At 70.8% G+C, this 55,556-nt stretch carries 49 protein-coding genes (1 of these 49 running past the window's edge); 22 read left to right on the forward strand and 27 right to left on the reverse strand.

Annotated features, from left to right (window positions below):
- On the forward strand, nt 1-562 hold a 562-nt coding region (locus tag ACLV7J_RS12810; RefSeq protein ID WP_411869460.1), incomplete at its 5' end, for an Hsp70 family protein.
- Between the two features lie 119 nt (nt 563-681).
- Here ACLV7J_RS12810 and pstS read toward each other — a convergent pair.
- The 3 genes from pstS to psbQ all read right to left on the reverse strand — a co-directional run bounded on the left by pstS (nt 682) and on the right by psbQ (nt 3,408).
- Nucleotides 682-1,710, reverse strand: coding sequence for a phosphate ABC transporter substrate-binding protein PstS (gene pstS, locus ACLV7J_RS12815; protein ID WP_411869461.1), 1,029 nt, complete (start codon nt 1,708-1,710; stop codon nt 682-684).
- Nucleotides 1,711-1,771: 61 nt separating this feature from the next.
- Nucleotides 1,772-2,878: an NAD(P)/FAD-dependent oxidoreductase gene (locus ACLV7J_RS12820; protein WP_411869462.1), complete on the reverse strand. Its 1,107-nt coding sequence runs from the start codon at nt 2,876-2,878 to the stop codon at nt 1,772-1,774.
- Nucleotides 2,879-2,916: 38 nt separating this feature from the next.
- The gene (gene psbQ / locus ACLV7J_RS12825) at nt 2,917-3,408 is read right to left on the reverse strand and encodes a photosystem II protein PsbQ (protein WP_411869463.1); all 492 of its coding nucleotides are present in this window, start codon (nt 3,406-3,408) and stop codon (nt 2,917-2,919) included.
- 162 nt (nt 3,409-3,570) lie between these two features.
- Here psbQ and ACLV7J_RS12830 point away from each other — a divergent pair, with 162 nt between their 5' ends.
- Genes ACLV7J_RS12830 through ACLV7J_RS12840 form a run of 3 tightly spaced genes read left to right on the forward strand, consistent with a single transcriptional unit; the run spans nt 3,571 to nt 6,090 of the window.
- On the forward strand, nt 3,571-3,831 hold the full coding sequence (locus ACLV7J_RS12830) for a sulfiredoxin (RefSeq protein WP_411869464.1): 261 nt from the start codon (nt 3,571-3,573) through the stop codon (nt 3,829-3,831).
- Nucleotides 3,832-3,874: 43 nt separating this feature from the next.
- Entirely contained in the window at nt 3,875-4,747 is an 873-nt protein-coding gene (gene purU, locus ACLV7J_RS12835) for a formyltetrahydrofolate deformylase (RefSeq protein WP_411869465.1), read from the forward strand.
- Nucleotides 4,744-6,090: an O-antigen ligase family protein gene (locus tag ACLV7J_RS12840; RefSeq protein WP_411869466.1), complete on the forward strand. Its 1,347-nt coding sequence runs from the start codon at nt 4,744-4,746 to the stop codon at nt 6,088-6,090. The genes purU and ACLV7J_RS12840 overlap by 4 nt, the downstream gene beginning before the upstream one ends.
- Nucleotides 6,091-6,126: 36 nt before the next feature.
- Here the strand turns inward: ACLV7J_RS12840 and ACLV7J_RS12845 are convergent, their stop codons facing one another.
- Nucleotides 6,127-8,526: a S8 family serine peptidase gene (locus tag ACLV7J_RS12845; protein ID WP_411869467.1), complete on the reverse strand. Its 2,400-nt coding sequence runs from the start codon at nt 8,524-8,526 to the stop codon at nt 6,127-6,129.
- Between the two features lie 24 nt (nt 8,527-8,550).
- Nucleotides 8,551-10,146 (reverse strand): B12-binding domain-containing radical SAM protein, encoded by a 1,596-nt coding sequence (locus ACLV7J_RS12850; RefSeq protein ID WP_411869533.1) that lies wholly within the window; start codon nt 10,144-10,146, stop codon nt 8,551-8,553.
- 143 nt (nt 10,147-10,289) lie between these two features.
- On the opposite strand from ACLV7J_RS12850, the gene ACLV7J_RS12855 reads away from it, so the two are divergent.
- The gene (locus tag ACLV7J_RS12855) at nt 10,290-11,552 is read left to right on the forward strand and encodes a hypothetical protein (RefSeq protein WP_411869468.1); all 1,263 of its coding nucleotides are present in this window, start codon (nt 10,290-10,292) and stop codon (nt 11,550-11,552) included.
- A 186-nt stretch (nt 11,553-11,738) separates the two neighbouring features.
- Here ACLV7J_RS12855 and ACLV7J_RS12860 read toward each other — a convergent pair whose 3' ends face one another.
- The gene (locus ACLV7J_RS12860; protein ID WP_411869469.1) at nt 11,739-12,188 is read right to left on the reverse strand and encodes a hypothetical protein; all 450 of its coding nucleotides are present in this window, start codon (nt 12,186-12,188) and stop codon (nt 11,739-11,741) included.
- 110 nt (nt 12,189-12,298) lie between these two features.
- Complete coding sequence (gene acnB / locus ACLV7J_RS12865) at nt 12,299-14,917, reverse strand: bifunctional aconitate hydratase 2/2-methylisocitrate dehydratase (RefSeq protein ID WP_411869470.1); 2,619 nt, start codon at nt 14,915-14,917, stop codon at nt 12,299-12,301.
- Nucleotides 14,918-15,159: 242 nt separating this feature from the next.
- Between acnB and ACLV7J_RS12870 the strand changes: the two genes are divergently transcribed.
- Both ACLV7J_RS12870 and ACLV7J_RS12875 read left to right on the forward strand, forming a co-directional pair.
- Complete coding sequence (locus ACLV7J_RS12870; protein ID WP_411869471.1) at nt 15,160-16,233, forward strand: 3-deoxy-7-phosphoheptulonate synthase; 1,074 nt, start codon at nt 15,160-15,162, stop codon at nt 16,231-16,233.
- A 139-nt stretch (nt 16,234-16,372) separates the two neighbouring features.
- A complete protein-coding gene (locus tag ACLV7J_RS12875; protein WP_411869472.1) occupies nt 16,373-16,777 on the forward strand; it encodes a hypothetical protein in 405 nt (134 codons plus the stop codon).
- Between the two features lie 4 nt (nt 16,778-16,781).
- On the opposite strand, the gene ACLV7J_RS12880 is transcribed toward ACLV7J_RS12875, so the two are convergent.
- From ACLV7J_RS12880 to ACLV7J_RS12895, 4 genes are all read right to left on the reverse strand, one after another.
- Nucleotides 16,782-17,489, reverse strand: coding sequence for a diacylglycerol/polyprenol kinase family protein (locus ACLV7J_RS12880; protein WP_411869473.1), 708 nt, complete (start codon nt 17,487-17,489; stop codon nt 16,782-16,784).
- A 66-nt stretch (nt 17,490-17,555) separates the two neighbouring features.
- Entirely contained in the window at nt 17,556-18,668 is a 1,113-nt protein-coding gene (locus ACLV7J_RS12885; protein ID WP_411869474.1) for an RpoD/SigA family RNA polymerase sigma factor, read from the reverse strand.
- A 175-nt stretch (nt 18,669-18,843) separates the two neighbouring features.
- A complete protein-coding gene (gene ppk1, locus ACLV7J_RS12890; protein WP_411869475.1) occupies nt 18,844-20,982 on the reverse strand; it encodes a polyphosphate kinase 1 in 2,139 nt (712 codons plus the stop codon).
- 100 nt (nt 20,983-21,082) lie between these two features.
- Nucleotides 21,083-22,327: an MFS transporter gene (locus ACLV7J_RS12895; protein ID WP_411869476.1), complete on the reverse strand. Its 1,245-nt coding sequence runs from the start codon at nt 22,325-22,327 to the stop codon at nt 21,083-21,085.
- Between the two features lie 163 nt (nt 22,328-22,490).
- Here ACLV7J_RS12895 and ACLV7J_RS12900 point away from each other — a divergent pair, with 163 nt between their 5' ends.
- The 4 genes from ACLV7J_RS12900 to ACLV7J_RS12915 are packed head-to-tail and all read left to right on the forward strand — an operon-like array spanning nt 22,491 to nt 27,087.
- Nucleotides 22,491-23,072, forward strand: coding sequence for a DsbA family protein (locus ACLV7J_RS12900; protein ID WP_411869477.1), 582 nt, complete (start codon nt 22,491-22,493; stop codon nt 23,070-23,072).
- Complete coding sequence (locus ACLV7J_RS12905) at nt 23,069-25,282, forward strand: putative bifunctional diguanylate cyclase/phosphodiesterase (protein ID WP_411869478.1); 2,214 nt, start codon at nt 23,069-23,071, stop codon at nt 25,280-25,282. Before ACLV7J_RS12900 ends, ACLV7J_RS12905 begins: the two co-directional genes overlap by 4 nt.
- Entirely contained in the window at nt 25,272-25,787 is a 516-nt protein-coding gene (gene moaC, locus ACLV7J_RS12910; RefSeq protein WP_411869479.1) for a cyclic pyranopterin monophosphate synthase MoaC, read from the forward strand. The genes ACLV7J_RS12905 and moaC overlap by 11 nt, the downstream gene beginning before the upstream one ends.
- Nucleotides 25,788-25,794: 7 nt before the next feature.
- Nucleotides 25,795-27,087, forward strand: coding sequence for a molybdopterin molybdotransferase MoeA (locus ACLV7J_RS12915; protein WP_411869534.1), 1,293 nt, complete (start codon nt 25,795-25,797; stop codon nt 27,085-27,087).
- Between the two features lie 68 nt (nt 27,088-27,155).
- On the opposite strand, the gene ACLV7J_RS12920 is transcribed toward ACLV7J_RS12915, so the two are convergent.
- Genes ACLV7J_RS12920 through ACLV7J_RS12930 form a run of 3 tightly spaced genes read right to left on the reverse strand, consistent with a single transcriptional unit; the run spans nt 27,156 to nt 28,877 of the window.
- Nucleotides 27,156-27,644 carry a molybdopterin synthase catalytic subunit gene (locus ACLV7J_RS12920; RefSeq protein WP_411869480.1) on the reverse strand — a complete coding sequence of 163 codons (489 nt, stop codon included), beginning with the start codon at nt 27,642-27,644 and terminating at the stop codon, nt 27,156-27,158.
- A complete protein-coding gene (locus ACLV7J_RS12925) occupies nt 27,637-27,915 on the reverse strand; it encodes a MoaD/ThiS family protein (protein ID WP_411869481.1) in 279 nt (92 codons plus the stop codon). The genes ACLV7J_RS12920 and ACLV7J_RS12925 overlap by 8 nt, the downstream gene beginning before the upstream one ends.
- Nucleotides 27,912-28,877, reverse strand: coding sequence for a class I SAM-dependent methyltransferase (locus ACLV7J_RS12930; RefSeq protein WP_411869482.1), 966 nt, complete (start codon nt 28,875-28,877; stop codon nt 27,912-27,914). The genes ACLV7J_RS12925 and ACLV7J_RS12930 overlap by 4 nt, the downstream gene beginning before the upstream one ends.
- Nucleotides 28,878-29,085: 208 nt before the next feature.
- Here ACLV7J_RS12930 and ACLV7J_RS12935 point away from each other — a divergent pair, with 208 nt between their 5' ends.
- From ACLV7J_RS12935 to ACLV7J_RS12945, 3 genes are read left to right on the forward strand one after another with little or no spacing between them, the layout of a single operon-like run.
- Entirely contained in the window at nt 29,086-30,081 is a 996-nt protein-coding gene (locus tag ACLV7J_RS12935) for a methyltransferase (protein WP_411869483.1), read from the forward strand.
- Nucleotides 30,078-30,608, forward strand: coding sequence for a molybdenum cofactor biosynthesis protein B (moaB, locus tag ACLV7J_RS12940; RefSeq protein ID WP_411869484.1), 531 nt, complete (start codon nt 30,078-30,080; stop codon nt 30,606-30,608). Before ACLV7J_RS12935 ends, moaB begins: the two co-directional genes overlap by 4 nt.
- The gene (locus ACLV7J_RS12945; protein WP_411869485.1) at nt 30,605-31,147 is read left to right on the forward strand and encodes an HPP family protein; all 543 of its coding nucleotides are present in this window, start codon (nt 30,605-30,607) and stop codon (nt 31,145-31,147) included. Before moaB ends, ACLV7J_RS12945 begins: the two co-directional genes overlap by 4 nt.
- Before the next feature lie 195 nt (nt 31,148-31,342).
- On the opposite strand, the gene ACLV7J_RS12950 is transcribed toward ACLV7J_RS12945, so the two are convergent.
- Nucleotides 31,343-32,461, reverse strand: a complete 1,119-nt coding sequence (locus ACLV7J_RS12950) for a GTP 3',8-cyclase MoaA (protein WP_411869486.1) — start codon at nt 32,459-32,461, stop codon at nt 31,343-31,345.
- Between the two features lie 9 nt (nt 32,462-32,470).
- Nucleotides 32,471-33,157 carry a molybdenum cofactor guanylyltransferase gene (locus tag ACLV7J_RS12955; RefSeq protein ID WP_411869487.1) on the reverse strand — a complete coding sequence of 229 codons (687 nt, stop codon included), beginning with the start codon at nt 33,155-33,157 and terminating at the stop codon, nt 32,471-32,473.
- 113 nt (nt 33,158-33,270) lie between these two features.
- On the opposite strand from ACLV7J_RS12955, the gene ACLV7J_RS12960 reads away from it, so the two are divergent.
- Nucleotides 33,271-35,475 (forward strand): molybdopterin oxidoreductase family protein, encoded by a 2,205-nt coding sequence (locus tag ACLV7J_RS12960; protein WP_411869488.1) that lies wholly within the window; start codon nt 33,271-33,273, stop codon nt 35,473-35,475.
- Here ACLV7J_RS12960 and ACLV7J_RS12965 read toward each other — a convergent pair whose 3' ends face one another.
- From ACLV7J_RS12965 to ACLV7J_RS12995, 7 genes are all read right to left on the reverse strand, one after another.
- On the reverse strand, nt 35,476-36,105 hold the full coding sequence (locus tag ACLV7J_RS12965) for a helix-turn-helix domain-containing protein (protein WP_411869489.1): 630 nt from the start codon (nt 36,103-36,105) through the stop codon (nt 35,476-35,478).
- Nucleotides 36,095-36,955, reverse strand: coding sequence for an ABC transporter ATP-binding protein (locus tag ACLV7J_RS12970; RefSeq protein ID WP_411869535.1), 861 nt, complete (start codon nt 36,953-36,955; stop codon nt 36,095-36,097). Before ACLV7J_RS12970 ends, ACLV7J_RS12965 begins: the two co-directional genes overlap by 11 nt.
- Nucleotides 36,948-39,005, reverse strand: a complete 2,058-nt coding sequence (locus ACLV7J_RS12975; protein WP_411869490.1) for a nitrate ABC transporter ATP-binding protein — start codon at nt 39,003-39,005, stop codon at nt 36,948-36,950. Before ACLV7J_RS12975 ends, ACLV7J_RS12970 begins: the two co-directional genes overlap by 8 nt.
- A 1-nt stretch (nt 39,006) precedes the next feature.
- Nucleotides 39,007-39,849: a nitrate ABC transporter permease gene (gene ntrB, locus ACLV7J_RS12980; RefSeq protein ID WP_411869491.1), complete on the reverse strand. Its 843-nt coding sequence runs from the start codon at nt 39,847-39,849 to the stop codon at nt 39,007-39,009.
- Nucleotides 39,850-39,971: 122 nt separating this feature from the next.
- Complete coding sequence (locus ACLV7J_RS12985) at nt 39,972-41,276, reverse strand: CmpA/NrtA family ABC transporter substrate-binding protein (RefSeq protein ID WP_411869492.1); 1,305 nt, start codon at nt 41,274-41,276, stop codon at nt 39,972-39,974.
- A gap of 313 nt (nt 41,277-41,589) precedes the next feature.
- Entirely contained in the window at nt 41,590-42,051 is a 462-nt protein-coding gene (locus ACLV7J_RS12990) for a nitrate reductase associated protein (protein ID WP_411869493.1), read from the reverse strand.
- Nucleotides 42,048-43,211 carry an anthranilate phosphoribosyltransferase gene (locus ACLV7J_RS12995; protein WP_411869494.1) on the reverse strand — a complete coding sequence of 388 codons (1,164 nt, stop codon included), beginning with the start codon at nt 43,209-43,211 and terminating at the stop codon, nt 42,048-42,050. The genes ACLV7J_RS12990 and ACLV7J_RS12995 overlap by 4 nt, the downstream gene beginning before the upstream one ends.
- A 136-nt stretch (nt 43,212-43,347) precedes the next feature.
- On the opposite strand from ACLV7J_RS12995, the gene ACLV7J_RS13000 reads away from it, so the two are divergent.
- Entirely contained in the window at nt 43,348-44,931 is a 1,584-nt protein-coding gene (locus ACLV7J_RS13000; protein ID WP_411869536.1) for a ferredoxin--nitrite reductase, read from the forward strand.
- Here ACLV7J_RS13000 and ACLV7J_RS13005 read toward each other — a convergent pair.
- Nucleotides 44,858-45,289, reverse strand: coding sequence for a hypothetical protein (locus tag ACLV7J_RS13005; protein WP_411869495.1), 432 nt, complete (start codon nt 45,287-45,289; stop codon nt 44,858-44,860). The genes ACLV7J_RS13000 and ACLV7J_RS13005 overlap by 74 nt on opposite strands.
- 23 nt (nt 45,290-45,312) lie before the next feature.
- On the opposite strand from ACLV7J_RS13005, the gene ACLV7J_RS13010 reads away from it, so the two are divergent.
- Together ACLV7J_RS13010 and cobA are read left to right on the forward strand one after the other, a co-directional pair.
- Nucleotides 45,313-46,935 (forward strand): CbiX/SirB N-terminal domain-containing protein, encoded by a 1,623-nt coding sequence (locus tag ACLV7J_RS13010; RefSeq protein WP_411869496.1) that lies wholly within the window; start codon nt 45,313-45,315, stop codon nt 46,933-46,935.
- Entirely contained in the window at nt 46,932-47,726 is a 795-nt protein-coding gene (cobA, locus tag ACLV7J_RS13015) for a uroporphyrinogen-III C-methyltransferase (RefSeq protein WP_411869497.1), read from the forward strand. Before ACLV7J_RS13010 ends, cobA begins: the two co-directional genes overlap by 4 nt.
- Before the next feature lie 2 nt (nt 47,727-47,728).
- Here cobA and ACLV7J_RS13020 read toward each other — a convergent pair whose 3' ends face one another.
- On the reverse strand, nt 47,729-49,438 hold the full coding sequence (locus tag ACLV7J_RS13020) for a GGDEF domain-containing protein (protein ID WP_411869498.1): 1,710 nt from the start codon (nt 49,436-49,438) through the stop codon (nt 47,729-47,731).
- A gap of 395 nt (nt 49,439-49,833) precedes the next feature.
- On the opposite strand from ACLV7J_RS13020, the gene ACLV7J_RS13025 reads away from it, so the two are divergent.
- From ACLV7J_RS13025 to ACLV7J_RS13040, 4 genes are all read left to right on the forward strand, one after another.
- On the forward strand, nt 49,834-50,712 hold the full coding sequence (locus ACLV7J_RS13025; RefSeq protein ID WP_411869499.1) for an ABC transporter substrate-binding protein: 879 nt from the start codon (nt 49,834-49,836) through the stop codon (nt 50,710-50,712).
- A 15-nt stretch (nt 50,713-50,727) separates the two neighbouring features.
- Nucleotides 50,728-51,735: an ABC transporter substrate-binding protein gene (locus ACLV7J_RS13030; RefSeq protein ID WP_411869500.1), complete on the forward strand. Its 1,008-nt coding sequence runs from the start codon at nt 50,728-50,730 to the stop codon at nt 51,733-51,735.
- The gene (locus ACLV7J_RS13035) at nt 51,732-53,009 is read left to right on the forward strand and encodes a diguanylate cyclase (RefSeq protein ID WP_411869501.1); all 1,278 of its coding nucleotides are present in this window, start codon (nt 51,732-51,734) and stop codon (nt 53,007-53,009) included. Before ACLV7J_RS13030 ends, ACLV7J_RS13035 begins: the two co-directional genes overlap by 4 nt.
- Before the next feature lie 218 nt (nt 53,010-53,227).
- Nucleotides 53,228-53,704: a redox protein gene (locus ACLV7J_RS13040; RefSeq protein WP_411869537.1), complete on the forward strand. Its 477-nt coding sequence runs from the start codon at nt 53,228-53,230 to the stop codon at nt 53,702-53,704.
- A 12-nt stretch (nt 53,705-53,716) separates the two neighbouring features.
- Here ACLV7J_RS13040 and ACLV7J_RS13045 read toward each other — a convergent pair whose 3' ends face one another.
- Together ACLV7J_RS13045 and ACLV7J_RS13050 are read right to left on the reverse strand one after the other, a co-directional pair.
- A complete protein-coding gene (locus ACLV7J_RS13045; RefSeq protein WP_411869502.1) occupies nt 53,717-53,920 on the reverse strand; it encodes a hypothetical protein in 204 nt (67 codons plus the stop codon).
- A 117-nt stretch (nt 53,921-54,037) separates the two neighbouring features.
- On the reverse strand, nt 54,038-55,556 hold the 3' portion of the coding sequence (locus ACLV7J_RS13050) for a transglutaminase family protein (protein WP_411869503.1). The gene runs 548 nt beyond the window's last position; only the last 1,519 of its 2,067 coding nucleotides appear in the window; its start codon lies beyond the right edge, outside the window; the stop codon is at nt 54,038-54,040.

The following is a 55,556-nucleotide window of genomic DNA, read 5'->3' on the forward strand; positions in this document are numbered from 1 at the left end:
CAAGTCGCTGGGAACCTTCCGCCTCGATGGCATCCCCCCCGCCCCCCGTGGCGTGCCCCAGATCGAAGTGACCTTCGACATCGACGCCAACGGCATCCTCAGCGTGACCGCCAAGGACAAGGGCAGCGGCAAGGAGCAGAGCATCTCGATCACCGGCGCCTCCACCCTCAGTGACAACGAGGTGGAGAAGATGGTGAAGGATGCCGAGGCCAACGCCAGCGCCGACAAGGAGAAGCGCGAGCGCATCGACCTCAAGAACCAGGCCGAAACCCTCGTCTACCAGTCCGAAAAGCAGCTCTCCGAGCTGGGCGACAAGGTGGGCGCCGAGGACAAGGCCAAGGTGGAGGGCTTCGCCAAGACCCTCAAGGAGGCGATCGAGAAGGAGGACTACGACACCATGAAGTCCACCCTCGAGCAGCTCCAGCAGGCGCTCTATGCCGCCGGTGCCGCCGTGTACCAGCAGGCCGGCGCTGAGGGTGCGGCCGCCCCGGGTGGCGATGGAGCCGGCGCTGGTGCCGCCGGCGACGACGTGATCGACGCCGAATTCACCGAGTCGAAGTGAGCTGACGGGCCTGGGTCCCACCAGGCCCGTCCAGCAGAAAGCCCCCCATCCGGGGGGCTTTTTCATGGGCCGGTGGCGGGGAGTTGGCCCCGCCCCGCCACCGGCTCCGGCGCGGGGGCCTATGGGGCGACCGTGGCCAGGGCGGCGCGGGCCTTCTCCAGCACCGGCGCCGGCAGGCTCACGTAGCCGAGGGCGGGGGCGCCCGCCTGGGCGGCATCGGAGAGGGCGTAGCCGAAGGTCTTCTGCAGGGCCGGCAGTTTGGCGCCGTTGCCGCCCTTGTAGAGCAGCACCCAGGTGAAGGTCACGATCGGGTAGCCCGCCTTGGGGTTGGGATCGCTGCCGGTGAGGTCCGGGCCCAGGGCGATGGTGGCGAGGGCCTTGGAGGCCTCGGCGGTGTCGGGCTTGGCGAAGCTGCCGGAGGCGTTCTGGATCGCCGCCGCCTGCAGGGGCGGGCGGACGAAGGCCGCTTCCACGTAGCCGAGGCCGCCCTTCACCTGCTGCAGGCTGGCGGCCACGCCCTCGTTGCCCTTGGCGCCGATGCCCGTGGGCCACTGCACGGATTTGGCGGCGCCGGGACCCGCCTTCCAGCTGGGGCTGAAGGCCGAGAGGGAGCTGGTGAAGTTGTAGGTGGTGCCGGAGCCATCGGAGCGGTAGACCACCTTGATGGCCTGATCGGCGCAGCCCAGCTCCTTGTAGTTGGTGATCTTGCCCTCGAAGATCCCCACCAGCTGGGCCTGGGTGAGCTTGAGGCTGCAGCCGGGGTGGTTGTAGGCCACGGCGATGGCGCCGGCGGTGAGCGGGATCTGCACCACGCCGCGCTTCACGGCGGCGGCCTCCTCGGCATCCAGGGGTTTGTCGCTGGCGGCGAAGTCCACCGTGCCGGCGCTGAACTGGCGCACGCCGGCGCCGGAGCCCACCGATTGGTAGTTGACCCGGGCCTCTCCCTTGGCCGCCAGGTCAGCGAACCAGCGCTGGTAGATCGAGGCGGGGAAGGTGGCCCCAGCGCCCTGGAGCGTGGCTCCGCCGCTGGGTGCCCCACCCGGGCTGCCGCCGCCACAGGCCGTGAGGGCGAGGCTGCCCAGCAGGCCCAGGGCGGCCCCCACGGGGACGCGGCGCGGACTGCTGGTGCACGGGCGATTGAGAACCATCGGGGGAAGAAGCTGGGTCGGGCGGCACCGTGGAACGCCGTGCCGGCGCCGCCCCAGCAGGTTACGGCGGGCCTGAAATCCCGCTCCGATCGCTGCCCGCCGCGATCCGCTCCGCCACCCACTCCGCCGTGGCCGGGGCCAGCAGCACGCCATTGCGGTAGTGGCCCGAGGCCAGCAGCAGGCCCGGCTCCAGCTCCTCAAGCAGCGGTGCGGGTGCCCCCTGGGGCCGGGCCCGCAGGCCCTGCCACTGGCGCAGCACCGTGGCCTGGCGCAGCCACTCGGGGGCGCTGCCGCCCAGATCCCGCAGGCTGGCCAGTTCCGCCGCACTGGCCTCGACCACCGGTGGTTCGCCCGCCGGCGGTTCCAGGGTGGCTCCCAGCCACAGGCGCCCGCCGGGGCGCGGCACCAGGTTCACGCCCCCCCAGCTGATCGACCCCGGCCACTGACAGGGGTCCGGGGTTCCCGCCGGCAGCTGCAGCTCCAGGGCCTGCCCCAGCACGGGCAGCTGGGGGCGGTGGTGTCCCACGGGGTCGAGCAGAGCCGGGCAGCCCAGGCCGGCACTCAGCACCAGCCAGGGGGTCTGCAGCCATCCGCCTCCGGCCAAGGCGAGGCGCCAGCGATCGGCACCTGCCTGGCGCTCGATCGCGGTCGCTCGGTCCGCCACCAGTTCCAGGCCCCGCTGGAGCGCGTCGGCGCGCAGGGCGGCCATGGCGGGCAGGGGATCCAGCTGGCCATCGTCCGGGGAGAACAGGCCGCCCACGGCGCCGGCGGGCAGGCTGGGGGCCAGGGCGGCCAGGGCCTCCGCGGCAAGCGGCTGCAGGGTGAGGCCCCGGCGGGCCCGCTCCGCCGCCAGCCGCGTCTGGGCGGCGAACGCGTCGGCATCGGCGGCCAGCTGCAGCAGGCCCGGCCGCCAGGGCAGCCGGTGGCCTGCGGCCTCCAGCTGCTGCCGCCAGCTGGTCCAGAGCTCCAGGGAGCGCTGGCGCAGCCGCCAGCCCCGGCCGCTGGAGCGGCGGTAGATCCGGGCCATCAGCAGCCCCAGGGCCGCGCTGCTGCCGGCCTGCGGCGGCTGGGGTCCGGAGCCGGTCGGATCCACCAGGATCACGCGGTGGCCCTGGCTCTGCAGCAGCCAGGCCATGGAAAGGCCCACCACCCCCGCGCCGATCACCACGACCGGCTGGGGATGCTGGGCCAGGGGTTGGGACCGGTTCAGCTGAGGGCGGCGGCGGGGATCACCTCGGCGTAGGAGCCGAAGCCGCTGGCCACGCGGATGTAGGCCTTGCGCAGCTTCTCGCCGTCCTGCTGGCGGGCGGCTTCGTCGAGGTCGGCGAGGGCGGCCTTGAGCTTGTCGGCGCGCTGGTTGGCCTCGGCCCGCTCGTTGGGCAGCAGGCGCTGGTTGATGTAGAGCATCTCGCGGCCCACCTCGTGCATCGGACCGTGGATCAGGTTGCGGGTGAAGGTCCAGTCGCGCTCGTTCACCAGGGTGGCCAGCTCGGGCAGGCGATCCTTGGCGGCCAGGAAGCCCTCGGCCTGGCGGCTGATGATCTCCAGATCGGCGGGGCTGATGGTGGGGGGCTTGGCCTGGGCGCCGCTGCAGGCCACCAGGCCCAGGCTCAGCACCAGGGCCATCGCCACGAGGGCCAGGCTGCGCAGCGAGGAGCGGAGGGTCTGGAGGAACGCGGACACGCGCTGGACGGCCATGGCGGACGGTGCTTGTCCGGCGACTTTACCGGTGGCGACTGCCCTGGAGACCCGCCAGTCGCGCACCGCAACGCCCCGTCCGTCGCCGCCGGCAGCACGCCCGCGACGCCAAGACACGGACCCAGGTCACGCGCTACAACGAAGTCACTATGAGTTAGTGCCATGCGTGAGCTGGTTCTCCCCCTTGCCGCCATCACCCGGCCCCTGCAGCGCCAGCTCGATGAGGCCAAGGTGGCCTGGCTGATGGAGGCGATCGCCGCCGAGGGCCAGCAGGAGCCCATCGACGTGCTGGAACTCGACGGCCGCTACTGGGGCTTCAACGGCTGCCACCGCTGGGCCGCCCATGAGCGCCTTGGCCTCACGACGATCCGGGCCCGGGTGCGCCGCGCCACCCCCGACGTGCTGCGGCTGCACATGCTCTGAATCCCCTGCCGGCACAATGCCTGCACATCCCCTGCCAGCGGCCATGACCGGCCCCACCGCCATCCTGCAGATGATCTGCCCGGATCAGCCCGGGCTGGTGCGGGAGCTCGCCGGCTGGGTGGCGGCCAACGGCGGCAACATCGTCCACGCCGACCACCACAGCGACCAGGGTGCCGGCCTGTTCCTCAGCCGCATCGAGTGGCAGCTGGAGGGCTTCGGGCTGCCCCGCGAGGCGATCGATCCCTCCGCGGCGGCCCTGGCCGAGCGCCTGGCCGGCAGCTACCAGGTGCACTTCTCCGATGTGCGCCCGCCGGTGGCGATCTTCGTGAGCAAGCAGGACCACTGCCTGCTCGATCTGCTCTGGCGCACCCGCACCGGTGAGCTGCCGATGCAGGTGCCGCTGGTGATCTCCAACCACCCGGACCTGGGGCCCATCGCCGAGGAGTTCGGCGCCCGCTTCGAGCACGTGCCGATCAGCGCCGCCAACCGCCAGGAGGCCGAGGCCCGCCACCTGGAGCTGCTGGCCGAGCACGGCATCGAGCTGGTGGTCCTGGCCAAGTACATGCAGGTGCTCACCCCCGGCTTCCTGACGGCCTTCGATCCCCCGGATGCGTTCCACCAGGTGATCAACATCCACCACTCCTTCCTGCCCGCCTTCACGGGGGCCCAGCCCTACCACCGGGCCTGGGAGCGGGGCGTGAAGCTGATCGGCGCCACCGGCCACTACGTGACCGAGGAGCTGGATGGGGGGCCGATCATTGCCCAGTCCACCGTGACGGTGAGCCATCGCGATGAGGTGGAGGATCTGATCCGCAAGGGCCGCGACACCGAGCGGCTGGCCCTGGCCCGGGCCGTGCGCCTGCACATCAAGCGCCAGGTGATCGTCTACCGGGGCCGCACGGCGGTGTTCGAATGAGCGCAGCCCTGCCGGAGGGTCCGATCGCGCCGCAGCGCCAGGCCCTGCCGGCGCGGCTGCTGAGCCTGCTCGACAGCGCGCGCCCCGAGCCGGCCAACCCCCTGGCCTGGCGCTGCTTCCAGCTCGGTGCCTTCGCCCTGGCCTCCAGTGCCCTGGTCGCTGGCGTGCTGCTGTTTGTGGCCCTGGTGCAGGGCAGTCGTCAGCGGCAGCCCTGGTGGCGTGATCGCGCCAATGGGGTGCTGGCCATCGCCGCCGCCCTGATGCTGTTGGGCTGTCTGGGGGCCAGCAGCGGCCCCCTGGCCTGGGTGGGACTGGGCAACTGGCTGCCCTTCTTCTGGGCCTTCTGGGGCTTCCAGCCCTATCTGCTCACCCCGGCGGCGCGGCGGCGGGTGGCCCTGGCTCTTGTGGCCGGCACGGTGCCGGTGATCGTCACCGGGCTGGGCCAGCTGTGGTGGGGCTGGAGCGGGCCCTGGCAGATCCTGGGGGGCGCGATCGTGTGGTGGATCAAGCCCGGGGGCAATCCCGAAGGGCGGCTGTCGGGCCTGTTCGACTACGCCAACATCACGGCGGCCTGGCTGGCCCTGAGCTGGCCCCTGGTGCTGGCGGCCCTGCTGGAGCGGGCCCGCCGCTGGCGGCAGGGGCTGGTGGGGGCGAGCCCGCTGGCCCCGGCCGGTGGCACGGCCCTGCTGCTGGCCCTGGGTCTGGCGGTGGCCCAGGTGGCGGCCCTCTATCTCACCGATTCCCGCAACGCCTGGGGGGCCCTGGTGCTGGCGGCCCCGATCGTGGCCGGGCCCATCAGCTGGCCCTGGCTGCTGCCGCTGCTGGCGCTGGTGCTCGTGCCGGTGGCCCTCGCCAGCCTGCCGGGGGTGCCGGCGTTGCTCCAGGCCCCCGCCCGTGCCCTGGTGCCCGAGGCGATCTGGGCCCGCCTCAACGACATGAAGTTCGCCGGCGAGCGCAACCTGGCCAGCACGCGCCTCAGCCAGTGGGGCGTGGCCCTGGGGCTGATCGCCGAGCGGCCGTGGCTGGGCTGGGGGGCGGCCGCCTTCAGCGTGATCTACCCCCTGCGCACGGGCCAGTGGCACGGCCATCCCCACAACGTCGTGATCGATCTGGCCGTGAGCCACGGCCTGCCTGTGGCCGCGATCGTGGTGGGCCTGGTGCTGTGGCTGCTGATCCGCGCGGCCCGGCTCGGGATCGCCAGGGCACCGGTGTTCGAGCGGGCCTGGTGGGCGGCGGCCCTGGTGCTGGTGACCCTGCATGCCACCGACATCCCGATGTACGACAGCCGCATCAACATTGCCGGCTGGATCCTGCTGGTGGGGTTGCGGTGTGTTCGGCCCTAGGACTGAAGTCCTGGACCGACTTCCTCAATGCCGAGGTCAGACCAAGGTGGCCCAAGGCGCATCGGCGGCAAGAATGAAGTAACCGGTGGAACTGGCGAAATTATTGCCCTGGATTAGGCCAATGTATTCGTCGGCACTGGTGAACCGTTGGTTGCCATCGCCGAGGTAAAGCTCGGTATCGGCCCCATTGTTGCGAATGAGGTATTGCGCTCCTGCACGCAGCTGGATGCGGTCGCCCTCGGCTGTTTTCAAGTCGGTGATCAGCGCATAGTCGCCAAAGCCGTTGTTTCTGCTATTGCCGTCGTTGTAAAATGTGCCGCGACGATTGTCTGCCAGGATGAATCTGTCTTGGCCTATCAATCCTGTCAGGATGTCAACACTGCTTCTGCCATTGTCATTTCCAGTCTGGCTGACGCCGGCGATCAGGTTGTTGGCGGCGTCACCGGTGATGTTGTCTGAGTTAGCGGTGCCCCAGCGGTCAGTGTTCGCAGGGAGTGGATCGTTGTCGCCAATGTTGAGGCTTGCTATATTCGCTAGCGGATTAACAGTATATCCGCTGCCGCTGGTCACTTTCAGGGTCACGCTTTCGCTGCCCTCATAGAGCGTGTCGTCGATCGGGGTGAGGTTGATGTCAGCGATGGCGCTGCCGACAGCAAAGCTGAGAGCTGTGGCTTGCGAGCTGTAGTCGGTGCCGTTCGTGGCCATGCCTTGCCACAGCACATTGACCGTGAGCGCCGCGTTCAGGTCGCCATCGCGAAGCAGCTGGAAGCTGCCGGGATCAGCCCCTGATTCGGAGGCGGCTGTGTCGATTGCGCGCACCGCGATGATTGGGAGAGGTGTGCTGCTGCTGCCCCCGGTGAGCTGTTGAAGGAAGTTGATGGCGGCTGGAATGTCCAGTCGGCCCCCAGTGACCGTGAATCCGTTCAATGAGGCTGTGGCTGTGGCGCTGTCGAGCAGGGCCTGTTTGATCTGGGCTCCTGTGGCGGAGGGGACGATGGATTTCAGCAAGGCTGCCGCACCGGTCACATGGGGGGTGGCCATGGAGGTGCCGCTGTAATTGCCGTAGGTGTTATCGGGGAGGGTCGACTCGATGCTGGAGCCCGGAGCGCCAAGATCCACGGTGGTGGCGCCATAGTTGGAGAAGCTGGACCGAGCTCCACTGCTGGTGATTGAAGCAACGGCAATCACATTGGGACTATTGTAGTTTGAGGGGTAACTAGCAGTGCTGTCGTTGTTGGCGCTGTCATTGCCTGCGGCGGCGATGAAGAGGATGTCGGCCGCATTGGCTCGCAGGATGGCGTCGTACAGGCCCTGCGAATAGCCACCGCCGCCCCAGGAGTTGTTCGTGGCGACGATGTTTACGCCACTGTTCTTGAGGTTGGTGAAGTAGTCCACCGCTTTGATGGCGTTGGCCGTTGTGCCGCCAGTGTTGCCCAAGAATTTTGCCGAGAGCAGCTTGATGCTCCAGTTCACTCCGGCGACACCGATGCCGTTGTTGCCCTTGGCGCCAATCGTGCCGGCCACGTGGGTGCCATGGTCGTCACCTGTGCCGTCGTAGACAGTATTGTTGTTGCCAGCAAAATCCCAGCCGTACACGTCGTCGACATAGCCATTGGCATCGTTGTCGATCCTGTCGCCTGAGATCTCACCGGGATTGACCCCCGCGTTGTCGCGTAGATCATTATGGGTGTATTGATAGCCTTCGTCGATGATGCCAACATACACATCTGAGGCGCCCGTGTAGCCAGCGGCCCACGCTTCGGCTGCTCCAGTGCCATGGCTGTTGGATGGCGAACTGTCGGAGCCATACATCCCCCACAGGCTCCCATTGGTCACATAGGGGTCGTTGCTTGCGGCTTGGGACTGCAGTACCCAATTTGGTTCTGCATAGGCGACCCCTGGGCGTTGACTGAGTTTTCTGATCGCCTGATCGGCGCTGAGGCCGGGGGGGAGATCCACCCATTCGATGATGCCGGCGCCAGCACTCTTCATGGCGGCTGTATGGATTTCCTCCCGCAGATTGAGTCCCAAGGCTGCGCGGGCGTTCGCCCGCTCCAGGGCCGTGCTGCCAGGCGCCCAGCTCACCAGAAGTCCGTCGAAGCTCGGCTGGGATGTTCCAGGGCCGCCTGGTTCCTTGGGGCCGCCCATCACGCCCGAACTCCTCGCATGTCCAGCACTGAAGAGGCCTTCCGCCTCAGGAGTTTCACGCCGATTCAGCTCCGGGTTGGCGAGCGAAGCACGGGTGCTGTCGAGGGAGGACTGAGCACCGCCAAGTGGTCCGTCATCCGCTCTGGATGAGGGACTCTGGCGGATCGTATTGGGATCAGATTTCCGTCCTTGTATCGGACCGATCGCTGCGGCGTCAAGCGCTTCACTGCGCGGCCGGCTGCTGATCCGATCCAGGACATCCCAGTCCCAGAAGGAAAGGCGGGCCATGGGTTTTCTCGACGGGTCTGAATTTCAACCTACAGCCGTGGCCAGTGCGGCGGCAGCATGCTGTTGCAACGTGGCCGCGGGCAGGGGTCCCTCCAGGTGCTCCCAGGGCAGAACCACCTCGCTGTGCCAGCGCTGGTGGATCACGGCATCCCAGGGGGGCGGCGCCGGCAGGGCCGCCCCCGGGGCCGCCTCCGCCTCCCCGGCCAGCACCGCCCGGTAGGCCTTCTTCCAGCCCCCCAGGCTCTCGTGGCTGCCGCGGGCGGCGGCGATCACCGGGGCCAGGCGGCGATCGCTGCGGGAGAGCAGGGCCTGGATCACGCTCCAGCCGTAGCTCTCGGGGCGCAGTTCGATGCCCTTGGGCTTGAGGCGCTTGGCCAGCAGCTTGAGGCGCTGCTCGGCCTCGGGGCGCACCCCCTCCCACTGGAAGGGGGTGTGGGCCTTGGGCACGAAGCTGCTCACCCCCAGGGAGAGCCGCAGCCCCGGCGTGGCTTTCTTCAGCTCCAGCAGCAGCGCGGCGGTGGCCTCCACGTCGGCCTCCTCCTCCGTGGGCAGGCCCACCATCCCGTAGAGCTTGAGGCCCGTGAGGCCGCCTTCCTTGGCGTAGCGGGCGGCAGCGAAGATCTCCTCACGGCTGAGCTTCTTGTTCACCACCGCGCGCATCCGCTCGCTGCCGCTTTCGATCGCGATCGTGAGCGACTTGCTGCCCCGCTTCGCCAGGATCCGCCCCAGCTGGGGGGTCACCGTGGCGGCCCGCACCGAGCTCACGCTCACGCGGGTGCCGTCGAAGCGGTCCTCGTCGAGCCAGGTGAGCAGGTCGGCGAACTGGGGGTGCTGGGTCACCGAAGCGCCGAGCAGGCCCAGGCGCTGGGTGGCGGTCAGGCCCTTCTCCACCGCCGGGATCAGGCCGTCGTCGAGGCTGGGGGTGCGGAAGGGCAGGGTGAGGTAGCTCGCCAGGCAGAAGCGGCACAGCTCCGGGCAGCTGCGCACCACCTCCACCATGTGGATCGAGGGCCAGGCGGCCTCCGGCGTGATCACCGTGGAGTGGCTGAGGGTGTTGCCGCGCCAGGTCTGCTTGGCCACGGTGGACGGGATGCCGGGTTCGATGGGGTCCACGCCCAGGAGCTCCCCTTCGGCGCCGTAGCGGGGGGCGTAGAGGCTGGGCACATACACACCGGGCACCTGGGCCAGGCGACGCAGGCGCTCGGCCCGGGGTGCGCTGCGGTGCTCCTGCAGCGCGTCGATGAAGGCCGGCAGCAGCAGCTCGCCGTCGCCCAGCAGCACTACATCAAAGAAGGGGGCCAGCGGTTCGGGGTTGGCGGTGAGCACCGGGCCCCCACCGAACACGATTGGATCGCCGTCGCCCCGCTCGCTGGCCCAGATGGGGATGCGCTGCCGCTCCAGCAACTCCAGCAGCACCGGCCCATCCAGTTCCCAGCTCAGGGACAGGCCGAACAGGTCGAGGGCGGGTCCGCGGCCGCGGCTGCCGCCGTGGGGCGGATCGCCCTGGTCGGTGAACAGGCGGCGCACGTCCACATCGGAGCGCTGGGCGAGCGTGGCCCACACCACCTGGTAGCCGAGGCTGGTGATGCCCACCGAATAGGTGCTGGGAAAGGCCAGCACAGCGCGCACGGCTCCGGCCTCGGGCTGGGCGGGTTCGAACAGCAGGGTTTCCTGGTTCAGGGGGACGGTTGAACAACGAATCACCCCACCCTCTCACCCCGTTGTGACCCTGCCAGCAGAATGGCCAGAGAGATGTCTCCGGCATGCTTCAGGTCTCCTCCCGACTCACGCTGCAAGAGCTGATTGATGGTCTGTTGCGCTTTCTCGTTGAAGAAGGCGCGGATTCCCTCGAAAAGCCAGGCAAGGTCAGCACGATCTCGCCCTTTGACTACAATGCCGTTCCTGATGATTCGTCAATCACCTATCTGCAGGGCATCAAGGGGGGAGATCGGCCTGACACGTTTCTGCTCGTGGGTGCGAACGATTCGCCTGGGCCCAATCCCCAGGGCTTTGCCTATGTAGGGCCATTGGATCCGGTGACCAACCCTGCCTTCAATGGCAGCAGTGGCTCAGGGACGTGGTATCCGATCGCCGTGCCGGACTCGTTTGGGGCGGCGGGAACCAGTGTGTACGGCCCTGACAATCTCGACGCCGACCTCGTGAACTATGTGGGTGCCTTCACCCGCGATCTGGGTGACAGCGCCGCCAGTTCGACCAATCCCAGCATTGTTGGATTCACCTACACAGGTGCTGTGGATGGTTCCACCACGGCCGGCTACCGCGAGGTGCAGGGCATCACGGATGAGGGCTTCGCTGGAACCTACACCTTCGTCCATTCCGTGGATGGAGGATTGGCCGTGGGGAACACGGATCTGGCCGCATCCGATGGCCGCACTGGCTACTTCAGCCTGAAGTCGACGGCTTTCATTGTGAGCCTGGCTGACGGCTCGCAGATGCCGATCCAGTTCGATACCGATGATACGGATGACAGCGATCTCATTACCCATACAGCCTACGCCATCTGGTATAACGGCGATGGTCAATACACCATTGCTGGTGGCTCCGGTCTGGTTCTCGATGGCGGCCAGGGAGTTGGCGCCGGTGCGGGCTATCTCGTGGACTATGACAGTGTGACGGGTCAGTTTTCCCATTACACAGAATTCGATTATCAAAACCGCAGCTCCACTGATCTCATTACCCATTTCGAGGGCATCTACCGCGATGCCTCCGGTGACTACTGGTTGCCGGCCACGTCTGTGGCCTTGAACCCCCAGGAGGATCTGGCGATTGCGTCGGTGGTGCGGGTGGAGCGTGATCGATCCGGAGGTTTCGACGCCGAAGCCCAGTGGCTGCCGCTCCAGGTCAAGCAGAGTGGCACCGGGGTGGAAAGCATTCTGTCCACAGGTAATTCCCTCTTTGGCGACGCCGTCGTCGGTTTTGCCAACTACCCCACATCTGCCAATGGGCTGACCCAGGCGGACTACGTGATTCAGGGGAACTGGTTGTTGCCCCAGGGGTGGATCTGACCAGGAGTCGGATCGGCCATCCCCATCGGCCGTTTCCTTGTCTGGGTCACGGCCGATCCCGTTGCGGAGCCTCGGGGGTTGCTGATGGTCCGGGTGCCGCGGGAGGACGCCAGCGACAGGCCGAACGGATCGAGCGCCCGCCCCGGCCGGGGCGGGCGCCGTGGGGGGATGGGCGCCGCCGGAGCCCTACTTGCCGATCAGTGCGGAGAGGGGCCCCGCCAGGCCGCTGATGGCGGAGCTGGCCGCCGCAGCATCGGGGCTGCTCCCCTTGGCGAAGGTGCTGATCAGGGTCTTGGCCGCCGTTTCGATGGCGGGCCACTTGTCGCCGGCGAGGGGCTGGATCACCGGACCGGCCTTGTCCCACAGGGCCTCGAAGCCGCCCAGGGTGGTCACGGCGCCGGCCAGGTTGCCGCCCTTCACCTCGGCTTCGCCCTTCTTGAGCAGGTCCAGCACCGGGGTCACGGCCGGAGCGAGGGCCGCCTGGCCGGCACCCTGGGCGGCCTCCTTGGCGGCCTGGCCGAGCCCGCCCGCGGCCTGCTTGGCGGTGTCGCTGGTCTGAGAGCAGCCGGCCAGGGCCAGGCTGCCCGCAGCCACCAGGCTCAGGCTGAGGCGGCTCAGGCGATCAAGACGGGTCATCGCGGCGGAATGAACGCGCCTGAACCCTAGGGAGAGCTAGTGATGGCAAGCCTTTTTACGGATTCTTGTAAGGGTTGCTACAGAAGCGATCCCCCCCCCTGGCGCTGGGCTCAGACGCTGGTCAGCACCTGGGCCTCCTCCTCGGCGCTCACCACCCGGCCGCTGTCCTCGAAGCCCTCGATCTGATCGAAGTTGAGGTAGCGGTAGAGCTCGGCGCCGCGGGGGTCGATCTTGGCGGCGGCGATGGCCAGGTACTGGTCCTTGGTGGGGATCCGGCCCAGCTGGGCGCACACGGCCGCCAGCTCGGCGCTGCCCAGATACACCTGGGCGCCGTTGCCGAGGCGGTTGTTGAAGTTGCGGGTGCTGGTGGAGAACACGGTGGTGTTGTCCTCCACGCGGGCCTGGTTGCCCATGCACAGGGAGCAGCCGGGCATCTCCATGCGGGATCCCGCCTTCTCGAAGATCGCGTAATAGCCCTCCTGCTTGAGCATCTCCTCATCCATGCGGGTGGGCGGGCACACCCACAGGCGGGCGCTGTTGGCACCCTGGCCCTCCAGCACCGTGGCGGCGGCGCGGTAGTGGCCGATGTTGGTCATGCAGGAGCCGATGAACACCTCATCAACGCGGTTGCCCGCCACCTCGCTCAGCGTCTTCACGTTGTCGGGGTCGTTGGGGCAGGCCAGGATCGGCTCGGTGATCGCATCGAGGTCAATCTCGATCACAGCCGCGTAGTCGGCATCGGCGTCGGCTTCCAGGAGCTGGGGATCGGCCAGCCAGGCCTCCATGGCCTTGATGCGGCGGGCGAGGGTGCGGGCATCGCCATAGCCCCGGGCGATCATGTTCTTGAGGAGGGCCACGTTGCTGCGCAGGTATTCGCTCACGGTGTCCACCGAGAGCTTGATGGTGCTGCCGGCGCAGGAGCGCTCAGCCGTGGCATCGGTGAGTTCAAAAGCCTGCTCGAGCTTGAGATCGGGCAGCCCCTCGATCTCCATGATCCGGCCGTTGAACACGTTCTGCTTGCCCTCCTTGGCCACGGTGAGCAGCCCCTGCTGGATGGCCACATAGGGGATGGCGTTCACCACATCGCGCAGGGTCACGCCGGGCTGCAGGGAGCCGGAGAACTTCACCAGCACCGATTCGGGCATGTCCAACGGCATGGCGCCGATGGCGGCGGCGAAGGCCACCAGGCCGGAGCCGGCCGGGAAGGAGATGCCCAGGGGGAAGCGGGTGTGGCTGTCGCCGCCGGTGCCCACGGTGTCGGGCAGGAGCATGCGGTTGAGCCAGCTGTGGATGATGCCGTCGCCGGGGCGCAGGGCCACACCGCCGCGGGAGGCCATGAAGTCGGGCAGTTCAGCGTGGGTCTTCAGGTCCACCGGCTTGGGATAGGCGGCGGTGTGGCAGAAGCTCTGCATCACCAGATCGGCGCTGAAGCCCAGGCAGGCCAGCTCCTTCATCTCATCGCGGGTCATGGGCCCGGTGGTGTCCTGGGAGCCCACGGTGGTCATCAGCGGCTCGCAGCTGGTGCCGGGGCGCACGCCCGGCAGGCCGCAGGCCTTGCCCACCATCTTCTGGGCCAGGGTGAAGCCCTTGCCGGTGTCGGCGGGGGCCACCGGCCGGATGAACAGCTCGGAGGGGGGCAGCCCCAGCTGGGCGCGCACCTTGTCGGTCAGGGAGCGGCCGATCAGCAGGGGGATGCGGCCGCCGGCGCGCACCTCATCGGTGATCGTGCTGGGCTTGAGCTCGAAGCGGGCCACGATCTCCCCGGCGTTCGGCTCCCCGGCGGCGCGCTCGATCGTGCCGGCGTAGGGGCGGATCGTGATCACATCACCGCTGTTGAGCGCGGACACGTCGCACTCGATCGGCAGGGCGCCGGAGTCTTCGGCGGTGTTGAAGAAGATCGGCGCGATCTTGCCCCCCAGCACCACACCGCCACTGCGCTTGTTGGGCACGTGGGGGATGTCGGTGCCGGTGTGCCAGAGCACCGAGTTGATGGCGGACTTGCGGGAGCTGCCGGTGCCCACCACATCGCCCACGTAGGCCACGGGATGGCCCTTGGTCTTGAGCTCGGTGATCAGCTCCAGGCCGCCGGGCATCCGGGTTTCCAGCATCGCCGTGGCGTGCAGGGGGATGTCGGGGCGGGTGGTGGCGTGGGTGGCCGGCGACAGATCGTCGGTGTTGGTCTCGCCCTCCACCTTGAACACCGTCACGGTGATCTCGGCCGGCAGCTCGGGTTTGGCGGTGAACCACTCGGCGGCGGCCCAGCTGTCGATCACCCGTTTTGCATACGGGTTGCTCGCCGCCAGCTCGAGCACATCGTTGTAGGCGTCGTACACCAGCAGGGTGCGGCTGAGGCCCGTGGCGGCGGCCTCGGCGATGGCCGCATCGGCGCTGGAGAGCAGTTCGATCAGGGCGCCGACGTTGTAGCCGCCGATCATCGTGGCCAGCAGCTGCACAGCCTCGATCGGGCTCACCAGGGGGCTGGTGGCCGTGCCCTGGGCCACGCCGGCCAGCCAGCCGGCCTTCACGTAGGCGGCCTCATCCACGCCGGGGGGAATGCGCTCGCTGAGCAGGTGCAGCAGGAAGGCCTCCTCACCGGCCGGCGGGGCCTGCAGCAGTTCGGTGAGGGCCTGGGCCTGCTCGGCGCCCAGGGGCAGGGCCGGCACCCCCAGGGCCTCGCGCTCCGCCGCGGCGGCCCGGTAGCTGGAGAGGAAGGTGGCGGCGCTGGACATGGGCGCGGTGGACATCGGCGCGAGCTTCCGGGGCGCTGCCCCGGGCGGCGGAGTTGCTTTCTATTGTTCTGTGCCGCCGGGACCCTCTGGGTGGCAACGGCTGCAGAACCGGCGCCGGCGCGCCTTCACCGGCCTGCCGGCTCCCCGCTCGCGGGCATGGTGCCGCGCCGCTGACGCCGTGGACCGGCTCTCCGGGGGAGCTTCTAGGCTGATCGATCCATCCGTCGACCCGGATCGCGGCCATGCTCCCCACCTCCGATCTCCACGTGGTGGAAACACGGCCGCTGGTGCCGCCGGCCCTGCTGCACCGCGAGCTGCCCCTCAGCGATGTGTCAGCTGCCACGGTGCGCGACGCCCGCGAGCGCATCAAGACGATCCTGCGGGGCGATGACCAGCGCCTGCTGGTGATCGTGGGGCCCTGCTCCGTCCACGACGTGGACGCCGCCAAGGAGTACGCCGCCGCCATCGCCGCCGAGCACGCGCGTTACCGGGATCAGCTCGAAGTGGTGATGCGCGTCTACTTCGAGAAGCCGCGCACCACCGTGGGCTGGAAGGGTCTGATCAACGACCCCCACCTCGACGGCAGCTACGACATCAACACCGGCCTGCGGCTGGCCCGGGGCCTGCTGCTGCACCTGGCCGAGATGGGCCTGCCGGCGGCCACCGAGCTGCTGGATCCGGTGGTGCCCCAGTACATCGCCGACCTGATCAGCTGGACCGCCATCGGCGCCCGCACCACCGAGAGCCAGACCCACCGCGAGATGGCGTCGGGCCTGTCGATGCCGATCGGCTTCAAGAACGGCACCGACGGCAGCGCCTCCACCGCCCTGCACGCCATGGAGGCGGCGGCCCGGCCCCACCATTTCCTGGGCATCAACCGCGACGGCCACGCCGCGATCGTGACCACCACCGGCAACCCCGATGGCCACCTGGTGCTGCGGGGTGGCAAGCGCGGCACCAACTTCCATCCCGAGGCGGTGGAGGAGGCCGCCGCCGCCGCCGCCAAGGCGGGCCTGCCGGCCCGGGTGATGGTGGACTGCAGCCACGGCAACTCCAACAAGGACTACCGCCGCCAGGGTGAAGTGGCCACCCAGGTGGCCGCGCAGCTGCGCGGCGGCTCCCGCCACGTGATGGGCGTGATGATCGAGAGCCACCTGGTGGCCGGCAGCCAGAAGATCTGCGCCGACCGCTCCCAGCTGACCTACGGCCAGAGCGTCACCGATGCCTGCATCGATCTGGCCACCACCCGCGAGCTGCTGGCCGAGCTGGCGGCGGCGGTGGCCGAGGCCCAGGAGCGCGAGCTGGCGGTGGCCTGATCGCACCGCTTCGTTCACCCTGGCACTCGCCAAGTCTGAGTGCCAGGGCATTACTCCTGTCGCAAACTGTTCACGCCTGACAGTTGTCTCGGTGGTCATCCCTAGGGTGAACTACCCAAGGCAATCGGGAGGTCGTGCCATGACCTATCTCCTGCAGTTCTGCGGTTTCAGCGATCCGCTGCAGCTCTTCTATCTCGAGCAGAGTGCCCTCGGCACCGCGCCAGCCTCGGGGGAAGGCCCAGCGGGCTCGCGCAGTCTCGAGGTCGCCGGTCCTGGCGCCGCTGCCGCCGGTCCGGCCTTCGGCGGCTTCCGCCCTTTCCAGCTCGACGACCTGCTGGCCTGGGCCCTCGACACCGCCCGCCAGCGCCAGTGGGATTCCGGCGTGATCCAGCGCACCGTGCTCGACTGCTGGATGGAGCGGGCCGAGGCGATCCGCCAGTGGCAGCGGCGCCTGCGGGAGGAGCCCTCCGATCGGCTGCTGGTGGCCGGGCTCGGCAGCCAGCACGACTGGCAGCGGCGCTGCGAGGCGATGCTGCGGGCCTGAGGCCTCACGTCGGCCGTGCCAGCAGATACCAGAGCAGACCCACCGCCAGCGGCACGGTGAGGTTGTCGAGGCCCAGCAGGGCCACCTGCTCCAGGGCCACCCCCACCGCCACGATCAGCACCAGGGCCGCCGGGCTGGGCACGGGGATGGGCACGCCGCTGGCCCATCCCCCCGCCACCAGCAGGCCCCAGAGCACCAGCAGCGCCACCAGGCTCACCGCCGCCATGGCACCGGTGCCCAGCAGCGACTTGCGGTGCCCCCACAGCGTCCAGCTGGGGGACGGCCACAGCGGACCGATCAGGCCCGCCGTGCCATCGCCCAGGGCGAGCACCAGCACGCCGGCCGTGACCGCCGCCGGGTGGGCGGGCCAGAACAGGGCCAGCAGGGCCGTGATCGCGGCGCCATAGGCGACGGTGCCATAGCTGTGGCGTCCCACGTCCTCGATCGCCGGCAGCACCCGCAGCCGGTGGTTGAGGGCCGCCAGCAGGGTGATCGTCGCCGCGGCCGGCAGGGCGATGCCGCGCTCGATGCCGGTGGCCCAGGCGATCGGCACCACGGCGCCGGTGCCGATGTGCACCAGCTTGCGGCTCCATTCGCGCTGCTCCGGCCAGGTGCGACGCACCGCCAGGGCCGCTGCGGCCAGGGCCGCCAGCCACAGCCCCACCAGGGCGATGCCGAGCAGCTGGGGCTGCAGCAGGGCGGGGCTGGGCATGGAACCGAACCGGACCCGCCTATCCAATCAGCAACCGGGCCAGCCGCCACGGGCTGAGGGGCGGCGTCAGGCGGCCTGCTGGTAGTTGGTCATCAGCCGCAGCTTGAGGATCGCCTTGGCCTCCAGCTGCCGCACCCGCTCGCGCGACACGTTGATCTGGCGGCCGATCTCGGCCAGGGTCAGCGGTTCGCTGCCCTCCAGGCCGAAGCGCAGCTTGATGATCTTCTGCTCGCGCTCGTTGAGCTGGGCCAGCCAGGCACCCAGGTGCTCCTTCTGCAGGCTGCGGTCCATGGAATCCATGGAGCTGTGGCTGGCCGGATCGGCGATCAGCTCACCGAGGGTGCTGCGGTCCTCCTCGCCGCGGGCGTGGGCATCGAGGGAGGCGCAGGGGGCGCTCTGGGCGATCAGCTCCTCCAGTTCCCTGGGCTCCATGCCCATGGCGTGGGCCAGCTCCAGCCGGTTGGGCTGGCGGCCGAAGCGGTGCGACAGCTCCCGGGTGACGCGCCGCATCTTCGAGAGCTTCTCGCTCACGTGGATCGGCAGGCGGATCGTGCGGGCGCTGTTGTCGATGGCCCGGGTCATGCCCTGGCGGATCCACCAATAGGCATAGGTGGAGAACTTGTAGCCCATGGCCGGGTCGAACTTGTCGACGGCGCGCTCCAGGCCGATGGCCCCTTCCTGCACCAGATCGAGCAGTTCCAGGCCCTGGTTCTGATACTTCTTGGCGACGCTCACCACCAATCGCAGGTTGGCGGCCATCATGCGATCGCGGGCCCGGGTGCCCATGCGGATCTGATGGCGCTGGCGGGGGGTCAGTTCGTCAACCGGCAGGGCCTGCAGGCGCTTCATCGCCTGCACATGGTGGGCAAGCTCGATCTCTTCGGCGGGCGTCAGCAGCGGCACACGGCCGATGTTGCTGAGGTACCAGCCGATCGAATCGGCGCCGAGGCGTCCACCCTGGCGGGCGCCACCGGTCTTGGCGACGGGCGCCTTGGTCGCTGCGGTCTTGGTGATGGCGGCTTTGCTGAGCGACGACTTGGCGATCAGCTGAATGCCGGAGGCCGAGGCGTCTCCAGGCCCGGAGGCTGGGGCGCCATCCCCCTCATCGCCGGCCCTGGAGCCCGACGATCGTGGATCGCGGCTCGATCCAACTGGGTTGGAATGCTGAGGTGTCCCCATGACCCCCGGCCTCCTGATTTGATGTGGCCGGAATGTAGCACCGTTGGCAAGTGGTCACCGATGTAAATCGGAAGACATCTGGTAGGAATTGCCACCGTTTTTGAGGGTCCTTCGCTTGCGGTGCAAGGGACGCCGCTGCCGATCTGTTCAGTTGACCATGTGGCGTTGTTGTATCTCAGGCGACAGTCTCTAGTCCTCGGCGCCAGCCGTCGATCAGCTGCCGCTGCACGGCAAGTTCCACATCTCCCTCCGGCACCCGCTGCAGGAAGCGCCCATCGCTCTGCATGTCCCAGGCGCTGGAGTTGTCGTTCAGATAGCTGTCGATCAGGGCTTCCAGGCGCTGGCGCAGCAGTGGATCCTCGATCGGCGTCACCGCCTCCACCCGGCGATCCAGGTTGCGCGGCATCCAGTCGGCGCTGCCGATATACATCTCTTCATCGCCGCCGTTGGCAAACCAGAACAGGCGTGAGTGCTCCAGGAAGCGCCCGATCACGCTGCTGACACGGATGTTGTCGCTGATGCCCGCCAGGCCCGGCCGCAGGCTGCACATGCCCCGCACCACCAGATCAACCTCCACCCCGGCCTGGGAGGCCTCATAGAGCAGGGCAATGATGCGCGGATCCACCAGCGCATTCATCTTCGCCTTGATGTGGGCCGGCTTGCCCAGCAGGGCGTGCTCGGTCTCTCGGATGATCAGCGCCTCCATGCCCTTGCGCAGGGTCACCGGCGCCACCAGCAGGCGGCGGAAGTTCTGCTGCTTGGAGAAGCCGGTGAGGTAGTTGAACAGTTCGGCCATGTCCTGGCCCAGCTCCGGGCGGGCCGTGAGCAGGCCCAGGTCGGTGTAGAGGCTGGCGGTCTTGGAGTTGTAGTTGCCGGTGGCGATGTGGCAGTAGCTGCGCAGCCGTTCCTTCTCCTTGCGCACCACCAGCGTGATCTTGGTGTGGGTCTTGAGCCCCAGCACCCCGTACACCACGTGCACGCCGGAGCGCTCGAGCTGGCGCGCCCACTGGATGTTGTTGTCCTCATCGAAGCGGGCCTTGAGCTCCACCAGCGCCATCACCTGCTTGCCGTTCTCGGCGGCGCGGATCAGCGCCGCGATGATCGGCGAGTCCTTGGAGGTGCGGTAGAGGGTCATCTTGATGGCCAGCACCGAGGGGTCGTCGGCGGCCTGGTTGATGAACTCCTCCACCGAGGTGGAGAAGAGATCGAAGGGGTGGTGCAGCAGCACGTCGCCGCGGCGCAGCACTGAGAAGATGCTCTCGAACTCCTCGGCCTTGATCGAACCGTCCTCCAGCCGGCTCTTCTGGGTGCGCACCAGGGCCTTGGCGGTGCGGCCCAGGTGGGGCTTGTCCTTGAGATGGGGCAGGGGGATCGCCAGCAGGCTCATCAGGTCGTCGAGCCCCAGGGGGCCGTTGATCCGGTAGAGGTCGTCGGGCTCCACGGCCGTGCCCTCCATCAGCAGGTCCACCACCTCGTCGGGCATCTCGTCGGCCACCTCGAGGCGCACCACCTCGCCGCCGCGGCGGCGCTTGCGCAGGCCCTCCTGCAGGGCCTCCATCAGGTCGTCGGCCTCCAGGTCGCGCAGTTCCAGGTCGGCGTCGCGGGTGACGCGGAAGAAGTAGTGCCCCTCGATCGTCATGCCGGGGAACAGCAGTTCGAGGTTGAAGGCCACCACCTGCTCCAGGGGCACCGCCGTGTAGATCGGCGTGGGCTCGTGCTCGCTCAGCTCCGTGGGGATCTGCACGAAGCGCGGCAGGTTCTTCTGGGGCACCTTCACCCGCGCGAACTGCTGGTGTCCTGTGTCCGGGTCGCGGATCAGGGCGGCCACGTTGAGGCTGAGGTTGCTGATGAAGGGGAAGGGGTGGGCCGGATCCACCGCCAGGGGGGTCAGCACCGGGAAGATGGCGTTCTGGAAGTAGGCGTTCACCCACTCCTTCTGGCGGCGGCTCAGCCGCGTGTAGTCGAGCAGCTGCACGCCGTGCTCGGACAGCTGGTGCTTGAGGTAGTGGCGGTAGTGGGCCTGCTGCTGCTCCAGCAGGGGCAGCAGGCCCTCGCGGATCCGCTCCAGCTGCTGGCTGGGGGTGGCGCCGTCGTCGCTGAGGGTCTGCAGGCCCGCCTCGATCTGCGACTTCAGGGAGGCCACCCTCACCATGAAGAACTCATCGAGGTTGTTGCTGAAGATGGCGCTGAACTTGGCCTGCTCCAGCAGGGGCGTGTGCTCGCTCAGGGCCTGGGACAGCACCCGCTGGTTGAAGGCGATCCAGCTCAGCTCCCGGTTGATGTAGTGCTCCGGAGCGACCACTGGTTGTGCCATTGCCCGTTCCGCCCCTGCGACTTTTCCCCAGCTGGAACCATAGCCAGCCCCTCCGGCCCGCTCCGTGTTCCCCCCGCTTGACGGTCCGCCGGCTGCCGGCTCAGGCGGGGCTCCGCTCCGGCCCCGGCGCGCGCCCGGCCACCAGCGCCACCACCCCCAGCATCAGGGCGATGCCCAGCCAGAAGGGGCTCTGGCGGCCCACCAGGTCGTAGGCCACTCCAGCCAGGGGCGGCCCCACGAAGCTGCCCAGGCTCTGCAGCCCCTGCAGGCTGCCCAGGGCCGCGCCCTGGCCGGAGTCATCCAGGCGGCGCGACACCAGGCTGCGCAGGCAGGGCGTCACCAGGCCGGTGCCCAGGGCCAGGATCGCCACGGCGATGAACACCAGCGGCTGGGCGTTGGCGGGGGTGGCCAGGGGCACCAGCAGGAAGCCCGCCATCACGAAGCCCAGGCCCGCCAGGCTCAACCGCCACTCGCCGAAGCGCTGCACCAGCGGGCCGATCAGGCCGCCCTGCACCAGCGTGGCCACCACGCCCACCACCAGGAAGGCGGTGGCGGCCGGGGCCGGCCCCCAGCCGAAGGCCTGCTTGAAATAGAGCACCAGCACGGCGGTGAAGCCGTTGACGGCCAGGAAGAACAGGAAGAAGGCCAGGCAGAGGCGCCGCACCTGGGGGTTGGTGAACACGCGCCGCAGCTGGGTGAAGGGGTTGAGCTCGCGCTTGCGCGGCAGCGGCAGCCGTGCCTCGATCGGGTGGGTCTCCGGCAGCAGGCCCAGCACCAGCAGCAGGTTCACCAGGGCGAAGCCGGCCGCTGCCCACACCGGCAGGGTCACGGCCACCCCGGCCAGAAGGCCGCCGAGGGCGGGGCCGAGGATGAAGCCCAGGCCGAAGGCCACGCCGATCAGTCCGAAGGCCTTGGCCCGGTTCTCGGGGGTGGAGATGTCGGCCAGCACGGCGCCGGCGGTGGCGGCGGTGCCGCCGCTCACGCCATCGATCAGCCGGGCCACGAACAGCAGCGTCAGCGGCAGGGCGGTGCCCGCGGCCCAGGGCACCGCCTCCCAGTCGATCGTGATCGTGAGGGCGAACAGGCCCAGGCCCAGCACCGAGCCGGCCACGCAGCCGGCCATCACCGGTCGGCGGCCGAAGCGATCACTGAGGGCGCCGATCAGGGGCGTGAAGGCGAACTGGGCCACGGCGTAGCTGCCGGCCAGCAGCCCCAGGGTGCGGCCGCTGCCGCTGAAGCTGGCCAGCAGGTAGGGCAGCAGCGGAAACACGATGCTCTCCCCCAGCCGGTCGTTGAGCAGGGTGAGGAAGGCGCAGAGGGTGGTGGAGGGGCGCGACCAGCGCATCGCGACGGACCCGGAGTGCCTCACCTTCCCATGGGGGCCGGGGCCAGGCGGCGGGCACCACGCTGCTTCCTACCTATAGTTAAGTGTTGACCTGCCGGCGGTGGCGTCCCTGGAAGCTGCGCGACCCCTCCCCCCGGAGCTTCTCAGCAGCCGGGTCGTGGTGGTGTCCGACTTCAATTGCCCCTACTGCTACACCCTCAACGAGTGGCTCACCGAGCTGGATCTGGCCGGCCGGGTGTTCTGGGTCGGCGTGGAGCACAAGCCCCACCTCCCCAGGGATCTCAGCGCCAGCAACCGCCCCGACGACGTGGCGATCCTGCACAGCGAGGTGAGCGACGTGCAGCGGCGGGCGCCGGAGGTGGAGGTGCAGCTGCCGCCGGTCTGGGTGAATTCCCAGACCGCCCTGCTGCTGCAGGCGGCGATCGAGGCCGACCATCCCGAGCGGGCGCCGGCCCTGCGCCAGGCCATCTTCCGGCGCTTCTGGCGCCAGAAGCGCAACATCGCCGCCCCGGAGGAGCTCGCGGACTGCCTCGCCCAGGCGGGACTCGCCTGGGATGACGAGCGCTTCCTCGATCCAGGCCAGCTGCAGCGGATCACCAGCTGGTGGAGCCTGGAGCTCGACCGCATCCCCTGCATGCTGGCCCCCACCGGCGCCCGCCATCTGGGCCTGCAGGACCGGCCGGCCGTGGAGGCCTTCGTGCAGGGCGCCCTGCATGAGCCGCCGCCCGGTCTCGCCTGTCGATGACCGCGCCGGGGTCGCCCGCCGCTGAGGACCCCCGCCGTCTGGAGCGCGAGATCCGGCGCCTGCGCCACGAGCTCGACGCGGCGGTCCACGCCCTGCCGCACCTGCGCCAGATGGTGCAGTTCAGCGGCGATCTGCTGCTGCTCGTGGGCCCGGCCGGCCGGATCCTGGAGGCCAATGCCCGCTGTGCCGCGCTGCTGGGGGTTCCCCAGACGGCGCTCTATGGCCAGCCCCTGCAGCGCTGGATCCCCAATCCCGGCCAGGCCCTGGTGTTCGAGCAGCGGCTGGCCGGTCTCGCCGGCGGCGATCCGCTGCGCATGGAGCTCGATCTCGCGCCGGAGGGCGGCGGACCCGTAGCGCTCGAGCTCGAGGCCCACCGCCTGGACGCCGTCGGCGACCCCCGCTGGACCCTCGCCCTGCGCGACATCGGTGAGCGGCGGCAGCTGCAGTCGAGCGAGGCGGCGCGGCAGGTGCAGGCGGCCCTGATCAGCTCGCTGCGCAGCAGCGAGGGGCGCTACCGGGAGCTGGTGGCCCAGCTCGCCGATGGGCTGGGCCAGCTCGATGCCAGCACCCGCCTGCTGTTCGCCAATCCCGCCCTGCATCGCCTCCTGGCCGTGCCCGAGGGGACGCTGGAGGGACGGCGGCTGGTGGAGTTCGTGGCGCCGGCCGGCCGCCCGGCCTTCGAGCAGTACTGGGGGGCCCTGCTGGCCGGGCAGGCCCGCCAGTTCGAGCTGCCGCTGCTGGCAGCCGATGGCACACCCCGCCTGGTGGGGGTGGAGCTCATGCCCCGGACGGATGGGGTGGGGGAGCGGGAGTCCGGGGCAGTGGGCAGCGTGCTGCTCCGCGATCTCACCGAGCTGCGCCGGGCCGTGGCCGACCTCACCGACCTCGCCTTCCGGGACCCCCTCACCGGTCTGGCCAATGCCGAGGCCACCCGCCGGGAGCTGGAGCGGCGGCTGGCCGAGGCCCCGGACCGCGCCCAGCTGGTGCTCTGGCTTGACCTGGACGGCTTCCGGCGGGTGAACCACAGCTTCGGACGCGCCGCCGGCGATGCCCTGCTGCGCACGGTCTCCGACTGGCTGCGCCAGTGGGCCGGCCCCCGCGATCTGCTGGCCCGGCTCGGTGGCGATGAGTTCCTGGTGGTCCGCGAGCTGCTGGATCCGGCCCAGGCGGAGGCCGTGGTGCAGGACCTGCGCCGCCATCTGGCTCAGCTGGAGGCCCCGGAGGCCGGGGCCGCGATGTGGCTCGGCTTCAGCGCCGGCTACAGCCTGGCCCCCACCCACGGCCGCCAGGCGGAGGACCTGCTGCAGGCGGCCGCCACGGCCCTCGCCCGGGCCCGGGAGATCGCGCCGGGCACCGCCCTGCTCTACGAGCAGGCCTTCACCAGCGAGCTGCGCCAGGAGATGGCCCTGGAGGCCCGCCTCAGCCAGGCCATCGCGGCCGGCAGCCTGCGCCTCGTCTACCAGCCGCAGCAGGATGCCCAGGGCCGGCTGGTGGGCTGCGAAGCCCTGCTGCGCTGGAACGATCCGGTGCATGGTCCGGTGTCACCCGCCCACTTCGTGGCCATCGCCGAGCGCACGGGCCTGATTCATCCCCTGGGCCAGTGGGTGCTGGAGGAGGCCTGCCGCCAGCAGCGGGCCTGGCTCGATGCGGGGCTCCAGCCGCCGCGGCTGGCGGTGAACCTCTCGCCCCGCCAGTTCGAGTGCACCCTGCCGCCCCTGCTCGATCAGATCGCCACGCTGCTGGCCCGTTACCGGCTGCCGGCGGATCTGCTCGAGCTGGAGATCACCGAGTCGTGCATCCTGCCGATGGCCGGCGCCATCCCCCAGATGGAGGCCCTGGCGGCCCTCGGCGTGCGCCTGGCCCTCGATGATTTCGGCACCGGCTATTCCTCCCTGGAGGTGCTCAACCGCCTGTCGATCCACAAGCTCAAGATCGACCAGAGCTTCGTGGCCGACCTGCAGACCAGCCAGTCGGCCCGCATGATCGTGCGCACGGCCCTGGCCATGGGCGAGGGGCTCGGGCTCGCCACCTTGGCCGAGGGGGTCGAGACCGAGGCCCAGCTGGCGGTGCTGCAGGAGCTCGGCTGCCAGACCTACCAGGGCTACTGGTTCAGCCGTCCCCTGGAGGCCGACGCCTATCGGGCCCTGCTGCCCACCCGGGGTGCCGGCCAGCAGGATGGGGCCAGCGCTCCCCGTGCCGATGCCCCCTGATCCCGCCGGCGCCGGCCTCAGCCACCTCAACGCCAGCGGCGAGGTGCACATGGTGGAGGTGGGCGACCGGCCCGCCAGCGACCGCCGCGCCGTGGCCGAGGGGTTCCTGGCGATGGATCCGGCGGTGCTGGCCCTGGTGCTGGAGGGCCGGGCCGCCAAGGGCGACGTGCTGGCGGTGGCGCGGGTGGCGGCGATCCAGGGTGCCAAGCGCACCTGGGAGCTGATCCCCCTCTGCCATCCGATCGCGCTCACGGGCCTGGAGGTGCGCATCGAGCCCGCCGCCGACGGCAGCGGCCTGCGCCTCGAGGCGGCGGCCCGCACCACCGGCCCCACCGGCGTGGAGATGGAGGCGCTCACGGCCGTGCAGGTGGGCCTGCTCACCCTCTACGACATGGTGAAGTCGGCCGATCCGGCCATGACCATCGGCCCGGTGCGGCTGCTGGAGAAGACGGGGGGACGCCACGGCCCCTGGCGCCATCCCGCCGCTGTGGGCTCCCGTGCCTGAGCGTCCCATGGCCGATCCCGCTCGATCGTCTGAGCCGTTCCCCGCCGAGGGACTGCCGCTGGAGCAGGCCCGCCGACGCATTCTGGAGACCATCGCCGCCCGGGATCCGCAGGCGGTCGAGCGCCTGCCGCTGGCCGCGGCCCTGGGGCGGGTGAGCGCCAAGCCGGTGCGCGCCAGCGCGGCGGTGCCGGGCTTCCGCGCCGCGATCCTGGATGGCTACGCCGTCGCGGAGGCGAGTGTCCCGCAGCTGGGACACACCTGGCCCGTGGTGGGCCGCTCAGCGCCGGGGGCGCCCTTCCGCCGCGCCGGCGGGCCGGGGGACGAGCCCGATCGGCTGGAGGCCGGCGAGGCGGTCCGGATCCTCACCGGTGCGCCCCTGCCGGAGGGGGCGACCCGGGTGCTGGCCCAAGAGCTGGTGGAGGTGGAGGCGACGCCCCCCCAGATCCGCCTGGCTCGGGAGGCCAGCGCCAACCCCTGGATCCGCGCCGCCGCGGAGGAGGCCGCCGCCGGCCAGGAGCTGCTGCCCGCCGGTGTGCGCTTGGGCCCGGCCGACCTGGGCAGGCTGGCCGGCTGCGGCGTGGCGGAGCTGGCGCTGCGGCCCCGTCCCCGGATCGGTCTGTTGGTGAGCGGCGATGAGCTGGTGCCCGCCGGCCAGCCCCGCGGCCCGGGCCAGATCTGGGAGAGCAATGGCACCCTGCTGGAGGCCCTGCTGGCCCGGCTCGGTTACGCCGTGGCCGAGCGGCGGGTGGTGGGCGATGCCCCCGAAGCCCTGCGGGCGGTCCTGCTGGAGCTGGCCGGCCGCTGCGATGTGGTGGTGAGCACCGGCGGGGTGTCCGCCGGCGACAGCGACTGGATCCGGCCGCTGCTGGCCGAGCTTGGTGCCGTGGACTTCTGGAAGCTGTTCCTCAAGCCCGGTCGGCCCTTCGCCTTCGGTGAGCTGGGCGGCAGGCCCTTCTTCGGCCTGCCGGGCAATCCGGTGGCGGCGGCGATCACGGCGCTGCAGCTGCTCTGGCCGGCCCTGCAGGCCCTGGAGGGGGCCGAGCCCCAGCTGCTGCCGCGGCTGAAGGTGTGCCTGGCGGCGGATCTGAAGCGCGGCCCGGGGCGGCCCGAGCTGGCCCGGGCCCGCCTGCAGGTGGGGCCGGAGGGGGAACTGCTGGCCCTGGTGGAGGGCAGCCAGGCCTCCTCCCGCATCGGCTCCCTCCAGGGCGCCGACCTGCTGCTGGAGATCCCGGCCGAGGCGGGCAGCCTGGCGGCGGGCAGCGCGCTCTGGGCCCAGCTGCTGCGGCTGCCGATCGTCTGATGGTCGGTGGCGGGGCTCTGCGGCGGATGCCAACGGCGGGCCATGGGTTCAGCCGTGAGGCGGGGCCCTCACCCCAGTGGCGTGTTGCCCTCCACCCAGGTGCCCACGCCGCCGCTCCACTCGCGCTTCCAGAAGGGGGCCTCGTGCTTGAGGGCCTCCAGCAGCTCGGCGCCGCAGCGCTGGGCCGGGCCGCGGCGGTCGGCGGCCACGGCCACCAGCACCAGGGCCTCGCCGGGCCGGGCCCGGCCCACCCGGTGGGCCACCAGCACGGCGGCCACGCCATGGCGGGCGGCGCAGGCCTGGGCCAGGGCCTGCAGCTGGCGCTCGGTCATGCCGGGGTAGTGCTCCAGCTCCAGGGCCTCCAGCGGCCCGCCAGTGGCCGCCGTGCCCCGCACCCGGCCGACGAAGTAGGCCTCGGCCGCCGGGACCTCCAGCCCCAGGGCGCCGCACCACCCGCCCGGCTGGCCGCCGCCTGGCCCCCCGGCCAGCAGCGCCAGGGGATCGAAGGGCCCGGCGTGCAGCTGCACCTCCACCGGGATCGGACGCGCCTCAGCCACCGCTGATCGGCGGCAGGAAGGCCAGTTCGTCGCCGGGGGCCAGGGCCTGGTGCGGGCTGGCGAAGGCCTGGTTTACGGCCACCCGCACTGTGGTCGGGATGGCGCCCTCACCCAGCCCCAGCTCCCGCCAGATCCGCTCCGGTGTGCTCCCCGCCGCCAGGGCCAGCGGGCGCGCGGCCCAGCCGGCCCGTTCCCGCAGGCTGGCGAACAGGCGCACCTGGATCGTCAGGCCGGCCTCTGCCCCATGGGCTGTCCCGATCGCCCCGCTCATCGCGTCGCCACCAGCACGCGGTGGCGCGGGTCGCAGGCCTCGCGCTGCACCCCGTGGAAGCCGGCCTCCGCCAGGGCGGCGGGCAGGTCGAGGCGGAAGTAGGCCTCCAGGTAGGGCTCGGTGCTCTTGAGCAGGGTGGCGATCGGGGCCGGCAGGCGGCGGATCACTTCCGAGTCGGGGTCCTGGTCCACCAGGGCCAGCACGCCGCCGGGGCGCAGCAGCCGGGCCATCTCGCGCAGGATGGCGCGGGTGGCATCGCTGGGCAGCTCGTGGCACACGAACTGCAGGGTGATCAGGTCAAAGCTCGTTGATGGCAGCCCGCTGGCCTCGGCGGCGGCGTGGTGCCAGGCGCGGATGCGCCCCTCCGCGTCGCGCACCCGGGCCACCGCCAGCATCTCGGGGGAGAGATCCAGGCCGCTCACGGCCACGTCCCGGCCCTCACGGCCATCGAGCCAGTCCTTGAGGGCCAGGGTGCCCACCCCCACCGAGCAGCCCACGTCGAGGGCGTCGTGCACGGGGCCGCTCAGGCTGGGTTCGATCGCGGCAACGATCGCCGTGCGCAGGCGCGTCTGGGCCTCGGCCGGCGCCAGCGACTCCTCGGGCCACACCCGCAGGGCCATCGAATCGGTGGCCTGCTCGGCCTCGCAGGCGGCGGCCCAGCAGAGGTTGCCCTGCTGGTAGGCGTGGAAGCGGGCGCGGTAGTAGGCGGGGATCTCGGTGGCGGGGTTGGTGCTGGCCGCCAACAGGGGTTCGGCCTGGTGCTGGAGCTGCTCGCGGCGGGCGCGCCAGGCGATGCCCCGCTGTTCCGCGGTGCGGATGATCAGCTGGCGGGCCTGCAGGAACAGCAGCCGGCGCAGGGGCTCGATCGCCAGCAGCCGGTCGATCGCCCAGCCCAGGGGGTTGCCGTTGTCCACCCAGTTGGGCGGGGCCGTCGCGGGGGGGCTGGCGGGGGTGAGGGTCATCGGTGCGGGTGCCGTCAGTGGGCAGGGCTCGCCGCTGGATGCAAGCACAGATCCGGCCCACCCTTCATGGCCAGCGCCAGGCGCACCACGCCAGGACGGCCCGCCGCGCGCCCCTGACCCCTCAGCCTCGGCGTTGGCGATCTGCCCTGCTCCCGCGTGCCCGCTTGGGCGAATCGGTGTAGACCTCCCCAGGCGTGGCTCGATCGGTATGGACCTCACCACCTCCCAGTTCCTCCAGCTCGCCACCGGCAACTGGGTGACGCAGATGCTCCACGTGGCGGCTGAGCTCGGGCTGGCCGACCAGCTGGTGGCGGGTGAGCGCTCGGTGGAGGAGCTGGCGCCCGCCGTCGGTGCCGATCCCGACAGCCTGTTCCGCCTGCTGCGGGGCCTGGCCAGCCTCGGCGTGTTCACAGAAACAGCTCCGCGCCGGTTCGCGCTCACCCCGCTGGCCGAGCTGCTGCGCTCCGACCACCCTGGCTCCCAGCGCCAGTTCGTGCGCATGCTCGGCGGCGAGCACTACGAGGCCTGGGGCGATCTGCTCCACAGCGTGCGCACGGGCGAGAACGCCTTCCCCCACCGCTACGGCGAGCCGGTCTTCGCCTGGTATGCCCAGAACCCCGAGCGGGGCGCGATCTTCGATGGCGCCATGACCGACTTCTCCCGCGTGGAGATCGAGGCGTTGCTGGCCGTCTATGGCTTCGAGGGGATCACGCACCTGGTCGATCTGGGCGGCGGCCACGGCGCGCTGCTCCAGGCGGTTCTGCGCCGCCACGGTCACCTGCGCGGCACCCTCGTGGATCAGCCGGCGGTGGTGGCGTCCGCGACGGTGCCGCCCGACCTGCAGGGCCGTCTGAGCGTGGAGGGTGGCAACTTCTTTGAGGCCGTGCCGTCCGGTGGCGATGCCTATCTGCTCAAGCACATCCTCCACGACTGGGACGATGACGCCTGCCTCACCATCCTGCGGCTGATCCGAGAGGCCCTCCCCCCTGGCGGCCGGGTGCTGATCCTGGAGCAGGTGCTCCCCCCCGGCAACGATCCATCGCCGAGCAAGCTGCTCGATCTCAACATGCTCGTGATGACCGAGGGCGGCCGCGAACGCACCCCCGAGGAGTACGCCCGGCTCCTGGAGCGGGCGGGTCTGCGGCTGGCCGCCATCCACCCCACCCCTTCGCCGACCAGCGTGGTGGAGGCGGTGCCTGCATGAGCCTCGCCATCGCTCTGCTCACCGTGTCGGACCGGCGCAGCGCCGACCCCACCAGCGACGATCCCTCCGGCGACGCCCTGCTGGAACGGCTCACGGCCGCGGGCCATCGGCTCGCGGCGCGCGCCATCGTGCCCGACAACCGCTACGCCATCCGCGCCGTGGTGAGCCAGTGGATCGCCGATGCCGCCGTGCAGGTGGTGCTCAGCACCGGCGGCACCGGCCTCACCGGCCGCGATGGCACCCCCGAGGCCGTGGCGCCCCTGCTCGACAAGACGATCGAGGGCTTCGGGGAGTTGTTCCGCGTGCTCTCCTTCGAGACGATCGGCACCAGCACGCTGCAGAGTCGCTGCCTGGCCGGCGTGGCCAACGGCACGGTGATCTTTGTGCTTCCAGGCTCCCTCGATGCCGTGTCCACCGCCTGGGATCGGCTGATCCGCGCCCAGCTCGATGCCGGCACCCGCCCCTGCAACCTGGTGCAGCTGCTGCCGCGGCTCACGGAGTCCCCCGACCGGCCCGCTGTGCCATGACGACGAGCCTGGGCTGGCGCCGTCTTGGGGTGCTGCTGCGGCGCCAACGCCGCCGTGGCCGGGCCTATCAGCCGCGCTTCCGAGCCCATCAGGTGGGAGTCACCTGGCTTGGGGCCCTGGTGGCCATCAGCCTGCTGAGCCTGCTCAGCGCCTGGAGCGGCAAGCTGCTGATCGCGGCGCCCCTGGGTGCCTCGAGTGTGCTGCTGTTCGGCTACCCCGCCAGCCCCCTGGCCCAGCCCCGCAACATCGTGCTGGGCAACACCGTCGGCGCGCTGCTGGCGGTGGCGGCGGTGGCGCTGGGGGGCCGTGGGCCGCTGGTGATCGCCCTGGTGGTGGGACTCACGATCCTGCTGGGGCAGCTCCTGCGCTGTCTGCATCCGCCCGCCGGTGGCCTGGCCTTTCTGGGGGTGTTCCTCGGGGCGAAGCTGCCCTTTGTGGTGTTTCCGGTGCTCAGCGGCTCGCTGTTGCTGGTGCTGCTGGCCTGGGCTTTCAGCCGCTGGGTGAGGGGCGCGCTGCCCTACCCCCACCACTGGCTGTAGGGCTGGTCCCGGCGAGCGTCAGCCGGGTGTCGCCGGCGGTTGAATGCGCCGATCAGCAGCGTGTCCGGTTCCTGGCTGGCGGAGGCCATGGGCGAGCCGGTGGCGGGACGGGTGCAGGCCCTGGTGACCGAACGGGGCGTCTGCGGCGACCGCGCCTACGCCCTCTGGGACCACGCCAGCCCCCGATCGGGTCCCTCACCCCCCCAGGTAGGCCATCTCGGCGTGGGGCTGGGGGCTGGCGGAACCAGGGCCGGCCCCGCCCGCAAGGGCGGCACTGCGCTCCTCGCTGTAGCGGTCGTCGCGCCGGCGCCACAGGGCGGACAGGGCCTGGCTCAGGTCCGCGGTGTCCGGGCCCGCCGCGCCGCCGCGCAGGACAGGCTTGAGGTCCGTGCCGCTGGCGGCGAACAGGCAGGTGTAGACCACGCCGTCGGCGGTGATGCGCAGGCGGTTGCAGTCGCCGCAGAAGGGGGCGCTGATCGAGGCCACCACCGCCAGCTGGCTGCCGCCAGGCCCCCTCGCCTGGCCCTCGGGGTCGCCGCCGTCGCAGTAGCGCCAGCGGCTGGCGGTGCCGTGGCTGGGGCGGCCCAGGGGCTCCAGGGGCCAGCGCGCGCCGATGCGGCGCACCATCTCGGCCGCCGGCAGCACCTGCTCCGGGCTCCAGCCGTTGCGGCTGCCCACGTCCATGAACTCGATCAGGCGCAGCTCCAGTCCGCGCTCCCGGGCCAGGGCCGCCAGGGGCAGCAGCTGGTCGTCGTTGCGGCCACGGGCGATCACGCTGTTGAGCTTGAGCTGGCCGGCGGCCGGATCGAAGCCGGCGGCACGGGCGTGCTCGATGGCCGCCAGCACCCGGGCCAGAAGCGTCTCGCCCGGGCCGGGGGCCGCTGCCTCCAGTCCCGCCATCCGCGCCACGCTGGCCCCGTCGGCCCCGTCCAGGCTGAGGGTGATCCGGTCCAGGCCGGCGGCCCGCAGGGCCCGGGCCCGCGCGGCGCTGAGCAGGCTGCCGTTGCTGGTGAGGGCGATCTCCCGCAGCCCGCCCGCCTCCCGCAGCGGTCGCAGTGCCGCGATCAGCTCCTCCAGCCGGGGATGCAGCAGCGGCTCGCCGCCCGTCAGCCGCAGACTGTGGACCCCCAGCCCCACCGCGGCCGTCACCAGCGCCACCCGCTCGGCGGTGCTGAGCAGCCCAGGGGGATCCCGATCGTCCGGCAGGCAGTAGGGGCAGGCCAGGTTGCAGCGCGCCGTCAGCGAGAGGCGCAGCACCCCCGGGGGGCGGCCGTGGCGATCCAGAGGCGGAAAGGCCGTGGATGGAGCAGCCATGGACGGAGGCTAGGCCGTGGGTTCGGGCCGTTGTCGATCCGGCAGCGGCCCACCGTCCGGCGCCACCAGATCCGTCAGATCCTCCGGGCGGTTGGCGTTGCGCAGGGGACCGGCGGGCAGGGGCACCGGGGTGTGGCCGACGCCAGCCAGCCAGCGCTGCAGGCTGCGGCCCCCGGCGGCTGTGAAGGCCGCCAGCGACCGGCGGTGCTGCCCATCGGCGGGGTAAAGGCCCAGCAGCGGCTGCAGGCGGCGGCCGTCGTGGGCGGTGTGGATCCGGGCCGGATCCGCCGTGGCTGCCGCCCGCAGATCCGCGAGGGTGGCGATGTCCAGCCAGGGCATGTCCACCGGGCAGAGCAGCAGGCGTTCGTTCGGGTAGCGCTCCATCAGCCGCGCCAGGGCCAGCAGTGGCCCCTGCCACGGCGCAGGCTCCTGCAGGACCTCCAGGGCCGTCGCCCCCGGCTCGGCACCGATGCAGGCGCGGGTCCCGCCCAGGCTCCGGTCCGCCCAGGCCCGGGCGAGGGCGCCGTGGGCCCGGTGGCGGCTCAGCAGGGTCACGGGTGCCCCGAGTTCCGCCAGCAGCGCCAGGCTGCGCTCCAGCCAGGTGCCCCCGCTGGGATGGGGCAGCAGGGCCTTGTCGCGCCCCATGCGCCGGCTCTCCCCACCGCTCAGCAGGCAGCAGCGCAGCGGCAGGGACAAGGTGCCTCGCGGTGGGGTGTGATCCTCGCGAGCGGGGGTGCGTGGCGTTCGTAGCAACCGACACCGCTGCGGCTCCGGCGCCTTGGTCGAATGCAGCACCGCGCCGCCGCCGCTTGAGTTCGTCCACCCTCCCAGGTGCCCGCAGCCAGTGCCCCTACTGCGGCGTGGGCTGCGGCCTGGAGCTGCGGCCTCCGGCCCCCAGGGAGGAGCTGGCCGGCGACGACGACGAGAGTCCCAGCGGCCGAGGCCCTGGCGCCACCACGCCTCCGGACATCGGGGCTCTCCCCTGGACCAGCCGCGGCGACCGGCTGCATCCCTCCTCCCTGGGTCAGGTGTGCGTCAAGGGCGCCACCGTGGGCGAGACCCTCGCCCCCAACCGCCTGCGCCAACCCCTCTACCGCGCCAGCCGCGATGAGCCCTTCGCGCCGATCAGCTGGGAGCAGGCCTTCGCGCTGCTGGTGGAGCGCATCACCACCGAGCTGGCCACGCGCGGTCCCGGTGCCCTGGCGATGTATGGCTCCGGCCAGTTCCTCACGGAGGACTACTACCTGGCCCAGAAGCTGTTCAAGGGGGCCCTGGGCTGCAACAACTTCGACGCCAACTCGCGGCTGTGCATGAGCTCGGCGGTGGCCGGCTACGCCCGCAGCCTCGGCTCCGATGGCCCCCCCTGCTGCTACGACGACCTCGACCTCGCCGACACGGTGCTGCTGATCGGCACCAACACCGCCGAGTGCCATCCGGTGCTGTTCCAGCGGCTGCTGAAGCGCCGGCGCAAGCAGAAGACCACGCCCCGGCTGATCGTGGTGGATCCACGCGCCACCGCCACCAGCGACGCCGCCGATCTGCACCTGGCGATCCGTCCCGGCACGGACCTGGCCCTGTTGCATGGCCTCGCCCATCTGTTGATCGCCGAGGGTGACCTGGATCGCGCCTTCATCGCCCAGGCCACCGAAGGGTTTGAGGCGCTTGGGGAGCTGGTGCAGCCCTGGACGCCGGAGCGGGTGAGCCGTCTGTGCGGCATTGGTGAAGCCGACCTGCGGGCGGCGGCGGCGGCCTGCGGGGGCGGCAACGCCCTGCTCAGTCTCTGGTCGATGGGGGTGAACCAGAGCGTGGAGGGCACCGCCACCGTGGGCGGCATCATCAACCTGCACCTGCTCACCGGCCAGATCGGCAGGCCCGGCGCCGGGCCCTTCTCGCTCACCGGCCAGCCCAACGCCATGGGCGGGCGCGAGGCTGGAGGCCTGGCCCATCTGCTGCCGGGCTATCGCGCCGTGGCCCAGGCCGAGCACCGGGCCGAGCTGGAGCGCCACTGGGACCTGGCGCCCGGCTCCATCGCCCCTGAGCCGGGGCTGGCGGTGTGGCAGCAGATCGAGGCGATGGAGCGGGGGGAGCTGGGGCTGTGGTGGGTGGCGGCCACCAACCCCCTGGTGAGCATGCCCTCGCTGGATCGGGTGCGGGCGGCGGCCCTGAACTGCCCGCTGGTGGTGCTGAGCGAGGCCTATGCCGGCACCGAGACCGCCGCCGTGGCCCACCTGCTGCTGCCCGCGGCCCAGTGGAGCGAGAAGCAGGGGGTGATGACCAATTCCGAGCGGCGCGTGACCCTCTGTGCCGCCTTCCGTGAGCCCCCGGGTGAGGCCCGTCCCGACTGGGCCGTCTTCGCCGAGCTGGGACGGCGTCTGGGCTTCGTCGAGGCGTTCAGCTACGGCTCCAGCGCCGAGGTGTATGCCGAGTTCGCGGCGATCACCGCCGGCCGCCTCTGCGACCACGGGGGCCTCAGCCACGCCCTGCTGGCGGAGCACGGCCCCCAGCAGTGGCCCTTCCCCGCCGGCACCGCCCCCGGCGGCGGTCAGGCCCGTCTCTACACCGACGCGCGCTTCCCCACCCCCACGGGCCGCGCCCGCCTGGTCGCCGATGCGCCCCTGGGCCTCGCCGAACCCCCCTGCGACGCCTACCCGCTGGTGCTGACCGTTGGCCGCTACCTCGGCCACTGGCACACCATGACCCGCACCGCCCACGTGGCACGGATCGCCAAGGCCCACCCGGAGCCGCTGCTGGAGGTCCATCCCGGCGACGCCGAGCGCCATGGGTTGGTGGATGGCGAACGGGCGCGGATCCGCTCCCGCCGCGGCGCCGTGACCGCCAAGGTGCAGATCACCGACCGCATCCGCCCCGGCACGGTGTTCCTGCCGATGCACTGGGGCGCCTCCCAGGCCAATGCCTGTGAGGCCAACCGGCTGATGCATGACCTGGGCTGCCCGATCTCCCGGCAGCCCGAACTCAAGGCCGCCGCGGTGTGCCTGGAACCCGCCGGGGCCTGATCAGGCCTCCACCAGGTCCGGGGCCAGCCGCAGACCCCCCTGGGCGTTGGTGTCGCCGGCCACCAGACCCGCCTGGCGCCATTTGGACAGCTGACGCGTCACCGTGACCCGCGTGTGCCCCACCAGCTCGGCCAGGCGCTGGTGGCTGAGGTGCAGGGGCAGCTCGTACCAGTCGCCGCAGCGGTGGCCCAGCCGCTCCACCAGCAGCTGCAGCAGGGCCGCCAGCCGCTGCTCCGCTTCCCCGAGATGGCGGATCAGCAGCAGGGCCACGGTCCAGTCGTGCAGGGAGGTGGCGCCCTCGGGGGGCAGCAGGCCGCCGCCCTCCTCCAGGCGCACGGGGGTGAGGGCCTCCAGGTGGAAGCGGCTGCGGCGCAGCAGGTCGAGGGGGAGCTGATCGCCGGCCTGCAGGAAGCCGAGGGTGATCGACGTGCTGTCGAGGGCCTCGACGTCCGGGCCGGAGACGGCCACCCGCAACAGGCCCTGGGCCACGCTGAGGCAGTGGCTGAGCTCCATGCTGCTGCGCTCCAGGCTGGCGGCATCGAGGAGCACGGTGTGGCCGGGGGCGATGCGCAGCGTGGTCGGCACCGGCAGGCCCATCCCCATGGCCATCGCCACCGACTCAGTCGTCATCGTGGGCATAGCGGCGGAACAGGAAGTCGAGGGCGTGGTTGCGCAGCTGGCCGTAGCGGGGATCCTGCTGGATCGTCTCGTAGCGGCGGGGGCGATCGAAGGGCACGTCGAGGATCTCGCCGATCGTCGCCGAGGGGCCGTTGGTCATCATCACGATCCGGTCGGCGAGGAACAGGGCCTCGTCGATGTCGTGGGTGATCATCAGCACCGTGGGGCGCTGCTCCTGCCAGATGGCGAGCAGCTCCTCCTGCAGCTCCTCCTTGGTGATGGCATCGAGGGCGCCGAAGGGCTCATCCAGCACCAGCACGGCCGGATTCACCGCCAGGGCCCGGGCGATCGCCACCCGCTGGCGCATGCCGCCGGAGATCTGGGCCGGCTTCTGGTGGCGGGCGTCGAGCAGGTGCACCATCTCCAGGTGGTGCTCCACCACCTGGGCCCGGGCCCCGGGGCTCAACTCCGGCCGGGCGGCCTTCACCGCCAGCTCCACGTTCTGCTGCACCGTCTTCCAGGGCAGCAGCGAGTAGTTCTGGAACACCACCATCCGGTCGGGCCCGGGCCGCTCGATCGGTGCCCCCCGCAGGCTCACCCGGCCGCTGCTGGGGGTGAGGAACCCCGACACCATGTTCAGCAGGGTGCTCTTGCCACAGCCGGAGTGGCCGATCACGCAGAGGAATTCCCCCTGCTGCACCTCCAGGTTGATGTCGCGCAGGGCCTCGAAGGGGCCGCGGCGGGTCTGGAACACCTGGCCGACGCCGTCGAAGCTGAGGAAGGCCCCCGGGGTGGCGCCGGTTGTGGTGGCTGCGGGAACGGCACCCGCCGGGGAGACGTTGGGTGTGCCGGTGTCAAGCATGGCGGGCATCGCTGCTGGCGGCGAGGGGGCGAGGGCTGGTGGCCGGCGGCAGGGTCACCGGTTCCACCGTGGGGGTGGCGCTGAAGGGGAGGCCGTCGAGGTAGCGCAGGGGCGCGTCCTGGTCGAAGCGACGGCCATCGGCGAGGGCGAAGGGCTGGCGCTCCGGCCAGAGGCAGGGCAGACCGGCCTGGGCCATCGCGGCTTCGTACAGATCACCGCGGTAGGTCTGGCTCAGCAGCTCCAGCCGGTTGCTGGGGAAGGGGCACCAGCCCCAGCGGCTGAACTGGCTGAGCATCCAGGCCCCTTCCGCCTGGTCGGGCACCTGGGCCCGATCGGCGTGGTAGCGGTTCAGCAGCAGCCGATCACTCGACTGCTCACCGGTGCCGAAGTCGAACTGGCGCTGCAGGGCCAGGGCGGAGCTGGGGCCCAGCCACTGGGGGTCGCTGAGCAGGCCGATCAGGGCGGGGCGCTGGCCGCCGTCGTCGCAGATCAGGCCGGCCTGCAGCAGGCCGGCGCAGAGGTCGAGCAGGGCCTGGCGATGGCTCTCGGCCCAGCCCTCGTGGCAGGTCAGCACCTTTTCCGGATGGGCGGGCCAGATGTCGCGGTCCGTGGCGACCACGTAGGCGAGCCCGTCCTCCACCGCCTTGGCCACCCGGTAGCGACCGGCGATGAAGCCGTCGATCTCCCCTGCCCGCAGCGCCGCCTGCATCGCCATCGGCGAGAGGGTGCGCAGCTGCAGGTCGCGGTCGGGATCGAGGCCGCCGCTGGCGAGCCAGTGGCGCAGCAGCAGTTCCTGCATGTTGCCCCGCTGGGCGATCGCCACCCGCAGGGGTGACTCGCCGGCTCGCTGCCGCTGCACCAGGGCGGTGAGGTCGCCCAGGCCCTGGTCCAGGAAGCGCCGCGACAGGCACACCGCATTGCCGTTGCGGGTCACCGTCATCGGCGTGATCGCCGGCCAGGGGACCTGGCCGTGCAGGCCGAGGCTGAGGGCCAGGGGGGTGGTGGCCGAGGTGATCGCCGCCTCCAGCTCGCCCGCCATCAGCTTCTCCTCCAGCTGCTGCCAGCGGCTGAAGGGCACCGGCAGCACCCGCAGCCGCCCGCGGTCGAACAGCTGCCGCTCCAGCGCCACTGCCAGGGGGGCGCTGTCCAGGCCGGGCAGGTAGCCGATGCGCACGCTGGTGACGCCGGCACCCGTCGCCGCGCGCGAGCCGGTGCTGCGCGGGGCGCCACTCTGCAGGCTGCCCTGGCCCAGGCTCTGCTTGCGCTGGCGCAGCCGGCGCTGCTGCTGCAGGAAGCTGATCAGCTCGCTGCGCAGGGCGTAGTAGTCGGGGTGCTCCATCACCTCCAGCCGCTGGCGCGGCCGGGGCAGCGGCACCTCCAGGATCTGGCCGATGCGGGCCTCCGGCCCGTTGGTCAGCATCACCACCCGGTCCGAGAGCAGCAGGGCCTCGTCCACATCGTGGGTCACCATCACGGTGGTGATGCCGCTGGCCTGGCAGAGCTGCATCAGCTGCTGCTGCAGGTTGCCGCGGGTCAGGGCGTCGAGGGCGCCAAAGGGTTCATCCAGCAGCAGCAAGCGCGGCTGGATCGCCAGGGCCCGGGCAATGGCGACCCGCTGCTTCATGCCGCCGGAGAGTTCACCGGGGTGCTTGTCGGCCGCGGCGGCCAGCCCCACCAGCGAGAGCTGCGCATCCACCCGCTCGCGCTGCTGCACGGGGCTGAGCTCGGTGAGCACGTTGCGCACCGCCAACTCGATGTTCTGGCGGACGGTCTGCCAGGGCAGCAGCGAATAGTTCTGGAACACCACCATCCGGTCGGGGCCGGGGCTGGTGACTTCGCGGCCATCCAGCAGGATCCCGCCCTCGCTGGCGCGGGTCAGGCCCGCCAGCAGGTTGAGCAGCGTGCTCTTGCCGCAGCCGGAGTGGCCGATCAGGGAGACGAATTCGCCCTCGGCGATGTCCAGGTCGATGTCGCGCAGGGCGACGTAGGCGCCGCCGCCGGCCAGCGGGAAGCTCTGGGTGACGGCGTCGACGGTGATCAGGCCCGGCATCTCAGCGACCCCCTGCGGCGACGCGGTCGCCCACCAGACCCACCAGCCGGTCCAGGGCCAGGCCCACCAGGCCCACCACCAGGATCGCCAGGATGATCTGGCTGGTGCTGGAGTCGCCGCCGGCGTTGTAGGCGTCCCAGATGAAGAAGCCGATGCCGCCGTCGGCCTTGAGCATCTCGGCGGCCACGATCGCTAGCCAGGCCAGGCCCACGGAGATGCGCAGGCCCGTGAACACGTAGGGGGCCGTGGCCGGCAGCAGGATGTCGCGCACATAGCTGCGCTTGCGCAGCCGCAGCACCCGGGCCACGTTGGTGTAGTCCTGCGGGATCTCGCGGATGCCCACGGCGGTGTTGATCACGATCGGCCACACCGCCGTGATGAAGATCACGAAGATCGCGGCGGAGTCGGCCTGCTGCAGCAGCAGCAGGGAGATCGGCAGCCAGGCCAGGGGCGGCACGGTGCGCAGCACCTGGATCAGCGGGTCGAAGCCGCGCCGCAGGAAGGCATTGAGGCCGATCGCCATGCCGGCGGAGATACCCACGACCGCCGCCAGGGTGTAGCCGATGGCGACGCGCTGGAGCGAGATCAGGATCTGCAGGCCGATGCCCTTGGAGGTGCCGCCGTCGTCATAGAAGGGCTTGCTGATGTAGGGATCCCAGGTCTGGCTGATCACCTGGATCGGACCTGGGAACCCCTCGGTATTGCCGAGGCACAGCAGCTGCCACAGCAGCAGGGTCAGGCCGATGCAGACCACCGGGGCCTTCAGCTGGTTGACCAGGGGGGAGTGGAGCCAGGTGGCCCGCGGTCGCCGCTGGCTGCGGGGGGTGGCGAGGGCGGAGGACATGGGGGCGGAGCTGGGGGGGCGGAGGTGGTCTGCCGTGACTGGCGGGCGCAGGAGACGCGGTGATGCGGGGGCCGGGGGATGGCCTGCCTGCCACTCCCCAGCCTGCACCGGAGCTCAGAGGCTCACTTGAGGGCCTTGATCTTGAGGCTGTCGAGGTAGGCCTTCGGGTTGGCGGGGTTGAACTTCACGCCGTCGAAGAAGGTCTCCACACCGCGGGAATCGCTGCTGGGGATCTCCTTGTAGCCGTTGGCCCTGGCGGCGGCGCGCCAGAGGTCAGAGCGGTTCACGCGGTCCACGAGAGCCTTGATGTTGGTGGTTCTGGGCAGATAACCCCAGCGGATGTCCTCGGTCACGAACCAGGTGTCGTGGCTCTTGTAGGGGAAGGACGCGTTGTTGGCGAAGAACTGCATTTTGTAGGGGGAGTTCTTCACCTTGCGGCCGTCGCCGTAGTCCACGTTGCCCTGCAGGCGGGGCAGCAGATCCGCCACGGTGGCCTTGACATACTTGTCCTGGGCCAGGATCTTGGCCAGCTCCCGGGTGTTGGCGGGGTTGTCGGCCCATTTCTGGGCCTGTTGCACGGCCTTGAGCAGCCGCAGGGTGGCGTTGGGGTTCTTCTTCACCCAGTCGGCGCGCATCGAGAAGGCCTTCTCGGGATGCTGCTTCCAGAGTTCACCGGTCTGGGCCACCGTATAGCCCAGCTTCTTGTTCACCAGGCGCCCGTTCCAGGGTTCACCCACGCAGAACACATCCATCGTGCCGGACTGCATGTTGGCCACCATCTGCGGCGGCGGGATCACCACCAGATCGGCCTCCTTGTTGGGATCCACGCCATTGGCGGCCAGCCAGTAGCGCATCCACAGGTCGTGGGTGCCGCCGGGGAAGGTGACGGCAGCCTTGAACTTGTCGCCCTTGCTGTTCTTCTGGGCGACGACCTTCTTGAGGTTGCTGGCCTTGATCTTCAGCTTGGCGCCCAGGAACTCCTTGGAGGCGGAGATGCCCTGGCCCTGGGTGTTCAGCCGGGCCAGGACCGCCATCGGCACCGGCTTCTTGCTCTTGCTGATGGCACCGGTGGTGAGCAGATAGGGCATCGGCGAGAGGATGTGGGCGCCGTCGATGCCACCGCGGCTGCCGCCCAGCTCCAGGTTGTCGCGGGTGACGGCCCAGGAGGTCTGTTTCTTGAGCTCCACGCCGGGCATCCCCTCCTTGGCGAAGAAGCCCTTCTCCTTGGCGATGATCAGGGGAGCGGCGTCGGTGAGGGCGATGAAGCCCAGATTCACCGCGGTGGTTTCCGGCTTGCCGGGGGCCGTCTGGGCCTGGGCCGGCGCCAGGCTGAGGCTGCCGGCCAGCTGCAGCGTCAGGCCGGCGGTGGCGGCGAGGCCGGTGACCAGAACCTGGCGGCGGGACAAGCGGGCGGAAAATTGGGCCATGGAGGGGAAGAGCTGCGGAGTGCAGGACGGAGTCAGCCGATGCACCACGGCATCGGCCTCAGGACAGTGGGGGGTCGTTCTCTGGGAGCCCCGGCACGAAACCCATCACCGCGGGACGTAACGCACCCGGGCGGTGACACGCGTCGTTGGCGCACAGGCTGACCAACGGGATCCAGAACACCACGACGAAGGCCCTTGCAAGCGTCACATTGGCTACCGATTTCCGGATGGTCCGGATACGCCGATGGCTTCTTCCCTGGGCTCTTGTGCCGATGGCTACCAAAGCCGAGCGATGGCCTGCGGCTCGCTCTCTTCAGGGGCCCTGGAATTCCTCCAGGGCCCGCGGCAGGTTGCGGTGCTCGTGGCCCGGGTGGCTCAGTTTCAGCAGGGCGAAGCGCTGCAGCTCGTTCAGCTGCCCCCAGCGCCGGGCATCCAGCTCGAGCCCTAGCTGATGCAGCGATTGCCGCAGCGGTTCGGGCACGGTCTCGGCCTGTTGCCAGTCGGCGCCGCTTGCGGGCTCCAGGGTCCCGGCCGGGCCCTGGGGCAGCGTGGTGCTTCGCGTCAGCAGCCAGGTCCTGAGCGCGGCGATGGCCGTCCCATCGTCGGGCCAGGCCAGCAGTCGCTGCCGTTCCGTGTCGCTGAGGCCGTGCCAGTGCACCAGCTTCAGCTTCACCCCCGCCAGGTCCAGCTTGCGCCGCACCGCCATCGGAATGCAGCGCAGGTCAGCGATGAAGTCGGCCTCGAAGCCGAAGCCTTGGTCGTGCAGGGGGGTCATGGACGCAGCCTCTCCAGGGCCGCCAGGCCGGCGCGGGCCGCCAGCAACGCCTCGGCCTGGGCCAGGGCGGCGGGCAGGGACTCCAGCTCCCCAGCGAACCAGAGGTAGGCCCCCACGTTCCAGCGCAGCGCCGCAGCCAGCGGGCCCTCGCCGGCGAGGGCGGCCAGGGCCTGGTCCTGCCACTGCTCCAGGTCGCTCCAGGGCACCTCGTCCGCGTCGATGCCGTGCTCGCGGGGATGCAGCAGGATCCGCTCCGGCACGCCATCCCGCAGCCGGGCCGTGATTGCGGCGCGGGTGGTGGGCAGGTCCGTTGAGCCCTCCAGGCCCTTGACGGTGAGCACGTCCCGTTCGCCGGCGGCCTGGAGCGCCTCCCAGGCCCGGCTCTCGGTGGGGGGGTGCACGAAGCCGCTCACCAGCAGGTGATCGCCCTGGTGGGGGGTCCAGAGCAGCTCCAGGCTGGCCACCGGCGGGCGCTTGCCGATCTCCTCGCGGATCCGCACCAGCCGCTCGGCGGCAGGGAAGTGGTCGGGCTGGTGGGTGAGCGCCAGCCCCTGCTGCTCCAGCCGTTCCTGCACCGCTGCCAGGGTCAGCCCGCGCCATTCCACCCCCAGGGCGGCGAACAGTTCGGCGAGGGTCACGCCGTATTTCACCGGCATGGGGGCACCGCCGTGCAGCACCACCGGCTGGCCCGCCGCCGCCAGCACCAGGGCCACGAGCGGCAGCAGCGGTGCCGTGCGGCTGCGGCCGTCGTAGGGAACGCCAAAGCAGAGGGGCCGGCGGCCCGGGGTCTGCAGCACCGGGCCCTGGTCCCGGTAGCTGTCGAGCATGCCCGTCAGCTCGATCGGCGTCGGCCGGCGGATGCGGTGGGCGATCAGGAAGGCACCGAGCTGGCTGTCGCTGGCTTCGCCAGTCAGCATCAGGTCCATGGCCTCGCAGGCTTCGGCCCGGTCGAGCCCGGTGCTGGTGTGCTCGCCGCTGCCCACCTTGCCGAGCAGGTCGCGGAAGCGTGCCCGAGCCGGGCCGAGCTCGCCGCGTCGTTCCTGGCGGCGGCGGGTGTCGCGGCCCTCGGCCCGCAGGGCGGTGCTGCCGGCGGCGGCCCCAGGGGTGGCCTCAAGGGTGGTGTCGCTGCCGCTGCCAGGTGTCGTGCCGGTGCGGGTCATCGGTAGCGGTTGTGACACGGGGGGCGGGGTGCCGCCGCCACATTGTCACTCCCGCATGCTGGCCGGTCTGTCCATGGCGTCTGCTGCTCCCGAGGCCGAATCGCCGCTGGCCGCGGCCCCAGGGCCTGGGGCTGCCGTGGCAGACGCCTCCGGCCCTGAGAAGCTCAGCAAGGTGGAGCAGGCCAAGGCCTCCTTCTGCGGGCTCGACCTGGAGCCCCGCCTGGCGGAGCTGGGTTCCCAGGGCTGGGAGGCCCTCGACGAGGCCACCCTCACCATTCACCTCAAGTGGCTGGGCATCTTCTTCCGGCCCGTCACCCCCGGTCGCTTCATGCTGCGGCTGCGGCTGCCCAACGGCGTGATCCAGGCCGATCAGCTGGCCGTGCTCGCCGAGGCGGTCGATCGCTGCGGGGCCGAGGGCAGCGCCGACATCACCACCCGCCAGAACCTGCAGCTGCGGGGCCTGCTGCTGGAGGACATGGCTCCTCTGGTGGAGGCGATGACCGCCGTTGGCCTCACCAGCCGCCAGTCCGGCCACGACAACCCCCGCAACATCACCGGCAACCCCCTGGCCGGCATCGACCCCGACGAGCTGGTGGACACCCGGCCGCTGGTGGAGGCGATCCAGGCGCGGCTGCTGGGGCCGGGCGGGCCGCGCAACCTGCCCCGCAAGTTCAACGTGGCCGTGGGCGGCGCCCCGGACAGCTTCCTGCTGCACAACGACCTGGCCTTCCTGCCGGCCGAGCGCGACGGCGAACTGGGCTTCACGGTGATGGTGGGGGGCTTCTTCTCCGCCCAGCGCAACGCCCTGGCGATCCCGCTGGGGCTGTGGCTGCGCGGCGCCCAGCTGCCCGATTTCAGCCTGGCGGTGCTGCGCCACTTCGAGCGCCACGGCAACCGCGCCGCCCGCAACCGCAGCCGCCTGCTCTATCTGATCGACGACCTGGGTCTGGAGGCCTACCGCGCCGAGCTGTTGGCCAGTTTCGCCGCGGTGCTGGCCGAGGCTGTGGGGGCCGGTGCGGTCGCTGGGTCCCCGGCCGAGCGCGCCGCCACCTTGGCGCTCCCCCACGACGGCTCCCACCGGGTGAACCAGCCCCCCCGCTCCGGGCTGGGGGTCAACGCCCAGGCCCAGCCGGGGCTGCACTGGCTGGGCCTGCACGTGCCGATGGGCCGCCTCGACGCCGAGGCGATGCTGGAGCTGGCCCGCCTGGCCCGCCACTACGGCAGTGGCGAACTGCGCTTCACCGAGGCCCAGAACGTGCTGCTCGTGGGCATCCCCAGCGAGCAGCTGGAGGCCCTGCTGGCTGAACCGCTGCTGCAGCGCCTGCGGCCTGAGCCCGGTCCGCTGCAGGCGGAGGCCGTGAGCTGCACCGGCAGCCGCTACTGCAGCTTCGCCCTGATCCCCACCAAAACCACCGCCCAGACCGTGGTGGAGGAGCTGGAGCGGCGCCTGGAGTTGCCCCATCCCCTGCGCAGCCACTGGACCGGCTGCCCTAACGCCTGCGGCCAGCCCTACATGGGCGAGATCGGGCTGATGGGGGCCAAGGCCCGCCACGAGGGCCAGATGGTGGAGGCCGCCAAGATCTTCCTGGGGGGATCCCTGGGGGCCGAGCCGGCGCTGGCCGAACTGCACGGCAAGCCCGTGCCCCTCAGCCAGCTGCCCGACGTGCTTGAGCAGCTGCTGGTGGAGCGCTTCGGTGCCCGCCGCCGGCCGGGGACCTGAGACTGCGGCGCCTGCTGGGCCACCAGCCCACGCCCTGGCGCCGCGGGACGCTGCAGTGCCGCCAGGCGTCGTCCAGCGTCTGCAGCACCTGCCGATCGGTCACGTCGTGGCCGCCGTAGAGCAGGGCGGTGATCCGCTCCGGGTCGATCTCCAGGGCCGCCACCTCCTGCCACAGCCGTTCCATGAGGGGCGTGGCGGCCGGCGCCTGCTGGGCCGCCGCCAGCTGGCGCACCAGCAGGAGCACCAGCTGCTGCTCCTTGCGCTCGGCAAAGCTGCCCTCAAAACGGCCCACCCCGCCGCCGTTCCCCCGGCAGTCGCTTTCAGTCCAGCCCGTGCCCGCACCGCCTGGTCCGCCCATGCCCCGCTCCCGCCCGTGACTCCGTGCTAGGTCCCCCCATCCGTTCTGCCAAGCACCCGCCGGGCTCCGGCCGCTGGGCCCTGGGCCCTGCTGGCATCGGCCCCGCCGCCAGCCCCACCGCGGCTGCCAGGGTGGGGGCTGCCGCCGCCCCCACGCGGGTGCCTGAGGCCCTCCCCCAGCCTGAAGCCCCTCAGCCCCTGCCCGAGCCGGGCAGCGAGGCCCGCTGGCTGCTCCTCCAGCGGCTGCGGCGGCACGGCGCCGATCCGCAGCCCTGGCTGGAGCGCCTGGAGCGGGGAGATCTGGATCCTGAGCCCGACCTGCTGGCGGCACTCGTGGTCCTGGTGGACCGCTCCGGTGCCCAGCGCCTGCTCGCCCTGGCCCGGCGCCACGGGCCGGAGCCGCTGCGGCAGGCCCTGGTCCGCGAGCTGCCGGGGGTCGATGGGGTGGTGGCGGCCACCTGGCTGGAGCCCCTGCTGGCGGCCTGCGCCCTCGAGCCCGTCTGGCTGGCCCCGCTGGGGCGTTGCCGCGAGCCGCGGGTGGCGCAGCGGCTGCGCGCCGCCGTCGTCCAGGCGTTGGCGGAGCCGGCCGCGGCGCTGCGGGTCCCGGCGCTGGAGCCCCCGCCCCTGGTCCTGCTCGATCTGCTGCCGCTGCTGGGCCAGCAGCGGCAGGGGCAGGACGCCGCCCTGCTGATTCGCCTGGCCCTGGATCCGGCCCCGCTGGCGCTGCGGCGGGTGGCTCTGGAGGCTCTGGCCCTGGGGCTGGCCGCCTGGCCCCAGGCGCCCCTCGGCCAGGCCCTGGCCCGGCTCGCCCAGGATCTCGACCCGGCCCTGGCGGCCAAGGCGGTGGACCTGCTGGCGCGGCTGCCGGCTGGCCAGCCCCTGCTGCATCGCCTGGCGCGTCGCCCCCTGGAGGCCAGCGTGCGGGCGCGCCTCGGCCGGCGCCTGCGCTTCTCGCCCCTGGTGCTGCTGGTGCACGGCCGCAGCGGCGGCCGCATCCCCGCCGAGCTGGAGGCCCTGGCCCGGGATCTGGCGGCGCGCCGCGGCGCGCCGGTGCTGCTGCAGGCCCTCACCGCCCCAGCGCCCGACGCCGATGCCGCCTTCTGGGCCGCCGCCCGGGCGGCCGGAGCCCTGACGCTGGTGCCCCTGCTGCTGCTCCCCGGCGGCCACGTCCGCCACGACCTGCCGGCCATCGCCGGGCGCTGGCGCGGCCTGGCGGGCCCGGCGGGGGTGGCCCTGCGGCGCCTGCCGTTCCTCGGGGCCTGGCCCGCCTGGCAGCGGCAGCTGGCGGGCCGCTGCGCTGCCGATCGCCAGGCGGGCCTCGATCCCCTCTGGCTGCACCACCCGCTGGAGGGCCCGCTGGCCGCCCGCTATCTGGACCATCTCGCCCGCCGGCTGGCCGCGCCGGGTCTCGCCACTCCATACAGTGCCCAGGCTCGGGAGCTGCCGCTGGCGGGACCCAGTCCAGTGGCGCTGCTGCCGATGACCCTGGCCAGCAACCGGCTCAGCGAGACCCTCCAGGCCGCCGCCAGGGCCGCCGATCCCTGCCCTCAGCTCCCCGGCCAGCCCCCCGTCCGGCTCCATCCCCCGTTGCTGCAGCAAGCCCCCGTGCGCCAGTTCCTGATCGACGCCCTCGAGGTGCTGCCATGAGTGGGCAGGAGTCCTCGGGTGGCGGCAAGGTGTACCTCGTGGGGGCGGGCCCGGGCGATCCCGAGCTGCTCACCCTCAAGGCCCACCGGCTGCTGAGCCGGTGCGATGCCCTCGTCTACGACTCGCTGGTGCCGCGGGCCCTGCTGGATCTGGTGCCGGCCCACTGCGAGCGCCACTTCGTGGGCAAGCGCCGCGGCCACCACTCCGTGCCCCAGCCCAGCACCAACGCCGTGCTGGTGGAGCTGGCCAGCCGCCACGCCACGATCGTCCGTCTCAAGGGCGGCGATCCCTTCCTGTTCGGCCGCGGCGGCGAGGAGGCCGCCCACCTGGCGAAGCGCGGGATCGCGGTGGAGGTGGTGCCCGGCGTCACGGCGGGGATCGCGGCCCCCGCCTACGCCGGCATCCCGGTGACCCACCGCCGCGCCGGCTCCAGCGTCACCTTCGTGACCGGCCACGAGGAGATCGACAAGGCCCGCCCCGGCGTGGACTGGCAGGGCCTGGCCCGCAGCAGCGACGGCCTGGTGATCTACATGGGCCTGCACAACCTGCGCCGCATCGCCGCCGAGCTGATGGCCGGTGGCCTGGATCCCGCCACCCCGGCGGCGGTGGTGCAGCAGGGCACGGTGCGGGGCCAGCGGCAGCTGGTGGCCTCCCTGGGCGACCTCGCTGATCGGGTGGAGGCCGAGGGCTTCGGCTCTCCCTCGATCGTGGTGATCGGCGCGATGGTCAACGAGCGGGTGCCCGCCTGTGCCCCCGAGCCCGCCGATGCGGAAATGCCGATCCCGTTCTGACCTCAGACGCGTGTTCTGGGGTCCTGGAGGTCCTCCTCTGCGCGCCGCAGCAGGGCGTCCGGCGAGTCCTGCCCGGGCCGCAGGTTGCTGTGGCCGATCCACACCCGCGTGCACAGATCCTGCGGCACCCCTGGGCCCACCGCAGTAGTGGGCGTGATGTGCACGGAGTCCATCACCTGCTGCAGCACGCAGGCAAGTTTGCGGGCGTCATCAGCCGAGCAGCCGATCACCAGCGCTACGAAGGTGTTGTCCTGCCAGCGGTAGAGGTGATCGGTGTGCCGTAGCCGCCTGTGGGCGGCCTGCGCCAGACCCTGGGTCAGGGCATCGGCGGCCTGGCGGCCGTGCTCGCGTCGGATCACGGCCAGGTTCGAGGCGTGGATCATCAGGCAGCTGAGCGGTTCGCCGCTACGGCTGCAGCGATCCACCTCCTCCTGCAGCCTCTGCTTCAGGGCGGTGCGGTTGCCGCAGCCGGTGAGGGGGTCGCACTGCAGCAGCTCCTTGAGTTCCCGCCGCGATTGGCGCAGCGTGGTGTTGGCCTGCCGTAGCCGGGCGCTCAGACTGCTCACCTGCAGGATGCGGTGGTTGATCAGGGTGGCCAGGTCGCGCAGCTCGATCAGGGCAGAGAGCCGCAGTGGCTGGATCTGATCGCGCTGCTGCTCAAGGGGCCGCAGCACGTTGCCAAACTCCTGTTCGAAGCGGCGCCCCAGCCAGAGGCCCGAGAAGGTGCCCGCCAGCACCACCGCGAACGTCATCAGCAGGAGCTTGGTGCTCTGCTCCTGCATGCGGATCACCACCGCACGGGAGGGCTCCACCACTTGTATCAGGTAGGTGCTGCCATCGTCCGCCTTGTACTGGCGGCTGTAGCTCCAGTAGCCGTTCACCCACTTGCGCAGGGCTGGGCCCTTGGCGCGCGGAATCAGCAGGGCCAGCTCGCTGAGGTGCACGCTCTGGCGACCGCTGTCCCGGAATTCGCTGTCGAGGCGTTGAAACAGGGCGGGGTTGGAGCTCAGGATGGGGCCATCGGCGTTGATGCGCCGGTAGGCCATTGACTCGCCCAGCTGATCCATCAGCAGGCGCGTGGTCTTGTCGCGGCTGCTGGCCCGCGAGATCGCCAGGTTCACCGTACGCAGCCCGTCGAGGGCACCGCTCTGCACGGCGATCTCCAGCTGATGGCCCGCCTCCAGGCTTGTGAGCAGGCTCGGCAGGGTGATCGCCAGCAGGGTCGTGGCCACGATCACCCCCCGCAGCGACACGCCAGGTCCGCGCTGCTGCCGGGATTGCAGTCCGAGCACCAGGATCAGGATGCAGAAGGCCACCACGGTGTTGAACACCCCGTTGAAGGCCTGCTTGACCGCTACCACCACCACATTGGCGGGGTCGATCCCCAGAATCAGTCGATAGGAGAGAAACACCAGCGGGCAGCCCAGCAGCAGCCAGTAGGCCATCGAGAACAGCACCACCCGGCCGTTCCCGTCCTTGCCGGCGGGGCCGTTGAAGCGACGCAGCGCCAGGGTGAGCCACGCCATCTCCAGGGTGAAAATCGGCACGGCCCAGGGATGGCCCCACAGTGGCCAGGTCTGTAGGCCGGCCATCAGACCCAGCGGCACGGCCCACCACGTCCGCCACAGCAACAGGGCCAGGGTGGCCGGCACCGAGCCCAGCAGCAGGTGCACGCCGTAGAACAGCGGCAGCGGCCATGCGTTGAGCAGCACGCCCAGCCCGGCAAGGAGGGCAAGCCAGGCCGGTGGTGGGCCCGGCTGGCGCTCGGACTCAATGGCGGCAGGCCCCTGTGGCCGGGGAGGCATCAGCGCCGTTGGCGGAGTGACCAATGCGCTCCCGTGCTGGGCGCTTCACGATGGCAACGATTCATACCGCTGTCAGCGGCAGACGTGGAATACTTCTTATAACGATTACGTGCCGGCTGGCTACGTGCTTTCATTGTTTTGAGGTCCCGCCCATGCCGTTGCTGCGCTTGCGGGGATGCCGGCAGTCGACGCCACAGCCCATGGATTTCAGGGGCCACCGGCGACTGATCCTGCCGGCTCTTGGCCTGCTGGCGCTCATGGCGGGAGGGTGCAGCAGCGGGTCGAAGTCGCTGACTGTGCCGGTGTCGAATTTCCCGGGATACGAATACTTTTATCTCGCCGAGCAGAAGGGGCTGGCCAGGCCCTTCGGTCTGGATCTGCGCACGGTGGAGTTCGTGGATCCCCAGGCGATCGTGCATGCCTACCTGCGCGGTGATCTGGCCCTTGCTCAGCTCACCACCGTGGAGGCTGTGGACATCTGCGCCCGGGCCCCGGAGCGCTGCCCGGTGGTGGTGCTCGTTCTGGATGAATCCCTGGGGGGTGATCAGGTGATGGCCCGGCCGGGCATCGCCGCTATGGCCGAGCTTCGCGGCAAGCGGGTGGGGGTGACCCCATCCACCCTCGGCCCCTACGTGCTCAGCCGGGCCCTCGAGCAGAACGGGCTATCGCTCAAGGACGTGCAGCTGCGCAACATCACGCTGGATGCGATGCCCTCGGCCCTGGCCAGCGGCACGATCGATGCGGCGGCCCTGTTCCCCCCTTACAGCGATCAGGCTGTCCGGCAGGCGGGCGCGCGCAATCTGTTCGATAGCAGTCGCATCCCTGGCGAGGTCTTCGATGTGCTGGTGGTGGATCCCCGCCTGCTGGAGGAACAGCAGGCCACCCTGCCGGCCCTGCTGCGCGCCTGGCAGGCGGCCCATGGGCTGCGGCGAGAACAGCCCAAGGCTTCGCTGGAGCTGATGGCTCGCCGTGAAGGGCTCAGTCCCGAGGCCTTCGCCCAGGCGGAGCAGGGGTTGCGCTATTTCAATCTGCGCGACCAGCTGGCGATCCTGCGGCCGGGTGGGCGTTTGGAGGTCACCCTACGAAAGGTCAGCCAGGTTCAGGAATCCCTCACCCTGGTGAAGCCAGGCTCGCCGTTGCCAAAGGTGAGCGATGCCGTTGTTGCCGCCGCCCTGCGCTGAGATCACGGATTGGCCATGTCTTCCTCTCCGAAGCCCTCCCGCAGGGGACTGTCCTGGAAGCCGCTGGTTGTGGCAGCTGCCGCGGTCGTCGCCGCCGCGGCTGGGCTTTGGCGGCTGCGCCACCCGCACTCCGAGCTGCGCTTGGCCATCGTCAATTGGCCCGCCTATGAGTACTTCTACTTAGCGGAAGACAAGGGTCTGGCGCGGCCCTTCGGCCTCAACCTGCAGGTGGCCCAGTACAGCTCCCTGCTGGATCAGAGGCAGGCGTTCGAGCGCGGTGACGTGCAGGTGATCGCCACCACCATCCCGGAGGCTCTGGCCATCTGCCATGAGCGCCCAGCTCGCTGCCCGCAGCTGATCCTGGTGCTCGACCAGTCGAACGGTGCCGATCGGATCCTGGCCCGCGCACCGATCAGCACGCCTCAGCAGTTGCTGGGCAAGCGGGTGGGGCTGGAGCGCGCCGTGCTCGCCGAGTACCTGCTCACCCGTAGCCTCGGGGATCAGCCCAGGCGGCTCAACCAGCAGATGCGCCTGCACGTTGACGTGCCAGAGGGGCTTGTGGCCCGTCTGCGCAGTGGCGAGCTCGATGCGATCGTCACCTATCACCCTTACGACACCCTCCTCAGCCAGGATCCGGCCATCCGCGAGGTGTTCAGCAGCAAGCACATCCCCGGGGAGATCGTGGACGTGCTGGCGGTGGATCCGACCTACTCGCGTGAGCACCCCAAGGAGTTGACGGCCCTGGTGCAGACCTGGTGGGCCGCCCGTGACTATGCCCGCCGCAACCCCAGCCAGGCGGCGGCCGTGATGGCGCAGCGCCAGCAGCTGGATCTGGAGCAGTTCCAGGCCTCGGAGCGTGGGCTGACTTACCCCTCCCTGGGCGATCAGCCTTCCCTGATGGCCCCTGACGGGCCCGTCAGCCGCACGATGCGGAGGGTGGCGACTCTGATGCGCAGCTCCGGTGGCATCGCTCCGGGCACGCCGTTGCCGGTGCTGAATCCGCAGTTCCTGGAGGCGCCATGATCCAAGCCCTCTGGAAGCAGTTGGCCAGTCGTTCGGGCCTGTTGCGCGGCCGGGTGTACCAGAGCCTTTGGTTGGAAGCGGGGCTGGCCGCCACCATCGCCTCGGCCTTGATGGCTTTCGTGGCAGGCGTGGTGGTGCTCAACCAGAGCGCGCGGCAGCTGCGCTACGAATCCGATGAGGTTCAGCGCCAGCTGAGTGCCGGCCTCACCAGCTACGAACCGCTCTACGGCCTCCAGCGGCAGGTGCAGGAAGCGTCATCCGGGGAGAGGGTGAAGAGTGCTCTGGTGGTGGATCAGCGCGGCGTGGTGCTGGCGGCCTCCAACAGCGCCCTGGTGGGTCTGCCGCTCAGCCATGTGCTTCAGCTGCCGGCCCAGAGCCTGCTGCGCCAGCTGTTCGATGAGTGTCCCAGCGCCTCCTCGTTGCTCTCCTGCCTGAGCCGCGATGAGCTGGTGTTTCATGGCCGATTGCCCTGGATCGGCGGCGAGGCTGTGCTGGCGATGCATCCCTACCCGCTGGCGCTCGAAGGCCTCGGCCGCTATGGAGACCGCGCCACCCTGATCACGGTCAGCGACGGCCGCCCGGCGGCCCGCGAAGCCCTCATCTTCACCCTCACCGTGTTCCTGGCGGGGCTGCTGCCGCTCATGGCCGGTTGCGTGGGCCTGATCCTGCGCCTGCGCCAGCGCCTGATCCCGGAGCTGCTGCGCCTGGCCCAGGTGGATGCCCTCTCCGGTGTCTATAACCGCCGCGCCTTTATGGAAACCGCTGAGGAGATGCTCAGCCGCGCCGATGACGCTCAGCTGCCGATGGCCCTGGCGCTGATCGATGTGGATCGCTTCAAGCAGATCAACGACACGTACGGCCACGACGCCGGCGATCAGGTGATCCGTCTCGTCTCCGACCTGTTGCGCAGCTCCGTGCGCAGTGCCGATCTGGTGGGCCGACTCGGCGGCGATGAGTTCGTGATCCTGGTGCAGTTGCCGGCCGATCAGGCCACTGCCATGCTCGAGCGCACTCTGGTCCAGGTGCGCAGCACCGACATGCAGATCAGCCCTGAGGCGTCGGCGAAGGTGACCCTCTCGATCGGCCTGGCGGCCAGCGATGGTCCCTCTCGCTACGAGCTCGCCAAACTGATGGCCGCTGCGGATGCAGCCCTCTACGTGGCCAAGGATCGGGGGCGCGCCCAGGTGGCCAATCTTGAGTATGAGGCGAAGCGCTCCAGTGCCGGTGAGCGCATGCGCAATCGCATCGATGGCTGGCAGGTGCGCGGCGCCTGAGGGAAGGCTCTGGTGTGGCGGCGGCCGGAGCTCGATCACTTGGCGAACTGGTCTGTCGCACCGCTGTTCTGTAGCCCGCTACACGTTGGCGCTCCCTATCGGCCGGTTCACTGGACAATCGATTTCGGCCACGTGCCGTCCGTTCCATGTCGCTCGCCCCCATCCAGCAGGATTCCCTGTCCCACGAGAGCCGATCGGTGGCGCCAGGCACGGCGCCCATGTTCGAGCTCATTCCCTACGAGAAGTTCCGCGATACCCCTTCCGTTCGTTTTTTTGATATCACCGTTGCCGAGTCAAATGCCCGCGATCTGGTGATCCATGCGGGCCCTGCCGTCAGCCCCCCCGATGAGGAGACGACGGGCGCCTGGCAGTTCTATCTGCATCCCCATCAGGAGGACAATCTGCTGGCCCTGCATGGCGGCCGCACCTTCTATCTGGTGAACTTCGGCTGGAATTACCCGTACCACATTGTTCGTCTGGACACGGGCGGCGACATCCTGCGCATTCCCCCCGGCACCTTCCATCGCTCCGTCTCGGATCCCGATGGTTCCGTCGTGCTGAATCAGGCCGTGCGCGACCAGGGAGCCAGCGTGGTGCGTGAGTTCCGCGTGTACAACAGTCGCCTGATTCCGCGCCTGTTCGCCACCACCTTCAAGACGGCCCCCTTGCCGAAGTTGCATGGGGTGAGCTGGTAGTTCGGGCTCAGGTCAGGCCCGCAGACGGCGGCGGGGGAGAACCAGGGCGTCGCGCTGGGTGAACAGCTCGCAGGCCGCGTAGGCCGCCGGCAGGTTGGCCACCCGTTGCCATTTTCCCTCCTGGTCGGCGTGGTTCACCACATAGCCACCGCCGCCATCGCGGGCGATCCTGCATCCGTCCGCCGTGAGGCCAACCAGGTGAAGTTGCCCGCCCATGGATCTGCTCCCAACTGATCTGGTTGTAGGACCGTTCGGGAGCGCCCAGCTTGTGTGCCTTTGCTCACGCAATCAAACGTGAGCCTGTTGAACACAATCTGAAGGTGCTGCCGCCGCTCAGAGGCGCAGATCGATGGTGTGCCAACCCGTTGACTCAGCGCACAGCGGTGCTTGGCCGGCCAATGAGGGGGCTGTGGCTGTTCCTTCGCCGGTGAGGGGTTCAAAACCATCGGACTCGCTGCGCAGCAGCCAGCTGCCCAGCGCCTGCTCCTGGGCAGCGGCGAAGAGATCGAGCCGCAGGGGCAGATCGATCGGCAGGCAGGGGTGCAGGCAGGGGAAGAGGGCGTCGTGGCGGTAGCGGAGGGCCACGGGCGCCTGGCTGTCCGCGGGCCATAGCAGGGGGCGACCCTGGACCGCCAGCGTGAACTGCCGGCGAAACTCCGGGTTGGCGATCAGCTCGAAGCGCCGCAGGGAGCTGTCCACGAAGCGGCTGGTGCTGCCACCCTCCACCGGGGTGTCGCAGAGCAGTGGCCAGGGCTCGAGCGCCTGGCGGACCGTGAGCTCGGCGTCTCCCGAGCGCCAGTGCAGCAGCACGGGGAAGCGCCAGTCCCAGATGGCGCGCAGGGGGCCTGGATCGTTGGGCAGGCCATCCACGGACAGCCGCTCCAGGATCTGCTCCAGATCGGCCCAGAGCTGGCTGGGCAGCAGGGCCCGGTCGTGCAGGACCGGACCCCAGTCCTTCAGCCGGGTGGGCCGATGGTCTGGTTCCAGCAGATGCGCCGCCAGGCTGCGCCAGAGCAGGGCCACCGCGCTGGTCCAGTGATGGTGCGGCAGCGATTCCAGGGCACGGAACTCCAGCAGTCCCTGGCAGCCGGCCGTCCAGGCGGGGTTCCAGAACTTGTCGAAGCTGATCTCACTGCGGTGGGTGTTGCCGCTGCGGTCGGCGTGCAGGTGGCGCAGGGTCTCGCCGATGGCGACCCGTTGATCCCCCGCCGGCAGCTGCTCCAGGGTCCGATGGGCCAGCTCCAGATCCAGCAGGCTGGCGGAGCCCTCATCGGGGCGGGGGGCCTGGGAGGCCGGGCCGATGCTGCGGCCGCTGAACAGGTAGGCCAGGCTCGGGTGGTGCTGCCAGAAGCGCAGGAGTCCCACCAGCCAGGCCGGCCGACGGAAGAAGGGGTTGGTGTCCAGGCTGGGCCCACCGAACAGCAGGTGGTTGCCGCCGCCGGTGCCTTCGCTGCGGGGGCCGTGCTGCTTCCAGCTGCGCAGGCCCACCGCCTCGCCCGCCTCCTCCAGGATTTCGATCCAGTCGGCGTACTCCTGCCAGGTGTGGCACACCGGCAGGTTGACCTCCAGCACCCCGGGATCCGCCGTCAGTCCCAGCACCTGCCAGTGGCCGTCGCTGTCCACGGGCAGGACCCCGCTCAGCTCTGGCTGGCGACAGCCGCCGCTGTGGCGGGCGATCACCCGCAGCAGCTGCTCCATCGGCCGCCGGGCCAGCGGCGGCAGGAACAGCCCCCAGCTGTCGTGGTCGCGCTCCAGGGTGAGCACCTGGCGCAGGCCCCCCTCCGGGAAGTGCTCCAGGGGCAGGCGCAGTCCCGCCGGGCCGCTGGCGGGACTCAACTGCCGCAGGGAGGGC

This window comes from Vulcanococcus limneticus LL, from assembly GCF_943369875.1.
GTDB classification, from domain to species: domain Bacteria; phylum Cyanobacteriota; class Cyanobacteriia; order PCC-6307; family Cyanobiaceae; genus Vulcanococcus; species Vulcanococcus limneticus_A.

What these genes read in the sequence shown, in the direction of transcription:
- ACLV7J_RS12885 (WP_411869474.1), bottom strand. Translation starts at nt 18,668, where the DNA reads ATGGGGACACCTCAGCATTCCAACCCAGTTGGATCGAGCCGCGATCCA.
- ACLV7J_RS13035 (WP_411869501.1), top strand. Translation starts at nt 51,732, where the DNA reads ATGATCCAAGCCCTCTGGAAGCAGTTGGCCAGTCGTTCGGGCCTGTTG.
- ACLV7J_RS12895 (WP_411869476.1), bottom strand. Translation starts at nt 22,327, where the DNA reads ATGCGCTGGTCGCGCCCCTCCACCACCCTCTGCGCCTTCCTCACCCTG.
- ACLV7J_RS13030 (WP_411869500.1), top strand. Translation starts at nt 50,728, where the DNA reads ATGTCTTCCTCTCCGAAGCCCTCCCGCAGGGGACTGTCCTGGAAGCCG.
- ACLV7J_RS12855 (WP_411869468.1), top strand. Translation starts at nt 10,290, where the DNA reads ATGCTTCAGGTCTCCTCCCGACTCACGCTGCAAGAGCTGATTGATGGT.
- acnB (WP_411869470.1), bottom strand. Translation starts at nt 14,917, where the DNA reads ATGTCCAGCGCCGCCACCTTCCTCTCCAGCTACCGGGCCGCCGCGGCG.
- ACLV7J_RS13005 (WP_411869495.1), bottom strand. Translation starts at nt 45,289, where the DNA reads ATGGGCGGACCAGGCGGTGCGGGCACGGGCTGGACTGAAAGCGACTGC.
- ntrB (WP_411869491.1), bottom strand. Translation starts at nt 39,849, where the DNA reads ATGTCCTCCGCCCTCGCCACCCCCCGCAGCCAGCGGCGACCGCGGGCC.
- ACLV7J_RS12840 (WP_411869466.1), top strand. Translation starts at nt 4,744, where the DNA reads ATGAGCGCAGCCCTGCCGGAGGGTCCGATCGCGCCGCAGCGCCAGGCC.
- ACLV7J_RS12965 (WP_411869489.1), bottom strand. Translation starts at nt 36,105, where the DNA reads ATGACGACTGAGTCGGTGGCGATGGCCATGGGGATGGGCCTGCCGGTG.
- pstS (WP_411869461.1), bottom strand. Translation starts at nt 1,710, where the DNA reads ATGGTTCTCAATCGCCCGTGCACCAGCAGTCCGCGCCGCGTCCCCGTG.
- ACLV7J_RS12970 (WP_411869535.1), bottom strand. Translation starts at nt 36,955, where the DNA reads ATGCTTGACACCGGCACACCCAACGTCTCCCCGGCGGGTGCCGTTCCC.
- ACLV7J_RS12985 (WP_411869492.1), bottom strand. Translation starts at nt 41,276, where the DNA reads ATGGCCCAATTTTCCGCCCGCTTGTCCCGCCGCCAGGTTCTGGTCACC.
- ACLV7J_RS12830 (WP_411869464.1), top strand. Translation starts at nt 3,571, where the DNA reads ATGCGTGAGCTGGTTCTCCCCCTTGCCGCCATCACCCGGCCCCTGCAG.
- ppk1 (WP_411869475.1), bottom strand. Translation starts at nt 20,982, where the DNA reads ATGGCACAACCAGTGGTCGCTCCGGAGCACTACATCAACCGGGAGCTG.
- ACLV7J_RS12915 (WP_411869534.1), top strand. Translation starts at nt 25,795, where the DNA reads ATGGCCGATCCCGCTCGATCGTCTGAGCCGTTCCCCGCCGAGGGACTG.
- purU (WP_411869465.1), top strand. Translation starts at nt 3,875, where the DNA reads ATGACCGGCCCCACCGCCATCCTGCAGATGATCTGCCCGGATCAGCCC.
- ACLV7J_RS12995 (WP_411869494.1), bottom strand. Translation starts at nt 43,211, where the DNA reads ATGACCCGCACCGGCACGACACCTGGCAGCGGCAGCGACACCACCCTT.
- ACLV7J_RS12845 (WP_411869467.1), bottom strand. Translation starts at nt 8,526, where the DNA reads ATGGCCCGCCTTTCCTTCTGGGACTGGGATGTCCTGGATCGGATCAGC.
- ACLV7J_RS12930 (WP_411869482.1), bottom strand. Translation starts at nt 28,877, where the DNA reads ATGACCCTCACCCCCGCCAGCCCCCCCGCGACGGCCCCGCCCAACTGG.
- ACLV7J_RS12935 (WP_411869483.1), top strand. Translation starts at nt 29,086, where the DNA reads ATGGACCTCACCACCTCCCAGTTCCTCCAGCTCGCCACCGGCAACTGG.
- ACLV7J_RS12950 (WP_411869486.1), bottom strand. Translation starts at nt 32,461, where the DNA reads ATGGCTGCTCCATCCACGGCCTTTCCGCCTCTGGATCGCCACGGCCGC.
- ACLV7J_RS12870 (WP_411869471.1), top strand. Translation starts at nt 15,160, where the DNA reads ATGCTCCCCACCTCCGATCTCCACGTGGTGGAAACACGGCCGCTGGTG.
- ACLV7J_RS12860 (WP_411869469.1), bottom strand. Translation starts at nt 12,188, where the DNA reads ATGACCCGTCTTGATCGCCTGAGCCGCCTCAGCCTGAGCCTGGTGGCT.
- ACLV7J_RS12880 (WP_411869473.1), bottom strand. Translation starts at nt 17,489, where the DNA reads ATGCCCAGCCCCGCCCTGCTGCAGCCCCAGCTGCTCGGCATCGCCCTG.
- ACLV7J_RS13040 (WP_411869537.1), top strand. Translation starts at nt 53,228, where the DNA reads ATGTTCGAGCTCATTCCCTACGAGAAGTTCCGCGATACCCCTTCCGTT.
- ACLV7J_RS12975 (WP_411869490.1), bottom strand. Translation starts at nt 39,005, where the DNA reads ATGCCGGGCCTGATCACCGTCGACGCCGTCACCCAGAGCTTCCCGCTG.
- ACLV7J_RS13045 (WP_411869502.1), bottom strand. Translation starts at nt 53,920, where the DNA reads ATGGGCGGGCAACTTCACCTGGTTGGCCTCACGGCGGACGGATGCAGG.
- psbQ (WP_411869463.1), bottom strand. Translation starts at nt 3,408, where the DNA reads ATGGCCGTCCAGCGCGTGTCCGCGTTCCTCCAGACCCTCCGCTCCTCG.
- moaC (WP_411869479.1), top strand. Translation starts at nt 25,272, where the DNA reads ATGCCCCCTGATCCCGCCGGCGCCGGCCTCAGCCACCTCAACGCCAGC.
- cobA (WP_411869497.1), top strand. Translation starts at nt 46,932, where the DNA reads ATGAGTGGGCAGGAGTCCTCGGGTGGCGGCAAGGTGTACCTCGTGGGG.
- moaB (WP_411869484.1), top strand. Translation starts at nt 30,078, where the DNA reads ATGAGCCTCGCCATCGCTCTGCTCACCGTGTCGGACCGGCGCAGCGCC.
- ACLV7J_RS12945 (WP_411869485.1), top strand. Translation starts at nt 30,605, where the DNA reads ATGACGACGAGCCTGGGCTGGCGCCGTCTTGGGGTGCTGCTGCGGCGC.
- ACLV7J_RS12925 (WP_411869481.1), bottom strand. Translation starts at nt 27,915, where the DNA reads ATGAGCGGGGCGATCGGGACAGCCCATGGGGCAGAGGCCGGCCTGACG.
- ACLV7J_RS12990 (WP_411869493.1), bottom strand. Translation starts at nt 42,051, where the DNA reads ATGACCCCCCTGCACGACCAAGGCTTCGGCTTCGAGGCCGACTTCATC.
- ACLV7J_RS12905 (WP_411869478.1), top strand. Translation starts at nt 23,069, where the DNA reads ATGACCGCGCCGGGGTCGCCCGCCGCTGAGGACCCCCGCCGTCTGGAG.
- ACLV7J_RS12875 (WP_411869472.1), top strand. Translation starts at nt 16,373, where the DNA reads ATGACCTATCTCCTGCAGTTCTGCGGTTTCAGCGATCCGCTGCAGCTC.